The following is a 47142-nucleotide window of genomic DNA, read 5'->3' as shown; positions in this document are numbered from 1 at the left end:
GATAGACAATGTATATTAAGATAATGAATGGAATGTCGAATTTTCAATGAAATACATAAGAGAATTGAAAAAAGCATTGCAAAAACAATAAGTTTAATGGTAAAGTTCACATGAAGTTCACACGGAATACACTTCATTCATTTAAAATGAACTCTGTGTGAAAAATAAAACTCTTGTTAAAAAATGGAACTTAATGAATATTTTACTTTAATAATATTGTAAAGTATTAAGTTTATAAGTTTTTTAAAGAGGATAGTAGGGAAAGGAAGTAAAGACAACTTATGAAAAAAGTAATTGCAGGTTTAGCAGCAGCTTCAGTAGTAGGTGTTGCAGTTCCAGGTATGGATTCTGCTCAGGCACAAGTTTCAAATGAAGCGCTAAAAGAAATTAATGGACAAACTCAAACTCAAACGACTGTAACTGAAACAAAAAAGGTAGAAACAACTTCTGAATTAAAATACACGGTAACAGCTGATGTATTAAATGTACGTTCAGGTGCTGGTACAGGACATAACGTGATTTCTAAAGTGAAATCAGGTCAAGTACTACAAGTAATTGGACAAGAAAACGGTTGGTTCAAAGTAACTGTAAACGGTCAAACTGGTTATGTAAGTGGTGACTTCGTAACGACTGGTGGTAAAACAGGAACTACTGTTCAACAAGGAACTGGTACTTACACAGTAAACGTTTCTTCACTTAACGTACGTACAGGCCCAAGTACATCTCATACAGTATTAGGCTCTGTAAATAAAGGTAAAACAGTACAAGTTGTAGGTGAAGTACAAGATTGGTTTAAAATCAACTTCAATGGTGGAACTGGATACGTAAGCAAAGACTTCGTAACAAAAGGTGGTTCTGCTGTATCTAACGAAACACAACAACCAACTACAAACAACAATACTACTACAGTTCAAACTGGTGGTTCTTATGTTGTTAACACTGGTGCTTTAAAAGTACGTACAGGCCCAGCTACATACAACGCTGTAATCGGTGGCGTAACACAAGGTAAAGTATTAAACGTTACTGGCGCTGAAAATGGTTGGTACAAAATTAACCATAACGGCCGTACAGGTTACGTAAGTGCAGACTTCGTTAAGTTTGTAAAAGGCGGAGTAAACAACGTTACAAATAACAATAACGTTACAAATAACGTTCAACAACCAGGTAAAGACGTACAAAAACCAACAACAGGTGGAGATACATCTTCAATCGCTGGATTCGCTAGATCTTTAAATGGTTCACCATACAGAACTGCTGGTACAACACCTGCTGGTTTTGATTGCAGTGGATTCATTCACTACGTATTAAATCAAACTGGTCATAAAGGCGCTCGTCAAACAGTTGCTGGATACTGGAGCTCTAAAACAAAAACTAGCAATCCACAACCAGGTGATTTAGTATACTTCCAAAATACTTATAAATCAGGTCCTTCTCACATGGGTGTTTACTTAGGAAACGGTCAGTTCATTAGTGCAGAAACGGATGCAACTGGTGTACGTATTAGTTCTGTAAGTAACTCTTACTGGAGCAAGCACATGTTAGGTTACACAAAAGCATACTAAGAAAAAGTAGTTTATATACTTTTCGTATAGAGAAAAGGCTTTCCAGGGAAACTTGGGAAGCCTTTTTATAGTTGAATAAATTGGGAATGTAGTAGTTTTTACTGTAACTTCCCATTTAAAAATCGAGCGTATAGGTCATGGAAGTAGTTCGGGCGAAATAAGTTTGCTGCATGTCCTGCAAGCGGTATTTCTTTATATAAAACGTTAGGAAGAATGGATTTCAAATCAAAAAGACAAGATTTATAGAGATGATCATGTTCACCCATTACCCATAGAATAGGGTGGGGAAGTGATTTCAATTTAGATTTTAAATCGAATTCTAAACGATGCCGTAATGATTGGGCAATAATTGATGAATGCAATTGCAATCCGAAACGGTAATAAATATTTCTTGAAATGACTGCGAACGGATTTGCTTTTAGCATGCCACTTGGGAAAATGGTATTTGCGTATTGAGAGAGCCATTTAGAGTACTCGTCTCCTCGCTTCTCCCAGAACTTTTGAAATACGTTATATAAAAGGGATGGATTATTATAATGTCCACCAATGTGACAAATGCTCAATACTTTTTCTGGATGCATTTGTGCAAAAATTGTAGAGATATAACAGCCGTAACTTAGAGCGCAAATATGAGCTTTTTGAATGCCTTCTTTTTCATATAAATTCAATAATTGATCTACGAGGCGCTGTAATGAAAATTCGATATCTGCACCTTTATCATCGCCATGACCTAATAAGTCGTAAGTTATAATGTTATAGGTGGCTGAAAATCGTTTATGCTCTTTTTTGAAGGCACGACGATTGCCGACTAAGCCATGAATAAAAATGATTGTTTCCTTTTCGGAATGTATATTTGTTTGCAAAAAGGATACTCCTTTCAATAACGGGAGATTTATATAGTATTGTAAATTGGTTATCTATAATTCGCATAGAATAATATTTAGTACTAGGTAATAATATCAGATGTTTACATCTGTTGTAAAGATGCGTTTGCATGTATATTTTGTAAAAATAGAAAAAGTGTGTTTACATTCAGTTTACATTTGTATTGTATTCTATTTTTAGAAAGAACAGTTTGGTTTAACATGAGGAGATGAACAAAAATGGAAGTTAGAAATGAGATAGAGAAAAAAGGGAGCTGGAGGCAGTTTTTACGCCTTATTCAAGATACAAATCCTCCGAAAGGGATTCTTGCTTTTGCTTTATTAATGAGTTTGCTTTCTACGGGAGCTAGTTTATTTATACCGATGTTAACGAAAGGGTTAGTAGATAATTTTTCACTTTCGTCAATTAGTACAGGACAAATTGTTGGGCTAATTGCATTCTTTATTATGCAAACTATAGCCGCAGGATTGTCTATCTATTTACTAAATTATATTGGGCAGAAGATTGTAGCTGGACTGAGAGAACGTTTGTGGAAAAAGGTGCTTATTTTACCGGTAACTTATTATGATCAAAATAGAACAGGCGATACAATTAGCCGTATGACAAATGATACAGGAGTTGTGAAAACATTAATTTCTGAGCATTTGTCAAATTTATTAACAGGCGGTATTTCAATTGTTGGATCATTAATTGTATTATTTGTTTTAGACTGGAAAATGACACTTTTACTTTTAACGGTTATTCCGTTATCAGTACTCATTTTAGTTCCACTTGGACGAAAAATGTATAAGATTTCAAAAGCACTTCAAGATGAAACGGCTTCTTTTACTAGTGTATTAACACAAGTGTTATCAGAAATTCGTTTAGTGAAATCTTCGAACACAGAAAAAAAGGAATATGAAACTGGAAATAAAGGTATTGAAAAGCTATTGCAATTTGGTTTGAAAGAGGGAAAAGTGCAAGCGTTAATTTCACCAGTTATGTCGTTTGTTTTAATGGCATTGCTTGTTATTATCGTAGGATATGGTGGAATGCGAGTTTCTAGCGGTGCATTAACTACAGGAGAACTAGTAGCGTTTATTTTATATTTAGTTCAAATTATAATGCCGATGAGTCAATTATCTATGTTCTTTACACAATTCCAAAAGGCAATTGGTGCAACGGAAAGAATTAATACAATTTTAGAATATGAAGTAGAAGATCATGAAACTGGTGTGAAAGTCACAAATGCTAAGCAGCCAATCGTTCTTGAAAATGTATATTTCGAGTATAACGAAGAAGAGCAAGTTTTAAAGAATATTGATTTCACAATTGAATCAGGTAAAGTAACAGCAATCGTAGGACCAAGTGGTAGTGGGAAAACGACGTTATTCTCACTGTTAGAACGTTTTTACGAGCCAACTAGCGGTGCCATTAAATTAGGAAAAGACTCAATTAAGAATTATTCACTACAGTCATGGCGACGTCAAATTGGTTACGTTTCACAAGATAGTCCGTTAATTGATGGAACGATTCGTGATAATATTTGTTACGGTGTTGAGGGCGAAGTGACAGATGAAGAAATTGAAAAAGTAGCAGCAATGGCATATGTTGATGCATTTATTCATGATTTGCCAAACGGATACGCAACAGAAGTTGGAGAACGTGGTGTGAAGCTTTCTGGAGGGCAAAGACAACGAATTGCGATTGCTCGAGCGTTACTTCGAAATCCACAAATTCTTATGTTAGATGAAGCAACTTCTAGTCTAGATAGTAAATCCGAGTCTGTCGTTCAAAAGGCATTAAATAACTTAATGAAAGGCAGAACAACGTTAGTTATTGCACATAGACTTTCTACTGTTGTAGATGCAGATAAAATTATCTTTATAGAAAAAGGGAATCTTACAGGAAGCGGTACACATGATGAATTATTACAGACACATGATATGTATCGTGAATTTGCAACGCAACAATTGAAAATTAAAGAGGGCGCATTATAAAATGAATAATCAGTGGGGTATGTACTCCACTGATTATTCATTTTTAAAAGTTTTATTTAGAAAGGAAATGGTTCCTTTGATACCTAACATTTTAATAGTGGACGACGATCCGCATATTAGAGAACTTGTTTCTGTATTTTTAGAACGAGAAGGTTTTCAAACATATGAGGCAATTGATGGACTAGATGCACTTAAGAAAATAGATGAAGTGAAAGTCGATATGGTTATTCTTGATATCATGATGCCAAATATGGATGGATTTGATGTATGTTTTGAATTAAGGAAGTACTATGATATTCCGATTTTGATGCTAACTGCTAAAGGGGAAACGTCTCAAAAAGTAAAAGGATTTCACCTTGGCACAGATGATTATCTTGTAAAACCATTTGATCCGATAGAACTAGTAGTGAGAGTAAAGGCATTACTGAAACGTTACCAAATTACAGTATCGCAATCGATTCAAGTTGGAAATGTACTGTTAAATCGTAAAACATTTGAAGTTACAGCTGGAGAACAAACAGTTACGTTACCTCTAAAAGAATTCGAATTGCTCTTTACTTTAGGTTCTAAAGTAGGAAGAACTTGTTCGAGAGAGCAATTAATTGAAGATGTATGGGGATATGATTTTGAAGGGAATGAACGTACACTAGATGTTCATATTAATCGGCTACGTGAGAAGTTTCAAGTAGAGAAGTCGAAGTTCAGTATTAAAACGATAAGAGGTTTAGGGTATCGCTTAGAGGTAAGTAAATGAGAAAAAGAGAACGAATGAGCAAGTTGAAGATATTGAAAGTAACGGGAGCGATAATAGCGCTCTTTTCTTTTCTCACTATAATTTGGTCTATCGCATTTTATGTAGCAACTAGTATATTGAATGCTTTTGAAGTAAACGTATCGTCGTTTGTGGCCTTTCTAATTAGCGATATGGTCGGTTTTGTATTTATTGTTCTTATTTGGACATTGATTGGGATATTAATGAGACCAAAACGAGAGGCAATGATCTGGACTATTATTGAACCGATACAAAAAATTACAAAAGGAGACTTTTCCGTAAAAATACGAAATGAAGAAAAGTATGATGGAGAAATTGGTGTGCTCGTAAAAAGTATAAACGATATGACTGATGAACTGAATGCGATGGAGAAAATGCGTCAGGAATTTGTATCGAATGTTTCACATGAAATACAGTCACCATTAACTTCTATAAAAGGATTTGCTAGAGCGCTACAAGACGATAATCTTTCCGAGGAAAAAAGAAAGCATTATCTTACTATTATTGAAACGGAAACGACGAGATTATCTAAGTTAAGTCAAAACTTACTGAAACTAACTCTTTTAGAGGCGGAAGAGTATACACCAGAAAGAGTGGCGTATCGATTAGATCAACAGTTAAAGCAAATTGTATTAAATAGTGAACCGCTCTGGGCTGAAAAAGAAATTGAATTAGAACTGGATTTAGAAAAAGTAAATGTTATTGCTGACCAAGAAAGTATGAGTCAAGTGTGGATTAATTTAATTCATAATAGTATTAAATTTACGCCAAGTGGTGGCACAATTACAATCCAGTTACAAAAACATGAGAAAGTAGTGGAAGTACGTATTCGCGATTCGGGAATTGGTATATCCGAAGAACAGAAACAACATATTTTTGAACGTTTTTATAAAGCGGACACTTCACGAAATCGTACTTATGGAGGAAGTGGCTTAGGTTTGGCCATCGTAAAAAAAGTACTCGACCTTCATCAAGGAGAAATAAAAGTCGAGAGTGAGGAAGGGAATGGCGCAGAATTTATTGTGTGTATTCCGAATAATGAAGGAAAATAGTGTTAGGAGGATATCTTCTAACACTATTTCTCTTTAAAAATACATTCCCCGTTACTGCAACTATATTGATAAGCCTTTCCTTCGTTATTCATACGGTATGAATAATCTGATTTTTTATCTTTCTTAAAGTTAACATATGCTTCTGCACCGTTTTTATCATCATCGATATCAATGAATTGAACGCTTCGTATAGAATAATCCTTTTTTTCACTTAAACCTCTTTCTTGTAAGTTTGTATGAATACCTCTTATTAATTGGTCGAACAGTGACCAATTTAAATTAAGATGCTCAAATGATTCAGTATGTCTTCCTAAAATGCCATTGTCTTGTATTATTTTATTATTATTATCGTATGTATAAGAGTATGTAAAATAGGGTTCGTCTTTATATACTACCTCTGCATAATAGCCGATATTATAAATGGGAGTATATTTTCCAGTTATGCTTTGTATTTCTTCTTGCTTATAGTTTTTTATAGTATGGAGATAATTGCTAGTATCTTTTTCTATTACTTTATAATGTAGTGGATTACCAAATATAAAGTACATCGCAAAAAATATGATACATAGTCCGACTGCAGTTAGTGACAAGAACCATTTTTTTCTTTTCATACACATACACTCCCCTATGCTGGATTTATTTTTATTTTACATGAATGATGATAAAACATGTGAGACTTATAAAAAAATATTATAGTTACCCACAGGTAACCTACGCACATGAAAGTGCATCATTGCCTTTTTACATAAATATAGTTACACTTTTAATATAATAATAAACAACTGAGACGATTAAGGAGTGTTATACTTGGCAGAATTATTACAAGGCAAAAATGCTTTAATTACAGGAGCAGGTAGAGGGATTGGTCGTGCTGTAGCGATTGCATTAGCGAAAGAAGGCGTAAACGTAGGTCTTTTAGCTCGTTCAGAAGAAAACTTAAAAGCTGTAGCGAAAGAAGTAGAAGCAGAAGGCGTAAAAGCTGTTATTGCGACTGCTGATGTATCTTCATATGAAGAGGTAACGACTGCAATTGAAACGTTAAAAACCGGTTTAGGATCTATCGATATTTTAATTAATAACGCTGGTATTTCTAAATTCGGTAAGTTTTTAGAACTAGACGTTGCTGATTGGGAAAAAATCATTCAAGTAAACTTAATGGGTGTGTACTATGCAACTCGTGCAGCTTTACCAAGTATGATTGAACAACAATCTGGTGATATCATTAACATTTCATCTACAGCAGGACAAAAGGGTGCACCTGTAACAAGTGCATACAGTGCTTCTAAATTTGGTGTTCTTGGCTTAACAGAATCGTTAGCGATGGAAGTTCGTAAACATAACATTCGTGTGACAGCTTTAACACCAAGTACAGTAGCAACGGATATGGCTGTAGATTTAGGATTAACTGATGGAAACCCAGATAAAGTAATGCAAGCAGAAGATATTGCAGAGTTTATCGTAGCACAGCTGAAATTAAATAAACGTACATTTATTAAATTAGCAGGACTTTGGTCTACTAATCCGTAAGGGATAAATTTAGAAACAAAAGAAGGGATATCTATTCTGTGATGGAGTGGATGTCCCTTCTTTATTTTTTGTATATGAGACAGAAATTACAGTATAATCAAAAGTGAATGGTAGAAAAGTATTAAGAAATTGAAGGGGATGGTATTTACATGAGTACGATTGAGAGATGGATGGCTGTTGATCAATATGTGAGTGATGTATTAATACCGAAAGATTCTACATTAGAAGAAGTTCTTCAAGCAAACGCTGCAGCTAAATTACCAGCACACGATGTATCGCCAACGCAAGGTAAGTTTTTGCAACTACTAGTACAAATTCAAGGGGCTCGTAATATATTAGAGATTGGTACTCTAGGTGGATATAGCACGATATGGCTTGCAAGGGGATTGCCATCTGGAGGCCGAGTTGTTACTTTGGAAGCAAGCGAAAAACATGCAGAAATTGCACGTAGCAATATTGAGCGTGCCAATTTGAATGATAGAATTGAAGTACGAACAGGATTAGCTTTAGATTCTTTACGGCAAATCGAAAATGAGAAGTATGAACCATTTGATTTTATTTTTATAGACGCCGATAAACAAAATAACCCTGCTTATTTTGAATGGGCACTGAAGCTATCACGCCCTGGTACTATAATTATTGGGGATAACGTAGTACGTGAAGGAGAAGTTATTGACAATACGAGTAATGATCCTCGCGTGCAAGGGATACGTCGCTTCTATGAATTAATAGCTGAAGAGCCAAGTGTAAGTGCTACTGCGCTTCAAACTGTAGGAAGTAAAGGCTACGATGGGTTTGTAATGGCAGTCGTAAAAGAATGATGAAAGGAGATAAAAAGATGAAAAAGAAATTTCAAAAATTATAACATGTATCGTGTACAACACAGCTAGCTCGTGGACCTCCAACATACTTGGAAATATAAGTTTATATAAAAATTGGAGGTTAGGAATAGATGAGAACTGAAAAAGAAATGTTAGACTTAATTATTAGTACAGCAAAAGAGGATGGAAGAATTCGAGCTGTCATCATGAATGGGTCACGTGTAAATCCACATGTGAAAAAAGATTGTTTTCAAGACTATGATATTATGTATGTTGTAAATGATATACAATCTTTTACGTCTAATCATAATTGGATTCATAGATTTGGCGAAATAATGATTGTACAAATGCCGGAAGAAATGTCATTAGTTCCAGCAGATGAAGACGGGAAATTTCCGTATTTAATGCAGTTTATGGATGGAAACCGAATTGATTTAACGTTAGTTCCCGTTGATTTGATACATACATTCGTTGGGCAAGATAGTTTAAGTAAACTGCTTCTTGATAAAGATAATTGTATTAACGAATTTCCACCAGCAAGCGATAAGGATTACTTAATAAAAAAGCCTACAGAAAAAGAGTTTTTAGATTGCTGTAATGAATTTTGGTGGTGTAGTACGAATGTGGCAAAAGGACTATGGAGAGAAGAACTTTCTTATGCGAAAGGGATGCTTGATGGTCCAGTACGAGATATGTTCATCGTAATGCTAGAATGGCATATTGGTATGAAAACAGACTTTACAGGTAATGCAGGGAAGTTTGGGAAGCATTTCGAGCAATATATTGAAAAAGATATGTGGGAGCAATTTAAAAGAACTTTTTCTAATGCAGAATATGAAAACATATGGGAGTCATTCTTTGTCATGGGTAATTTATTTAGGGAAGTAGCGAATGAAATTGCTAACACATATGGGTATCAATACCCGCAAGGTGATGATGACAGAGTGACGAGCTATTTAAAACATGTAAAAGCTTTGCCGAAAGATAGTGCATCGATTTATTAATTGTATAAATCAGTAAGACTGTCCAAATTATGGACAGTCTTATTTTTGTTCATGAATAATAATTTCTCTAACAAAGTGCAGATGAATCACATATGAAATTTTAGGGAGGTTTTTATCATGTATTATTTTTATTCGTCAGAAATGTTTGCCCCATATGAATGGGGACTAGAACGAGATGTTTCGTACGCCTATATGCCATATAACTCATTTTATTATGGAGACTATATAAGCTCATTGCCATACGCATATATCCCTCAAAACTATACAGTACAAATGAAAGCATATGAGCGTGGATCGTGGACACCATTTTCGTGGGTCGAAAAATATGCGTACGCATTTTCAGGGCCGTACAATAAAGCGGAAGTAGCTCTTACATTTGATGATGGACCAGATTTAGAATTTACGCCGAAAATTTTAGATAAGTTAAAACAACATAATGTGAAGGCGACTTTCTTCTTGCTTGGTGAAAACGCAGAAAAGTATCCGAATGTAGTAAAACGTATTGCGAATGAAGGGCATGTAATTGGTAATCATACGTACAGCCATCCAAACTTAGCGAAAGTAAATGATGCTGAGTACCGTAATCAAATTATGAAAACGGAAGAAATATTAAATCGTTTAGCTGGTTATGCACCGAAATTTATTCGTCCGCCATACGGTGAAATACTTGAAAATCAATTGAAGTGGGCAACAGAGCAAAACTTTATGATTGTACAGTGGAGTGTTGATACAGTTGATTGGAAAGGTGTAGATGCGGACACAATTACAAATAATGTGTTAGGGAATTCATTTCCTGGCAGTGTCATACTTCAGCATTCGACTCCAGGTGGACATTTGCAAGGATCTGTAGAGGCGCTAGACAAAATTATTCCGCAGTTAAAAACGAAAGGGGCACGCTTTGTAACGCTGCCAAGTATGTTCCAAACATCGAAAGAGAGAAAATAAAGTAGAATTTAATTCAGTCGGGTTTTGTCAATTATCCACTGAGTGTAAGCTCTCGTTAATCGGGCTTATACGGGCACCCCATGCATTTGCAGAAATTTGAGTTGAGATTCTTATTGTTCGCAAATAGCAGGATACAGAATAGGACTCCCAAGTACTTTAAAATGGGAGTCCTATTTTATTTATAAACTATTATTTTCTAGTAAGTCTTTTCCTTTTGCTATAACAAATTCATAGTATGCAAGATCATATGGATAAATATCTTCAAATGTTATCGTTATTGGTTTATTGTTTAAAACAGAAATAGCCGTAAAAGATGAAATCTCTCTTTTTAATAGTTGTAGAAAAGAAGTTGCATGTATTTTCATCACATCGTCTACTTCTTCACCTGGTGCAAATGGAAGTGTATTGATGACATTGTGAAAATACATATGACAAAATTCACGATCAGTAAGATTTGAAATTTCATAATCTATTTTAAAGATTCCTTTGTATGCTAAATCGGTAGTTTGAAAGAAAAGTCCTAGTTCTTCTTCAATTTCACGAAGACCGCCAATTTGTACATCTTCATCATGCATAATATGTCCAGCTGAAGTAATATCCCATATACCCGGCGCTTCTTTTTTATTTTTAGAGCGTAATTGAAAATATAAAAACATATCTTCATCATCTTTTTCTACAAACCAACAATGAAATGTTTCGTGCCAATCACCGTCGCGATGCACTTCATCACGTAATTTCTTCCCAAGTATATTTCTTTCAGTATCAAATATTGTTAACCACTCTGTCATTTGAATTCCCCTTTCTGCCAATTATATTATACAATATTTGTATTGAATTTTGAGAAAATAAAGAAAAGAGGTAGTTATAAGTGGGGAGAGAGAGTAAGGAAATAAAATCGATTATTTCAACAGAGGAAGAGTTACGAAAAATATTGGGGCGACCAAGTGAGCGAGCTTTGAAAAAAGTTATTTCATCATTAGACCATCATTGCATAGATTTTCTGTCTAAATCTCCTTTTCTAGTATTATCTACTGCAAATAAATTAGGAGAGTGTGATGCTTCGCCGAGAGGAGACGCACCTGGATTTGTATACGTATTAAATAATAATAAAATTATCATTCCAGAAAGACCAGGAAACCGTCGTATAGATTCCATTTTGAATATTATTTCAAATTCGCACGTAGGGTTACTCTTTTTGATTCCTGGTCTTGGGGAGACACTCCGAATAAACGGCCGAGCATTCATTACAAACGATGAAGAAATTTTGCAAGAAATGCAGGCAAATGGACGCAATCCGTTACTTGGAATTGTTGTTGAAATAGAGGAATGCTATATTCATTGCGCGAAAGCTTTTATTCGTTCAAAAATGTGGGATTCAGAGTCATGGCTAAATAAAAAAGAGTTACCTTCAGCAGCAAAAATGTTGCTGGAGCATGCGAAAGTGAATGGTTCAGAAGAAGATGTTGCACGTTCTTTAGAAGAAAGTTATACGAAAAGATTGTATTAAAAAAGCTTTATTAATATATTTTTTGAGGCGGATTTCTACTTGTTTTAGAATGGAGTATTTATATATAAACCGTTGATTTACAAACTGGGGAAATTACAAAATAGGTAAATCAAGCGGTGGTTGTAAAATGTTATTGTGAAATATAATAAAATAGTATCTTGAAAATAGTTAGTAAAAATAGGCTTGCTTTTTAAAAAGTTGATAACTATAATAAGTTAACAAATAGACATGAACGAAAAAGTAACGATAAGGACATGAAATCATTTTTACGGTTTACAGAGAGGGAAGTCAAGGGTGTGAGCTTCCTAACACGAGAAATGGTTTTACCACCTTTGAACTTCAATAGTGAACGAGTAATCTAGTAATTATTGACGGAATCAGCCGTTATCTGAACTTGAGCAATCTAGAAGGAAATAAGTCTGGATTGGAACAAGGGTGGAACCACGAAAACACATTCGTCCCTTTCCTAGGGATGAGTGTGTTTTTTTATGGGATTAGAGATTGAAAATTAAAAATAATTAAAAAATAGTATTGATTTTGTTGTTTATGCGAGTATAATGAATTAACAAATAAACATGAGCGAAAAAGTAACGATAAGGACACGGAATCATTTTTACGGTTTACAGAGAGGGAAGCCAAGGGTGTGAGCTTCCTAACACGAGAAATGATTTTACCACCTTTGAACTTCAATAGTGAACGAGTAATCTAGTAATTATTGACGGAATCAGCCGTTATCTGAACTTGAGCAATCTAGAAGGAAATAAGTCTGGATTGGAACAAGGGTGGAACCACGAAAACACATTCGTCCCTTTCCTAGGGATGAGTGTGTTTTTTTACTTTGAAAGGAGGTGCAGTAAAATGAAACGATTTGTACGTACGGAAATAACCACCACCTGCATGATTAAAAAGCAGAGCAAGGTGATTGATAGAGATAAATAATAAAATTGTAGGAGGAGATTAGAAGATGAATAACGTTATTAATGTTGGGGTGTTAGGATTAGGTACGGTCGGAAGTGGTGTTGTCCATATTTTGAAAGAACATTATAAAAAAATTGCACTTGATACAGGGTATGAAGTGAAGGTAAAGACAGTCGTTGTACGTGACTTAGAAAAAGAACGTGATGTTTGCATTGATGGAATCGTAGTAACAAGTCATGTCGATGAAGTTCTAAATGATCCAAATATTGATATTGTAGTAGAGGTAATGGGCGGAATTGAAGAAGCAAAGCAACATATTGTTAAGGCTTTACGAAATAAAAAACATGTCGTAACAGCAAATAAAGATTTAATGGCTGTATACGGTGCGGAACTTCTCCACCTGGCGAACGAAAATGATTGTGATCTATGTTATGAAGCAAGTGTAGCGGGCGGTATTCCGGTGTTAAGAGGATTAACAGACGGATTAGCTTCAGATCAAATTGAAAAAATAATGGGAATTGTAAATGGCACAACAAATTATATGTTAACAAAGATGAGTCAAAAAGGATGGTCGTATGAAGAGGCTTTACAGGAAGCACAAAAATTAGGTTTCGCAGAATCGGATCCAACAGCGGATGTAGATGGGTTAGATGCGGCGAGAAAGGTAGCCATTCTTGCAAACTTAGGTTTTTCGATGAATGTTTCTTTAGATGATGTGCAAGTAAGAGGGATTCGAAAGGTCGAAAAAGAAGATTTACAAATGGCTGAAAAGTTAGGATTTACTATGAAATTAATTGGTAAAGCAGAGAAACAAGGGTCAGCCATTCATTTAAGTGTAGAACCGACACTTTTACCAAGCCATCATCCATTATCGAATGTAAATAATGAATTTAATGCAGTATATGTTCACGGTCAAGCGGTAGGAGAAGTAATGTTTTACGGCCCTGGAGCTGGGAAGTTACCGACTGGTTCTGCTGTAGTAAGTGATATTATTTCAATCGTTAAAAGTATGAATCAAGTTCCGAAAAATAAAAGTGCGTTAAAAGAACCAGAACCGTATGAATTACAAGGAGATGAAGAAGTCGTTTCGAAATATTTCTTACGTATTTCATTACGAGATGAACCTGGGATGTTACAAAAAATAACAGAATGTTTCGTTAATTATTCTGTAAGTTTAAAAGAAGTTATTCAATTACCTTTAAATCGTGAACTTGCAGAAGTCGTTGTTGTGACACATCAAACTTCAAAGTATCAATTTGAACGAGTACTAGGAGCGATAGAAAATGTCGCAAGTGAAATAAACAGTTATTACATTATTGAGGAGGAAAAACAATATGTATAAAGGATTATTAAAACAGTATGCTTCTTATTTACCGGTGAATGAAAATACACCTGATGTCAGCTTAATGGAAGGAAATACACCGCTTATTCCGTTATTAAATATATCAAAACAATTAGGAATTCAGTTATACGGTAAGTATGAAGGAGCGAATCCGACAGGTTCTTTTAAAGATCGTGGTATGGTAATGGCTGTTGCGAAGGCGAAAGAAGAAGGTTCGGAGGCAATTATTTGTGCATCAACAGGTAATACTTCGGCATCGGCCGCAGCATACGCGGCACGCCTTGGAATGAAATGTATTATCGTAATACCGGAAGGAAAGATTGCGCATGGAAAATTAGCGCAAGCAGTCGCCTATGGAGCTGAAATCATTTCAATAGAAGGAAATTTTGATGATGCACTTAAGGCTGTAAGAAATATTGCTGCGGAAGAGCCGATTACATTGGTGAATTCAGTAAATCCTTATCGAATTGAAGGGCAAAAAACAGCAGCGTTTGAAATTTGTGACCAGTTGCAAAGTGCACCAGATGTTTTAGCGATTCCTGTTGGGAATGCTGGGAATATTACAGCGTACTGGAAAGGTTTCTGTGAATATGAGAAAGAAAAAGGCTATAAGAAGCCAAGAATTCACGGATTTGAAGCGGAAGGAGCAGCAGCAATTGTAAAAGGACATGTCATTGAAGAACCTGAAACAATTGCAACAGCGATTCGTATCGGTAACCCCGCAAGTTGGTCATATGCAGTAGAGGCTGCTGAACAGTCTCACGGTGAAATAGATATGGTATCAGATGAAGAAATTTTACATGCGTATAGATTATTAGCAAAAACGGAAGGGGTTTTCGCTGAGCCGGGATCAAATGCTTCATTAGCAGGTGTAATTAAACATGTTCAATCTGGAAAAATTAAAAAAGGAGAGACAGTTGTTGCAGTTTTAACTGGAAACGGCTTGAAAGATCCTGATATCGCAATTTCTTCTAATACATTAGACATTGCAAGTGTTTCAAATAATATAGAACAAATTAAAGAACATATTAAAGGGGTGATTATGTCGTGATACCATTAAGTATTCGTGTTCCTGCTAGTACAGCGAATGTTGGACCTGGATTTGATTCAGTAGGAATAGCTTTGTCATTATATTTAGATGTGGTGGTAAAAGAAAAAGCTGATAAATGGCAAGTAATTCATTCCTTTGAAGAGTCAATTCCGACAGACGATAAAAATTTAATCGTTAGCACGGCATGTAAAGTGAGTCCTTCTTTATTACCCCATATAATAGAAGTTACTAGTAATATCCCGCTTACAAGAGGACTAGGAAGTAGTGCATCAGCCATTGTAGCAGGGATAGAGCTTGCGAATCAACTTGGCAATTTGAACTTAACAACTGATCAAAAAGTTCAAATTGCTACAAATTTTGAAGGACATCCAGATAATGTTGCTGCTTCTATATTAGGAGGAACTGTAATCGGAGCACTTGATGGAAAGAATGTTTCGGTTGTAAGAATTGAAAGTAAGGAATTAGGTGTAATTTCTCTTATTCCAAATGAAGAGTTAAATACAGAGGAAAGCCGATCTGTATTACCAGATGTGTTTCCATTTCATGAAGCAGTTAAGGCTAGTGCAATCAGCAACGTATTAGTAGCTGCGTTTTGTCAAAAGAAGTGGGAAGTTGTAGGTGAAATGATGGAAAGAGATCATTTTCACGAGCCGTATCGTTTAGAACTCGTACCGCTATTACCATCAATTCGTAAATGTGCAAAAGAGTTTGGCGCATACGGCACAGCGCTTAGTGGTGCAGGTCCATCCATTTTTATATTGACGCCATATGATAAACGTCAAGAAATTGCTGAGCAATTAGCGAGAGTATTTACGTCTATGAAAGTGTGTGAGCTAGAAATCGATCATAGAGGAATTACTGTAAATAAAGAAGAACATATAGAACTATAAAAAAGCTAGCATTGCTAGCTTTTTTTGTTGTAAATATCTTTTCAGTTGGCATATAAAAGAAAAGTAATAATGTATAATTTAGTAAAGCGTGTATTCATTTGGAGGTGATCGTATGAAAAAAGAGTCACCAGAAGAAAACAGGGAACGTATAAGGCAAAGTGAATTGAAAAATAATCCTACCGGTTCTTTACATGATGGATTCAACAGAGCTGAATCAGGTAGTCCAGTGGATATGACGGGTGGTATGAATTGGAAAGGTACAGCGCTAGTAATTTTAGTGCTAGTTTTAGGGTATATTATATACACTTATTTTTTTAGTTAAAAAATAAGTGTTAAAGCTTCGAATTATTTGCTTTTATATTTAGTGGGGATGAAAAAACACGGTTATTGTACTACATATACTTTAAGCAGATTATAGTTGTTCATACATACTTATTTATAATACTCAAAATAGAGCTAGCGTTATGCTAGTTCTATTTTTTTTGCCACATTCCTGTAACAAAGCCCCTGTATATTCAGTGGTGGAGGTGCAGAAGATGAAAAAAATGATAGCAATATGTCTTCTTACAACGATGTCATTTTCGACTTTAGTCGGGTGTGATGTAAAAGGTAACAAGGCTGTACAAGGGTCTAAAGTAAAGAAAGCGACGTATAAAGAGTTTACTTACGATGTAAATCCAGAGACTTTCATGTTAACTGTAGAACATGATGGTGTAAAGGAACAGGCGTCACAGCCGTTACCGAAAATGAAGGTGTCGAATGTAAAAAAAGACAAGGATCGCACATCTTGGGAATATCCAGATCAAAAAGTAAAAGTGAATCTAGAAAAGAAAAAAGATCACTTAAATATTGAAGTGGAATCGACTGGTGCAGAAAGCTTTACGTGGCCGAAAGTACAAGCTGAAAATTATACACTTCCGTTATGGGAAGGTAAGCAAATTCCGAGTAATGATGAAAATTGGAAGAAGTTTTTAAAGGATGATGCATATTCATTTGCTGAATCATTTTCTATGAAGTTTTTTGCGTTAAATGGTTCGAAATATTCAATTGTATTTATTGCGAACAATATGTTTAATAATGAATTGAAATTTCATTCGGATCCGAAAATAGGATTTGATTTTATACATGAATTCCCGAGTATAAATAAAAATAAAGCATATGGATTTCAATTATATGTGACAAATAATGATGCAGTCAGTATTGCTAAACTGTATAAGGATAATATTGCTCGAAAAGGTGAATTTAAAACATTACAAGAAAAGGCTAGAAAAAATAAAGAGATTGAAAAACTTTATGGTGCTGCTCATTTTTATTTTTGGAATCAAAATGGTTTGTCTGACAGTAACGTAAATTGGCCTAAAATAAGAGAGCAAATAAATAGTCCTGTATTTAGTCATATAAAAGGGCTTATTCAAAAGAATAGTTCGGAGCCTGGAGAACTGAGTGTGTTTGAGCAAGTAAGTAAACAAGATTTCATTGATAAGTACCAAAAAAATGTTATTTTGCGTTATGTAAATGAAGTATTATCAATGAAGGAATTGTATAAAGATGATATTTTTCAAAAGGTTGATCAGAACGCTAGTGAGTTATTAAACAAAGGGGTAGATCACTTATCGAAGATGGAGTTATATAACTTAAATAAGCATGTATTAAAGTCGGCGCTCGGTGATGCGATTGAAGAAGTAAGTAAATGGGGTAAGGCAGATGGAACGGATATTATAAAGGAAATGAAAGAATCAGGAATAGACAAAGCGTGGATTGGGTTACCGAACTGGGAACAAGGGTATATGCAGCCTGATTTCGTGACAGAAGCTAAGAAAATGGGATATTTGGTTGGTCCGTATGATTCTTATCATTCTATTCACGAAAAAGCTGATAAAAATTGGAATACAGCTTCTTTTCAGGATCCATCGTTATATGAAGAGGCAACTGTGACGAAGAAAAATGGAGAAAAAGCGCAAGGATTTTTAGGTAGAGGGCGAAAGTTAAATCCAACTTTATCTCTTCCTAGTGTAAAAGAGCGAATGAACGAGATATTAAAAAATGGACCTAAATATAATTCATGGTTTATTGATTGTGATGCAACAGGTGAAATTTATGATGACTATTCAGCCAAACATATAACGACACAAGAACAAGATTTAAAAGCAAGATTGCAACGAATGGATTATATTGCGCAAGAAAAAGGTATGGTAGTTGGCTCAGAAGGCGGAAATGACTTTGCAAGTAGTACGATTACATTTGCTCACGGTATTGAAACGCCGGTTATTAAATGGGACGATGAAGATATGAGGAAAAATAAAACAAGTCCGTATTATGTGGGCGGATATTGGTCACCGAATCAAAATGTTCCAGAAAAATATGCAAAACAAGTACCGTTAAAAGAAGAATATAAACAAGTATATTTAAATCCAGTATATTCGGTACCGTTATATAAATTAGTATACAATGATTCTGTAATTACAACGCACCACTGGGAATGGGGAAGTTTGAAAGTAAAAGATGAGGTAGGGAACCGTATGCTATACGAATTATTGTATAATGTTCCTCCGTTGTACCATTTAGATGAAGTAGAGTGGAATAAGCATAAACAAGAAATTACGCAGCACCTGAAAGTTTGGAATGACGTTCATGAAAAGGCAGTAGAAGAAGAAATGACGAACTTTGTATATTTGTCAGAAGATAAATTAGTTCAATCTGCTTCTTATGGAAAAGATATTAAAATTATTGTGAATTTCTCGAATGAAGAGATAGAAATAGAAAAGACGAAATTAAAAGCAAAATCCGCTTTCATTAATAATCATGGGAAGAAAACAATGTATACACCGCTTGAGAGATAATATGAAATGTATTGTTGCATTACTAATTTTTCAGGTGAAAATTGAAGGATTCGAAACGAATAAATTTATAAATCTATAATTTCGAATGTTGCGAAGTGTTAAATATTTGAAGTTGGAAAATAGTGACTTGCCAAAAATAAGCACGAGAGTATAATGTGAAATGGAATACATATTGGATTCATCATGTAACCTTACAAAAATGTAAGGTGTTTGAAAGGAAATTCAATATGAAGAATACTAGACATACATTATACTAGGGAAAGAGAAAGAGAGGCGAATGAAGATGAGCTCTGAATTAGAACAAAATACGAGAAGCAATAAAAAACGTTCTAAAAGAAGGTCAATAAAATGGTTCATTTTAATTCCATTTTTCCTACTTATTTTTGGAGGAGTAGGATATGGATCATTAATATATAATAAAGCAAAAGCTGTTGTAAGTGATGCGTATGCACAAATTGATAAATCATCAAAACGTGATAAAGAAGTTGAGCCTTTAAAGGATAACATCTCTATTTTAATTATGGGTGTAGATGGTAGTGAAATGCGAAAAAGTCAATATGGTGAAGCTGTTCGCACAGATGCACTTTTATTAGCAACAATTAATAAAGATGATAAATCAGTTAAATTAGTAAGTATTCCGCGTGATTCACGTGTATATATTCCATCTAGAAAGAAATTAGATAAAATTACACACGCACACGTATTTGGTGGTGTTGAAAGTACACGAGATACAGTGGAAAGATTTTTAAATGTTCCTGTTGATTATTATGTGAAGTTTAACTTTGAATCATTCGTACAAATTGTCGATTCACTTGGTGGTATTGATATTGTTGTACCTGTTACTTTCACAGAGCAAGATAGTAAAGACCAAGCGGGTATGATTCATTTAGAAAAAGGCTTCCAACATTTAAATGGAGAACAAGCACTTGCACTTGCAAGAACGCGTAAAATTGATAGTGACGCAATGCGTGGACAAAGACAACAACTTGTAATAGAAGCAATTGCAAAAAAAGCGATGTCTGTGCAATCAATTAGCAAAATGGGCTCTTTACTTGATGCGGTTGATAAAAATATGAAAACGAACTTAACTTTCGATGATATGCTTGCGATTACAAAAAATATGGCAGGATCTAATTTAGAAATGGAAAAAATGCAAATAGAAGGTACGGATAAACGTATCGGAGGTATTTATTATTACATTCCAAATGAAAAAAATGTGAAAGATATTTCGAAAAAATTAAATGATCATCTAGGTGTAACACCGAAACCAGTTCGAAACGAATAATAAAAAAAGATTGGCTTTCGCCAATCTTTTTTTATCGGAATGGATTTGTAACTTTTCTGTAACGATTTTTTATTTTAGAAAAACTATACTCATATGTATGAGAATATTGGAGAAGCAAAAAGTAAAGAAAAATAATAAAAATCTGTAATAAGGAAAGATATCATATGCAGAAATGGATAGGCATTATGGGAATCATTTTTATGTTGACTGGATGTAAAATGTCTGAAGCTCCAACAAGTTTAATGGGTGCTCCTGCCAATGAGAAATGGATTAATGAAATAAAAGAGCAAATAGATAAAGATTTGCCTGTTAATTATCGATTGCTTACTCCAATGTCTAATAAAGATAAACAGATGATTTGGTCAATGGATTTTAAACAAGATAATAAGAAAGAAGCCATCTTATTTTATAAATTACCGAATGAAGATCATAGCGTATATTTAGCTGTCTATGAAGAAGTTGGGAATGTCTGGAAATTAAAGTCCGCGCACAGATTTGATGGTGGAGATGTAGATATCGTTGAAGTCGGTGATTTTACAGGGAACGGGAAGCGAGAGTTATTAATCGGAATTTCTGTAAGTCGTGAATCGTTAGAACATGTTATGTATGTTTTTTCGGAAGAAAATGAAGATATGAAGGAAATATATAATCGAAGTTATACGAAGTTATTCATAGAGGATTTAAATAAAAATGGACTGAAAGATATAAGTCTTGTTACGTATGAAAAAGATGAGAAATTGACAGTTGAGTTCATGGAACAATTTAAGACTTTATCTGAAGCGTCATTCGATCCATTTATAAATAGTATTCAAAGAATACAAATGGGCCGCATTTCTGAATCACTAAAGGCGGTTGTAATTGACGCAGGTGTTGGTGCTCATTCAGGGATAACATATGTAGCAAAATTTGATAAGGGCCATTATGAGCCACTACCTATAGATGGGAAAGAAGATTTATTCAATGATTATGTAGTCGAAAGCAAAGATATAAATGAAGACGGCATTATTGAATTTGTTCGTACAGTGCGTCCAAAAGGTTGGGAAGAAGTATCATACGGAGAGAGTACGATGTTTGAACGTTATATTCAGTGGAGTGAAGATGAAATTAAACCGATAGAAGAAAGATATATAAATATAGAGAAAGGTTATTTTGTCAAAATCCCGCAAGCGTTAATTGGAAAAATAACTGTTCCAGTTCAGCAAGAAGCATCAGATATTCAAAAATTTATAGATACTACGACAAATGAACTATGGCTTGAAGTTCATATATTTAAACGGAAAGAATGGTTCAAAATAAAAGGATACGAGGCAGCAGTCAAAACGGCTTCTCACGTATATGCCGTACCGAAACAACCACATTTTGAAAAAGTGAAAGCATATGTAAAACCGCTAGCCGATTATCAACAAGAGTAGGGAGGTGGAAATTATGCCAACAATTTTAGTTTTAGAAGATGAAATGCCTATTCGTAGTTTTATCGTCTTGAATTTGAAACGTGCTGGATTTTATGTGTTAGAAGCTAGTACGGGAGAAGAGGCGTTACAGATTTTATGTGAACATACTGTTGATGTAGCATTACTTGATGTAATGTTACCAGGAATTGATGGTTTTCAAGTTTGTAAATCCATCCGGGAAGAAAATAAAAAAATAGGTATTATTATGTTAACCGCACGCGTACAAAATGAAGATAAAGTACAAGGACTAGGAATTGGTGCAGATGATTATATCGCAAAGCCGTTTAGTCCAGTGGAATTAACTGCACGTATACAATCGTTACTAAGGAGAATAGAAGTACATCATGAAAAAGCGAATATCATCATATCTGGCCCATTTTCGTTAAATGTAATAGAGGAAAGACTATATAAAGGTGGACAATTAGTCGATTTAACCCCTACAGAGTATATGATATTACAGTATTTGATGAATCAGGCTTCAAAGCCGGTTTCACGTGATGAAATTTTAAATATGATTTGGGGAACGAATTATGTAGGTGAGACGAAAGTAGTAGATGTAAATATGAGGCGGTTACGCCAAAAAATAGAATGTAATCCATCAGAACCTGAATTTATTCTTACTGTGTGGGGAAAAGGATATGTGTGGAAGGAAAGTATAAGATGAAAAGAAAAGTGACTTTATATTTTATGACGGTCATTATACTTATGCTTGTATTATTTGAAGTCGTATTTTCAGTCTCAATTTATCGATATTATTATAATGGTATTGTGCAATATATAGAATCTCATGCGAAGACAAGTACGCGATTTTTCTCTGAATACAATTCACTATACTTTATTCGATTGCAAGAATACAGCGGGGATATAATTGAGAGCTTTCAGTTAGAAGGAACCGAATTACAATTAATTGATCGGCATGGTACGATTATACAATCGTCAAGTGGACAAAAGGTAGAAGGTAAAGTAGTTATTCCATATTCGTTACTAGAAGGAGAAATGTATCATCAAGTGACTGCTACGAAAGACAATGTGAAACAATTGGAAGTGATTAGTCCACTTATTCATCAAGGACAAACGATCGGTGCTTTGAAATATACAACTGTTTTAACGAATGTAAATGCAAAGATTATTGAAATTATTATGTTTACTATTTCAGTTGGAATTGTCATTTCTGGTATCGTATTCTTAATCAGTAGACGATTAGCGAATTCGTTTGTTAAACCTATCGAATCTATTATTCATGCTTCTTCACAAATTGCAGAAGGTACATTAAAGAAGAAAATTAAAGAGGATTATCCAGGTGAATTAGGTGAGTTGGCACATAGTTTAAATCATATGTCTAATAAAATAGAAAAAGCGGAACAGATGAAAAATGAATTCATTGCTTCTATTTCTCATGAAATACGAACGCCTTTAACTGGAATTAAAGGTTGGAGTGAGACGTTAAAAACGGTAGATCATTTAACAGAAGAAGAGATAAAGCAAGGTATGGGAATTATATCAGGTGAGACAGACCGATTGATTCATTTAGTAGAAGAATTGCTAGATTTTTCAAGATTACAATCAAATCATTTCAATTTATATAAACAAAAGGTGCAAATATACGATATACTAGAGGAGACGATTTGGCAATTAACTCCTAACGCTGAAGAGAAAGAAATTCAATTTATTGATACGATAGAAGGAATTGAATTGATGGGAGATCGAAATAGGCTAAAGCAAATTTTCTTGAATATTGTTCAAAATGCTATTAAATATTCACATGATAAAGGTACAATACACATTGAAGCGACTAACAATGAAGGACAAGCAGTGATCAAGGTGAAAGACGAAGGGATTGGAATTGCTAAAGAGCATTTACCATATATAGAACAGTCATTTTACCAGATTAATAACCATGCTACAGGTGCTGGTCTCGGTTTAGCTATCGTTAAAAAAATGGTGGAGCTTCATGGAGGTACACTTAGTATTATAAGTAAAGAAGGAATAGGAACAACCATTTTAATAAAACTCCCATTATAATACATATAAAGTCTGTTTATATAGTGTAATAAAATAAATAGATGTATAATTATATTGGGTGATTTATATATAAGATTAATAGGGAGAGGAATTCGATAGAATGGAAAAAGCTTTTAAAATTAAACGAGTAGTAGTCGTTTTAATAGCGATTGCAGCAGTAGCTATTGGGTATTTCATGTTTCAATCCATTACTTCACCAGCAAAGGCTGTTGCAAAACAAGAAAATGTAGTACAGCTTGCAAGTGAACAACCGAAAGTAGAAATGAATAAAACGGCACCAAGTCGTTTTAATGGAAAAGAAAGAAAAGTTGCTTATCTTACATTTGATGATGGCCCAGGGAAATATACGGCTGAATTGTTAAATATGTTAAAACAGCATGATGCGAAGGCGACGTTCTTTTTAATTGGAGCGAATGTAAAAGAATTTCCGGATTTAGTGAAACGTGAAAATGCAGAGGGTCATTATGTAGGTATGCATAGTATGACACATAATTTTGCAAAGTTATATAAAAATGGCGAGTATGTAAATGAAATGAAAGAAGATCAAAGCTTAATCGCAAATATTATTGGAAAATCACCTAAATTAACACGTCCACCATACGGTTCGATGCCTGGATTAAATGAAGGTCTTCGAAATAAAGTGGTAGAGGGCGGTTTTAAAGTATGGGATTGGACAATTGATTCATTAGATTGGAAATATAACAAAATGCAAGTTGATGCAGCGGCAGCACAAATTGCTCAAAACGTAATAACACATGCAACAAAACCACAGGAAGTTATTTTAATGCATGACATTCACCCACAATCAGTTGCTGCTGTGCCAGCAATTTTAAAAGGGTTAAAAGAAAAGGGTTATGAGTTTGAAGCTTATCATGAAGAGAGTCACTTCCCAGTGAATTTCTGGCATGATAACCGTATGTAATGGAGGAATGAACGTTGAAGTATGGAAAAGTAGCAGTAGTTGGAGCACTATCAGTAGGACTATTAACAGGTTGTTTCGGTGAAAAACCAGAAGAAAATCTATATACAGCTTTTGAAACAGCAGCGACACAAGAAAAATCATTAGTTGATGAAGCGAAGAAGTTAGAGAAATTAGAGAATGAAGGTCAAGAACTATATTCTCAAATTTTACAAGAAGGTAAAGATCATAATGACGCTGTTATGAAGAAGATAGAGCAAGCTACTGCGAATGTAGATGACCGTGAAAAAGTATTAAAAACTGAGAAAGAGATGCTAGAAAAAGCTCAGAAAGAAACAAAATCTGTTCAAGGAAATATAGAGAAGCTTGAAGATAAGAAGTTACAAAAACAAGCGAAAGCAGTAGAAGAGTCGTATAAAAAACGTTATGATGCATTCCAAAAAATGAATGAAAATTATACGAAGGCGTTAGCGACTGAAAAAGAACTGTATGAAAAATTAAAAGTAAAAGAAACGAAATTAAAAGAGATTGGTGAAAAAGTTAAGGCTGTTAATGAATTAACTGTGGAAGCACAAAAATCAAAAGAGCAATTTAACAATTTTACAAAAGAGTATAATGACAGTAAATTAGCATTCTACAAAGATGCAGAAATTAAGATTAAAGATCAGAAATAAAGAAGAATCTTAAGCATAATAAAAAGCCGGAGAAACATCGTTACAAATGTTTTTTCGGCTTTTTACGTTAAATGAATAGAAAAGACTGGAATTGATATCATAAAAGAGTTATAGTGAATTATTCCAAAGGAAACATTGTAAAGTAAGGAGAATGGAAATATGTCATATGAATTTTTACTCAAATTAGGTTTAGCACTCTTTTTAGGATTATTCATCGGGATAGATAGGCAGCTAAAGAATAAACCGCTTGGTGTGAAAACAAGTATGGTTATTTCTGTAGCAAGTTGTTTAATTACGATGGTTTCAATTGAAGCCGTACATGTATATTCTGTTCCAGGGCATACAAATATGGATCCAATGCGTCTAGCTGCTCAAATTGTGAGTGGGATTGGTTTTCTTGGGGCAGGTGTTATTTTACGAAGAAGTAATGATGTTATTTCTGGATTAACGACAGCTTCTATGGTGTGGGCTGCTTCAGCTTTAGGTATAGCAATTGGGGCAGGCTTTTATTTACAAGCGACGGTTGCAATGATTTTAATTATTTTAGCAATTAACGTACTTCCACAACTTGTGAAAATTGCAGGTCCGTATTCATTAAGACAAAAAGATTTATCTATAAAAATTACTGTAAAAGAGCATCATGAGTTAGATGGTATATTTAAGCAAATTAAAAATTTAGGTATGCATGTGAAACGCGTAAAAATTAAAGATATAGATGGTGGAGCATTTCAGCAATTGGAAATGGTTATTTTAGCTCCAGAAGATTTATATACAACAGAGTTATATAGTTCCCTGAAAGAGATTGATCGTGTTGTTTCAGTTGAAGTGGAAAGTAGATAATTGTGATAAAAAAGAGTGAAGTGCATTCACTCTTTTTTTATTTGGATTTTTAAGGAAAAAAATTGATATAATGATGAATAACAAGGGGGAGAAATGATGGAAATACATATTAGAAGAGCGATAAAAGATGATATACGAGGTATAGCAAAGGTGCATGTTGATAGCTGGAAAACAACGTATAAAGGGATATTTGCTGACGAATTTTTAGAAAATATAACATATGAGCAACGAGAAAAACAATGGGAAAACATTTTTCAACAAGAAGATACATACCAATATAGATTTGTAGCAGAGACGTCAGATGAAACAATAATCGGATTCATTGACGGGGGAGTGGAAAGAAGTGGTGCATATAATTGTGATGGGGAATTATATGCAATCTACCTTTTAGAAGAGTATCAAGGAATGAAAATAGGACAAAAGTTACTTCAAGCTTTATTATCGGAATGTATAAACAATGATATGCAATCACTTTTAGTTTGGGTCGTTACGAATAATCCTTCTAAAAATTTCTATGAAAAATTTAATCCTGAAAAAATTGATACGAAATTTTTAGAGAGATTACAGGTAGAAGAAACAGCATATTGTTGGAGAGATATAAATAATATTATTATGTAAACTTTATGTTTAAAAGAGGTATACCAATTAAGGTATACCTCTTTTGTTTAACCATTTTGGATAGATCACTAATGAAAAATAGTAAGTATGTAGTTTGAAACTGAGTATTTTCTTCGTGTATTTTTAACTAGATTAAAGAAAGGAGGGAAAACAAGAAAAATTAAAACAAATAAAAAAATTCTGAAATATACTATTGAATTGAATATCATTATCAATTAGAATCATAATTGATAACGAAATTCAATTATCAATTGTAATATGAAATTCCGATAGTGTTTATAGAAAGAGGAGGGCAAGTATGAAGCATGCGAAACAAATCGCGGAACATGCAACAATACAAAGTTTTTTAAATTGTTATTTAAGAGAAACAGGAAGTGGAGAATGGATTACAGAGGATAAAAGGATAGAGGATATTTTCTACCATTCATTTCAAAGAGATACTTGCTCTACTTATTTATGCTGTCGGTTATCGGCACAAAACATTACTTTGTATGGAGAAGTTATATATAAATCACCAACAGATCGCCATTTGTTTGGAGAACAATTTTATTACCAAATGGGAGATAGTAATTCTGTTATGAAAGCAGATTACGTTACAGTTATAACATTCTTAATAAAAGAGATGTCTATCAATTACGGAGAAGGGACGAACCCTGCTGAACTTATGCTTCGAGTTATTCGTAGTTGTCAAAATATTGAGGAATTTACGAAAGAGAGAATAGAAGATACATCTGCATTATACGGTGTCCATACATCCTTTATAGAAGCGGAACAATCGTTATTATTTGGACATTTAACTCATCCAACTCCAAAGAGTAGACAAGGTATTTTGGAATGGAAAAGTGCAATGTATTCTCCAGAACTAAAAGGAGAATGTCAGCTTCATTATTTTCGGGCACATAAAAGTATAGTGAATGAAAAATCATTATTATTAGATTCTACAACAGTAATTTTAAAAGAAGAATTACGTAATGATGAAATGGTTAGTAAGGAATTTATATCGAAGTATTGTAATGAAGATGAATATTCATTACTTCCAATTCATCCGCTTCAGGCAGAATGGTTATTACACCAACCTTACGTCCAGGATTGGGTAGAGCAAGGGGTACTTGAATATATCGGTCCTACTGGTAAGTGTTATATGGCAACATCATCACTTAGGACGTTATATCATCCCGACTCAAAGTATATGCTTAAGTTTTCATTTCCAGTAAAAGTAACAAATTCAATGCGCATTAATAAATTGAAGGAATTAGAGAGTGGTCTTGAAGGAAAGGAAATGCTAAATACAGCAATTGGTGAAGTGTTAGACAAGTTTCCAGGTTTTGATTTTATTTGTGATCCAGCATTTATTACATTAAATTACGGGGCAAAAGAATCTGGATTTGAAGTAATTATACGAGAGAATCCTTTTTACAGTGAACATGCAAATGACGCTACTTTAATTGCTGGATTAGTTCAAGATGCTATACCTGGGGAACGTACTCGTTTATCGAATATTATTCATCGACTAGCAGATTTAGAAGGTAAAAGCTGTGAAGAAGTAAGTTTAGAGTGGTTTAGACGATATATGAATATTTCTTTAAAGCCGATGGTATGGATGTACTTACATTATGGTGTTGCATTAGAAGCGCATCAGCAAAATAGCGTTGTTCAGCTAAAGGACGGTTACCCGGTCAAATATTATTTCCGTGATAATCAAGGTTTTTATTTCTGTAACTCAATGAAAGAGATGCTTAATAATGAGTTAGCTGGTATTGGAGAACGTACTGGAAATTTATATGACGACTATATTGTAGATGAGAGATTTCGTTATTACTTAATTTTTAATCATATGTTTGGACTCATTAATGGATTTGGTACAGCTGGATTAATTAAGGAGGAAATTCTTCTCTCGGAATTAAGATCTGTACTTGAATCGTTCCTTCCTTATAACCGTGAACCTTCGACCTTTTTAAGAGAATTGTTGGAAGAGGATAAGTTGGCATGTAAAGCAAATTTATTAACGAGATTTTTCGATGTCGATGAGTTAAGTAATCCTTTAGAACAAGCAATTTACGTACAGGTACAGAATCCTCTCGTTAGAGAAGTGGCTGTCCGTTCATAAATAACGTTAAAATTTCACGTAATACAAATAATGGTATTTTTCATAAGGTGGAGGAGTTATGAGAGTGGACATATATCATACGAGAATATTGAAAGCGCTTGAATCAAAAGATTACATTTCAGTACGAAGAAGAGTGTTACGTCAATTAGTAGAGTCGTTAATTTATGAGGGGATTATTACGCCAATTCGCATAGAAAACGAAGAACAAATTCTTTTTCTTATACAAGGACTTGATGAGGACAACAAAAGTGTCACGTATGAATGTTACGGAAGAGAACGAATGACATTTGGACGTATCTCTATAGATTCATTAGTAATAAGAGTTCAAGAGGAAAAACAAGAAATACACTCAGTCTCTCAATTTTTGGAAGAAGTTTTTCGGATTGTTAACGTAGAACAAACGAAATTAGATTCTTTTATTCATGAATTAGAACAAACGATATTTAAAGACACGATTGCACAATATGAAAGACATAATAAGGTGAAATATACCCAAAAATCGTACGATGACTTTGAAAGCCATTTAATAGACGGTCATCCATATCATCCTAGCTATAAAGCACGCATTGGGTTTCAATATCGTGACAATTTTCAATATGGATATGAATTTATGAGTCCAATAAAAATTATATGGATTGCAGCTCATAAGAAGTATGTGACTGTAGGTTATGAAAATGAAATGATCTATGACAATATTTTAAAAGGTGAGATAGGCGCGCATACATTAGAAACGTATATGGAACGAATTCACAGTGCGGGATGTAATCCAAAACAGTACGTGTTTATACCTGTTCATCCTTGGCAGTGGGAGAATTTCATCATTCCAAATTACGCTGATCATATACAGGATAAAAATATAATTTATTTAGGAAAATCAGCGGATGATTATTGCGCGCAACAATCGATGAGGACGTTAAGAAATGTTACGAATCCAAAGAGACCATATGTAAAGTTATCGCTGAACATACTTAACACTTCAACACTCCGTACGCTGAAACCATATTCAGTTGTGAGTGCACCAGCTATATCGAATTGGTTAAGTGATGTCGTAAGTCAGGATTCTTATTTAAGGGATGAATCGCGCATTATTTTGTTAAAGGAATTTTCGAGTGTAACGTATGATACGAATAAGAAAGCCACATATGGTTCATTAGGGTGCATTTGGCGTGAAAGTGTTCATAACCATTTAGATGAGCAAGAGGATGCGGTTCCCTTTAACGGCTTATATGCAAAAGAGAAAGACGGGACACCAGTTATTGATGCATGGTTAAACAAATATGGGATAGAAAATTGGCTACGATTACTGATTCAAAAAGCGATCATACCAGTTATACATCTTGTTGTAGAGTATGGAATCGTATTAGAATCACACGGACAAAATATGATTTTAGTTCATAAAGAAGGGCTACCTGTCCGTATTACATTAAAGGATTTCCATGAAGGACTTGAGTTTTATCGTCCATTCTTAAAAGAAATGAATAAATGTCCAGACTTTACTAAAATGCATAAAACGTATGCGAATGGAAAAATGAATGATTTCTTTGAAATGGATCGTATTGAATGTTTACAAGAGATGGTATTAGATGCACTGTTCTTATTTAATGTAGGAGAATTAGCTTTTGTACTTGCAGACGAATATGATTGGAAAGAAGAAAATTTTTGGATGATAGTTGTCGAAGAAATTGAAAATCATTTTAGAAAATATCCACACTTGAAAGATAGATTTGAAAGTATTCAGCTATACACTCCTACATTCTATGCTGAGCAATTAACGAAGCGACGATTATATATGGATGTGGACTCGCTTGTTCATGAAGTTCCAAATCCATTGTATAGAGCAAGACAACTTATGAAACAAAAATCAGTTGTTACAGGGGGAAATTATGCTAATCGTTAATAAACAAGAGTATAGCAAGAGTGATTTTGATTTGAGATTACAAGTTTATGAAGAAATGGAACAATTTCAAAAAGCAGCAGGAAATAGATTCGCGCTTTGTCTGAAAGATCCATTCGATATTATTACGCTTGTGTTTTTCTTAAAAGAAAAGAAATCCTCAGTATTGCTTATACATGAAGATACGCCAAAAGAAACGGCTATTGAAATGGCAAAGCGTGCAAATTGTATCGGGATTTTATATGGAGAATATGACGATTTTACGAAATTAGAAGTAGTGAAAGCTTTACTAGAAGAGCCCTCTTTATTGCAATATAGTTCTGGTACAACAGGAGAACCGAAACTGATTCGTAGAGCATGGACGGAAGTGGACACAGAAATTACGGCTTATAATGAAGCTTTAAACTGTGAAGTAGATGAAGTGCCGGTCGTTATGGCTCCTGTTTCACATTCATACGGACTAATATGTGGTACGTTATCCGCAATTACGCGGGGAAGCAAACCTATCATCATTACGAATAAAAATCCTAAATTCGCATTAAATATAGTTCGCAATACAGAAAAACATATCATATATGCAGTACCACTTATGTTACATATTATGGGGAGTTTCCCGCAAGGAACGTTTCAGTTTCATAAAATTATGACATCCGGAGCGCCTTTGCCAGAAGCATTGTTTTATAAACTAAAAGAAACGACAACATATATGATGCAGCAATACGGTTGTTCTGAAGCGGGTTGTATTAGTATATGTCATGATATGAAAAGCCATTTAGATTTAGGAAATCCGCTACCTCATGCGAGTATAAGCATAGGTTCAGATGAAAATATGCCTGAAGAAATCGTAGTGAAAATGAATGATAAGAAAATTTTCACGAAAGATTTGGGATATAAATCTGAGCGTGGCCTTCATTTTATGGGACGCATGGACGATGTGATTAACGTTTCAGGATTGAAAGTCTTTCCAATAGAGGTAGAAGAAACAATACTTCGATTAGAAGGTGTTCAAGAGGCCATTGTATATCGAGGGAAACATCCTGTCATGGGCGAAATTGTTAAAGCAAAAGTAATCTCTCATATTGATCCAGTGCGAATAAGAGAATGGTGTATGCAGCATTTACCATCTTATAAAGTTCCGCATGAGATTGAAAGTGTAACTGAAATTCCGAAAAATAAAACTGGAAAAGTAAGTAGAAAATTACTAGAGATGGGAGAGGTTACAACATGAGACGTGAAACATTAAAAAATGAAGTGTTGAAAATTATGACAGAAAAAATGGAGCTAAAAAATGTAACGCATTTAGAAGAAACGATGCGTTTAAACCAAGATTTATATATAGATTCGGTAATGATGTTACAACTCATAGTCTACATAGAAATGGATGTAAAGCTATGCGTTCCAGAGGATGAATTAGATCCAAAGGCATTTCTTACTGTAGGATCTTTGCTTGATTTTATGGAGGAGTTACAGCCGCTATAGGAAGTAAATGTGAATAACTAACCTTTAGGAAAGTGGATGAGAGTATGACTTCAATTAAAGTGCACTGTTTAGTGAGTTGTTTTTGTGAAATTATAAAAAGGCGTAGCGATATTGATTTTCGTCCATTTTATTTTGGACTATGGGACGGCGATTTTGATATAACAGAAGGCGGAATTATTTCGTATCACTCTGAAAACATTAACCATGATAATTACTTACTATGGTATGAAAAATTGTACGGTATGAAAGTGAACGAATGGTACGATCATGCAAAAGATAAAAATAGCAATGTAGAAATATTTTTAGAATTAGTAGAAAACAAGCCTGAAAATCGTTATGTCATTGTAATGGTTGATATGTCTCTATTACCAGAGAGGGAAAATAAATTTCATCAAAAACCATTTCCACATTATTTAATGATATCGAAGACAGAGAAAGAAGAAGAGTGGTTCATGCTAGATCCTGATTTTCGCTGGGAAGGGAATATGGAAAGAGAAAAAGTGCTTCACTCTGTTCAAGATAATCCATTTGGTGGAGGGTATTTCATTGATGTAGAAGAAATTCAGGAGCCAACAGAAGAAATGGTAGCGAGTTATTTCATAGAAACTTTCAAAAGAAATGACAATGAACTGACTATGGAATTGAAAAATTTAATTATAAAAATGGCAAATGAAGAAGAAGGTTATTCGCTTTCGGGTCTTGTAGCGGCAGTGAAGCAAATACCAGTACTTGCAATTCGTAAATATAGTTATGAACATGCCTTTGCATACTTCCGTGAAACGTTGCAATATTCGGAGCAAGAGTTTGATTATTGGTGTGATCGGGTAGAGGATATTGTACAAGGATTTACAAATGTACAGTATCGAGCAATTAAAATGGCGATGACGAATAATAAAGGCATGTTATTATCAATTGTTGAAAAGTTGGATGAAATGAATGTAATTGAACTGCAAATTAAGGCTGAATTAGAGAGACAGTTTGTATCATGGAAAGAAATGAAAACAAACGAGTCTGTCTTAGCATTTTAAAAACCTAACTGAATTTAAGATAAGGGAGTTCAAACCTATGAAATATTCATTATGTACTATTTCCTTTCGTCATCAATTAATTTCATTTACTGATATTGTTCAATTTGCATATGAAAACGGTTTTGAAGGAATTGAATTGTGGGGGACGCATGCACAAAATTTGTATATGCAAGAGTATGAAACGACAGAACGAGAATTGAATTGTTTAAAGGATAAAAGCTTGGAAATTACGATGATAAGTGATTACTTAGACATATCATTATCGGCAGATTTTGAAAAAACGATAGAGAAATGTGAACAACTTGCAATATTAGCTAATTGGTTTAAAACAAACAAAATTCGTACGTTTGCTGGACAAAAAGGTAGCGAAGATTTCTCGGAACAGGAGAGAAAGGAGTATGTGAATCGTATTCGCATGATTTGTGAAGTATTTGCTCAGCATAATATGTATGTACTTTTAGAAACACATCCAAATACGTTAACGGATACGCTGCCTTCTACTTTGGAATTATTAGGAGAAGTAGATCATCCGAATTTGAAAATAAACCTTGATTTTCTTCATATATGGGAGTCTGGTGCAGATCCAATAGACAGCTTCCATCGACTAAAGCCGTGGATACAACATTACCATTTTAAGAATATATCGTCAGCAGATTATTTGCATGTGTTTGAACCAAATAATGTATATGCAGCAGCGGGAAGTCGAATTGGTATGGTTCCATTATTTGAAGGTGTGGTAAATTATGATGAGATTATTCAGGAAGTGAGAGATACTGACCATTTTGCTTCACTCGAATGGTTTGGACATAATGCGAAAGATATATTAAAAGAAGAAATGAAAGTATTAACAAATAGAAATTTAGAAGTAGTAACTTCTTAATATAAAATGATGTAAGAGTCTCTCATTGTAGAGACTCTTTTTTAAAAAATACAAATAACCAAAAATTACCATGTATTTAAATTAAAATTTAACACAATTTATATATAAATAAGGAGGTGATTGGTAATGGCTAGAAATCGTAACTCTAATCAATTAGCATCACATGGAGCACAAGCAGCTTTAGATCAAATGAAATATGAAATTGCACAAGAATTTGGTGTACAACTTGGCGCTGATACTTCTTCACGTGCAAACGGTTCTGTAGGCGGTGAAATTACAAAACGTCTAGTAGCGATGGCAGAACAACAACTTGGTGGCGGATATACTCGCTAATTTTAGAAGGTTATAGGAGAAAGGAAGGATTCTTCCTTTCTTTTTTTTTCAATTAATTGGTATGAATATATTGCGAACTGGATTCAAAGAATAGGAATAATACTATATTTTCCCCAATTTCTTTTGTTGTGAATGGGAAGTAGTAAAGATGTAATAGCCCTGGTGGAATGAAAAATTACGTTCCAGCAGGGCTATTATATGGTCAGAAATATACGATGAAAGGGTTCCGAAGCCAACATGTTAAAAAAAGAAAACTGTTGTTTAATTGCGCTTGCATCAGTTCCACTTGTTATGACATTAGGGAATTCAATGCTTATTCCAATTCTGCCGACTATTGAAAAGAAATTACATATTTCATCGTTTCAAGTATCCATGATTATTACAATTTACTCTATTGTAGCCATTTTACTTATACCGATTGCTGGTTATTTATCAGATAGATGGGGACGAAAGATGATAATGGTTCCGAGTTTGCTGATTGCGGCTATAGGCGGAGCGGTAACAGGTTGGGTATCATGGAAAGTTGATAATCCCTACACTTGGATACTGATTGGTAGAGCGATTCAAGGTATTGGTGCAGCTGGTGCAATGCCAGTTGTTATACCTTGTGTTGGTGATTTATATAAAGATGAAAAACAAGTTAGTACAGGTTTAGGAATCATTGAAACATCCAATACATTTGGAAAAGTGCTGAGCCCTATTTTAGGATCCGCTCTTGCTGCCATTGTATGGTTCTTACCATTTTGGGCGATTCCAGTTTTATGCGTAGTATCAATTGTTTTGTTACTTGTTCTAGTAAAGGCAAAGAAACAAGAAGGAGAAGTACCACCACTTAAAGAGTTTATAAAATCGATTATCTCTACGTTTCGAGAAAAGGGAAGATGGTTAATTGCCATTTTTGCATTAGGTGCAATTATTATGCTTATTTTATTCGGAATTCTTTTTTATTTGTCGACGATACTGGAATCAAAGTATGACATTCATGGTGTATGGAAAGGGTGTGTACTTGCTATCCCGCTACTTGTACTGTCACTTAGTTCATATATGGCCGGTAAAAAAATTGGAGATAATCAAAATGTTATGAAGAAGTGTATTTATATTGGTTTTTTAATGGCAGCTGCATCAATCATCATTCCTTTATTTATAAAAGGGATTTATTTACTACTTCTTTGTCTCGTTATCATGGGGATAGGAATTGGTATGGCACTCCCATGTTTAGACTCCCTAATTACACAAGGAATTGAAAAGGAGCAAAGGGGAACGGTTACATCTTTTTATAGTTCAATGCGATTTATCGGTGTAGCAGCTGGCCCACCTCTATATTCTTTTTTCATGAAAGGTGCTGACCATGAAGTGTTTTATGTAACAAGTATTTTCGCTGGTATTGGTGCCGTTATAGCAATGATTTGGATTAAACCAGCAAAAGATGCAAAGAACGTAAAAGAGAAATCGGAACCTACTTCATAATTTGTAAGAGAATTGCATGATGTTTTAGATAACATGCAATTCTCTTTCGTTCATTAAGAATACATAACTTGTTTTAACATATAAAGCGCGACACCCCATATGATGAGACCTGAAAACTTATTTAATAATACGATTGTCTTTCCAGTTGAGTCTACTCTTTTTAGAAATTTCCCCGCTAAAGCTAAGCTTATAAACCAAATCCAAGAAACGATAATAGTTGCAAGTGTGAAAGCCCATTTTTCACTTCCTATGTATTGAATAGAATTTGTTCCGATTACACCGATTGTATCTAAAATTGCATGTGGATTCAATAACGAAACCGATGCAGCAAAAAGGATTTGCTTTTTTAATGGCATGCTGTTTTCTTGTTTTATATCGTTGGAAGGGTTACTTCTCCAAATAACAAAGCCCATATATAGGAGAAAGAAAAATCCAATTATATATAACGTGTTAGTTAGCCAAGAAAAAGTAAGGAGTACAAGGGAGACACCTTGCACCGCAATCAATATGAGTAACGTATCACATATAGAGGCAGTTAATACTACAGGGGCTGCCCTCCAAATGTTTGGTTGGCTCGCACCTTGGTTAAAGACGAAAACATTTTGGACACCTAATGGAATGATAAGACCAAATGCAAGAATGATACCATGAATAATTGCTTCACTCATCATATTACCTCCTATTTTAATTCATTATGATAGTGTATATTGTATAGAAGAAATGAAAATTTGTATCCATCCATATGGTTGGAGAGGTTACCAACCAAAAAGAATATAAGGTGAGATGATGGAAAGATTTGTTTGGAAACCGAATATGTCTCTAGCGACTCCTCTGTATAAACAAATAGAAACGTATATAAAAGAAAGAATCGTTAATGGAGAATGGACTGTTGGAACGAAATTACCTTCACAAAGAGATTTGGCACATACATTTGGTGTGAACCGGAGTACAATTGTAATGGCTTTCGATGAACTAGTGGCAAAGGGATACATTGAAGGGAATGGCAGGAAAGGAACAATTGTTATAAATAATAATGAGAAGGATTCAACGTACGCACCCCCGCCTAATTGGCAGTCTTATGTAGAAACAGGACTTCATTACCCGAATCTGCCTGCTATTCAAGAGATTAATCGAGCTGAATTTTATCCGCATGTAATTCGTTTAGGAACAGGTGAGCTCGCGCCAAGTCTTTTACCTGAAAAAAAGATGAAAGAGATTATGAATAAGCTTTTAGCATCAAAGGTGACACTTGGCTATGAAGAGCCGAAAGGAAGTCTCTCTTTAAGGGAAAAGATTGCGGACTACTTAAAAGGACATGGTGTATATGTAACTCCTGATTCTATATTAATTGTTTCAGGAGCAATTCAAGCGTTGCAACTTATTTCTATGGGGCTTCTTCCGAAAGGGGCATCCATCTTATTAGAAAAACCATCCTATTTATATTCGCTTAATGTTTTTCAATCAGCAGGAATGCGTTTAATTGGAATGCCAATGGATGAGAACGGTTTACATGCATCATATATTACGAAATATAAGAAGCAATTTAATGCATCTATTTTATATACAATCCCGTCTTTTCATAATCCGACGAACTTTAGTATGAATACGAAGAAGCGAATAGAAGTGATGGAAATATGTAACGAAATTGGATTGCCTATTATAGAGGACGCGGTATATCAAGACTTATGGTTTGATGAGCCTGTTTCAAAGCCATTAAAAGCATATGATAAAAACGGAATTGTATTACATATCGGGAGTATGTCTAAAGTTATTAGTCCAGGATTAAGAATTGGATGGATTGTTGGATCTGAGCCTGTCATTCAAAGATTGGCAGACATAAAAATGCAAACAGATTATGGTTCAAGTTCTATATCCCAACAAATTGCAGCGGAATGGTTTACAAATGGATTGTATGATGAACATTTACAGGTTGTAAGAACTAAGTTGAAAAAACGCAGAGATTTTATGTTACAAATGTTAGAGAAATATTGTCGTGATATAGCAACATGGTATGAACCGACAGGTGGTTTTTATATTTGGTTACATATGAATGTACCCGTTTCGAACCGTAACTTATTTGACAAAGCTTTGAAAGAAAAGATTTTATTAAATCCAGGTACTTTATATGATAGAAGTGCAAACCAATTTTTGCGTCTATCATATTCATACGCAACGTTAGAAGAAATTGAAATAGGTATAAAAAAGCTTGCACAACTAATGAAAAAGTAAGAGGAGAAAATAATGAAACAATATGTAATTTGCCAAATTATCAATGGAGATAAATATTTAGCTGCTTATGCGGAGACGAAGCAGGAAGCAATTGAAAAAGCGGAATTGCTAGGATTACGAACGGGAAATCGATACACAGTTATTACTGTGGAAGAAGCTGAAGGATTAACGTATCCGTAAGCAACTTATAATAAATTATGCAGGAAGTAAATAAGCCTAGTAATATATAATATTACTAGGTTTATTTTTTTGAAAGCGTTACGTGTTCTCGTATGAAAAATAATAGTATTATGAGTCAAGTTGACGGAAATACCGATTTGTTTTTCGATCCTGATTTCCGTTTCTATATGCATCAATATATTGTCTGAAATTCCAAGATTGTAAAAACTTATTTGCGGCGTTATAACCAGAATCGTAAAGCCACTCTTTTTCTTCCTTTGTTAAGTCAAAGTTTGTACTAGTAATGGCTCCTGTTGGAATTATAATCGTTCTTGCTTTTGATTCCTTATCTAAATGACGTAAATCATGGGCTTGCATCATTGTTTTAAATAGTCCTTTGAACATGGAGATAGGCTCGTTATAGTGAGCGGGATCAGCTTGAATCTCATCTTTTACGAAATGAAATCCAAAAGTCGGCCAGCGAGGAGAGGTAGGTGAGTCGAAAATCCAAATTGGGTAATTGCTTAAAATCCCTCCATCAACCATATAACAAGGTTGCTTCCATTTTGGGGTTCTCCATTTTACGGGTTCAAAAAAGAAGGGGATTGTACTACTCATTCTTACAGCTTTAGCAATAGAGAAGCGATAATTTAAAAATCCGTAGTTCGGTAAGTCATCGGGAAAGATAACCATTTTGCCATTACTTATATCAGAAGCGATAATTTTAAGCTTATTTAAATCAGGTAAATCTGTAAATAAGTGAACTCCTTTTTTTCGAAGTAATTCTTCAATCCATTCTTCTATGAAAATATTAGAGTAAATACCAAGAGTAGTCCATGCGCTTAATCCTTTTCCAATAAACGGGATTCTGTCAATAAAGGTTCTCTTCGTAAACTTATTATAATCAATATCAGTTATAATTGTTTTTAACTCTGAACAAGAATATCCTGCTGCAAGGAGCGCAGCGATAATGGAACCAGCTGATGTTCCAGCTACACGCTCCCATTCATAGCCTTTTTCAGCTAACGCGCAAATTGCTCCTACATGCGCAATTCCGCGTACACCGCCTCCTTCAAAAACACCATCAATCTTCATCAAGCATACTTCCTTTCGAATAAAGGATTTGAAAATTGCAAAAAAGCACGTATTGCACGTGCTTTTTTGCAATAGTTTTTAAATTTACTAGCAGCCTACAAAGCCGCCCCAACAGCTAGCTCCGATGATGATTAGAAGGATAAATAAAACGATTAATAAAGCGAAACCTCCATAACCACATCCACCACCACAACTACCGCCGTAACCGTAACCGCCGCAACTATATCCGTAACCCATGTGGAATTCCTCCTTAAATTAAAAATAAAAATGAACGAGGGGAAAATGTACTGGAAGAAATAATGAACTATCGTGTTTGTAGGAACAATGTATACTATGCTTTTTTAAACTTGTTCGCGTATGGAGGAAGAGCCCGTTTTTTTGGAGGCTTGTTGTTTTTACAAGGAATGGAGTATAATTTTTGTGCGATGATACAAATAAGTATGTAAATATAAGGAGAATTTATGAATAAACAAATTGAAGTATTAATTGATAAATATGGGCTGACACATTTAAAAGAAGAACTTATTAATACTGTATTTCCTTGTGTAAAAGTTGTGCCAAAGCAGGAGGAAACAGTTGCGGTAGGTAGTTCGAAAATGGGAGGAGTTCCTGATTTGCCAGCTACATTTGAATACCCAACGCATAAAGGAAATCCGTTACAGTTTCTCGCTCAATTTAATTTAAATGATTTACAAAATGTTGGTATAGATCACAATCTCCCTAAGACAGGAATGTTATATTTCTTTAGCATTGAAAATTATTTTGAAGAAGATGTGAAGCCAACTGAAGCGGGGCGTGTGCTTTATTATGATGTTCCTGTAGAGCAATTAAGCAGAGCAGATGAATTGCAAACGCATTATAACCAGTGTGCAACTACTTTTGAATTGACATATAAATTGCCAGAGCTCTTCATTGAAGATGAGGCTGATTCAGATCGATTCTTACAATTGCTTGAAGAGTTAATTCCAGACAACTACGATAGCCATCAAATGTTTGGAGAGCCATTCTCTGTACAAGAGGAAGTATTATATGAGACAGGAGAATATATGGGGATAGACCCGCAGCAAATGACGCTTTTATTCCAAATTGATTCAGATACTAAAAATTGTAATATGATGTGGGGAGATTTAGGAATGCTTTATTTCTGTATTGGAAATGAAGACTTGAAAAATCGACGTTTTGAAAATACATGTTGTGTATTACAAACTTGTTAATGAAGAAGGTTGTTCTTGTAAAAAGAACAACCTTTTTACAATGTTAAATATGCATAATCTCATATGACCTATACGAAAAAGTATTGTATACTCTGAAACTATACGATACTTTTTTCGTATAGTTATAGAATGTAAGGAGTGACGAGATGGGAAAGACAAGTAAGTATGTGACAGCTACCCTGCTTTGTTCAACTATAGTAATGGGAGGCTTACACGCGTCAACGGTATCTTATGCAGCTACGAATCCGACTGTAGCGACAACACAAACAGATGCAAAGCTATTAAATGATTTCAGAAAAGAATTAAAAAAACAGGTTGATAATCGAGAAGAAAATATGACAATCACTTATAAAACGAAAGATAGAAATGCTAGAAATGTTATGGATCAATTGTATGGTGAGTTTAATAAAATTGTAGATGCAGATGAGTATATAAAATATAATGTAGCGTCTACTAAATATTCTATTAAAGGGCTACCAGGAAACTATACGTTTACACTGCAAGTGAAATACCGTGAATCAAAAGAGCAAACACAATATGTAAAATCTCAGGCAAAAGCAATTATCAGTTCAATTATAAAACCTGGAATGGATGAGCATGAAAAAGTAAAAGCTATTCATGATTACGTTGTAAAGCATGTATCTTATGATACGTCTTATGAAGCGTATACAGCATATGAAGCATTAGCGAATCGTTCTGCCGTTTGCCAAGGATATACGTTATTAACATATGAATTGCTAAAAGAAGCGGGGATCGAAAACCATATTGTAACAGGTACAGGAAATGGACAAGCTCACGCATGGAATTTAGTAAACATTGAAAACAAATGGTATCACCTTGATACGACATTCGATGATCCAGTACCAGATAAAGCTGGACGTGTAACATATTCGTATTTTAATATGTCTGACGAGCAATTAAGTAAAGATCATGAATGGGATCGTAGTAAATATCCAGCGGCATCTACAAGTTACTTTAATGAATTAACAAACAAAATAAAAGCGGGTAGTTCAAAAACTGCTGCATATGAACAAATGTTAAAAGAAACAAATTTAAAATATTTGTCTGCACAATACGGGGCAGACAACTACAGTGAATTTAAGAAAAAATTACAGCAACAATTTGCTTCTAAGCCAGAAAAGGTAGAAGTACGATATAAGCAGTCTATGGATGGAACAATGCAAGATATAAAGAAAGTGTTAAATGAAATAAATTGGCCAAAAGGTGCAAAGCGTGTATCTTATCAAGTAGCACCATATAGTGCAATGGCAGATTATTCATTAGCGACAATTACATTTACGTATTAATTAATGAAGAAGAGCATCTGTAAAGGGTGCTCTTTTTATTATGTATTACTTCAAAAAACAGAATTGTGTGATAAAATCAATAGGAAGGATGTGGAATATAAATGAATTTGTTCGAAAGTAACATATTTACATTGATATATACTTGCTTAGTAATTGGACTTATCGTTTTATTTTTCCTATCATTTACTTTATTTATTAGAAGATTATTGCAAAGCAGCGCTGCAAAAAAGCAACAAGTGATGCATATGAATCAGAAGCTAGATCGAATTATTGAATTGCTTGAAAAAGATAAGAAATAGTGATAGAAGATGTATGAAAAGGAGAAGAGTATGGCTAATTATATAAAAGAATTACGTGAAAAAGTAGGGCATGACTGTGTTCTCATAAATTTTGCGGGTGGTTGTGTATTGAATGAACATGGAGAAATATTGCTGCAAAAAAGAGGCGATTTTAACGCTTGGGGATTTCCTGGAGGGGCAATGGAAATTGGAGAATCTGCCGCAGAAACTGCGATTCGAGAAATAAAAGAAGAAACAGGTTATGATGTAGAAGTAAATGAGCTTATCGGGGTATATACAAAATATTTCCAATCATATCCAAATGGAGACAGAGCCCAGTCCATTTTAATATTCTTTTCATGCTCAATTACCGGAGGAGAGAAAAAAGTAGACGGTGATGAAACATTGGATTTGAAGTTTTTCCCGCTAAACAAAATGCCACCATTGTTTAATCAACAACATGAGGATTGTTTGCAGGACTTAATAGAAAAAAGAGTAGGAATGTATCGCTAACATATAAAAAAGAAGCTAATGAGATTAGCTTCTTTTTTATGTTTTATTTATTTCCACCAATCATCAAACATTGATGCTGGAACTTGTCTTTTATGTTCGCTCACTTTGTAACGTTTTTCAATTTTTTCTGCAACGTCAGTTGGAACTGCTTTACCTTCTAAATAATCATCTAGTTGATCATACGAAATACCTAACTCCGTTTCATCAGCTTGACCTGGTTTTTCATCCAATAAATCAGCAGTTGGCATTTTTAAGTAAAGTCGCTCATCCGCACCTAATTCTTGTAAAAGAGCACGTCCTTGACGTTTCGTTAAACCCGTTAATGGTAATAGGTCTGCACCACCATCTCCGAATTTTGTAAAGAATCCTGTTACAGCTTCTGCAGCGTGATCTGTTCCGATAACAAGGAGCCCTTTTTGTCCACCGATTGCATATTGTGTAACCATGCGGATACGTGCTTTCACGTTACCTTTATTGAAATCTGTTAACGATTCCCCTAATAAGTTTTCGTATTGATTTGAGAAAGCATCAACTGTTGAAGCGATATCAAATGCAACAGATTGATCCGCTTGAATAAATTGTAATGCTAATTGCGCATCATCTTCATCTTTTTGCACTTTATAAGGTAGGCGCACAGCGATAAACGTTGCGTTACCACCTTCATTACGAATTTCCTCCACTGCAAGCTGAGCTAAACGTCCAGCTAATGTAGAGTCTTGTCCGCCACTAATTCCAAGTACAAATCCTTTCGCACCCGTTTTTTTTACATAATCTTTTAAGAAATCAACACGTTTACGGATTTCTGCTTTCGGATCAATTACAGGCTGAACATGTAATGCTGTCATAATCTGTTCTTGTAATGTCATTATGTTTCCTCCTATTCGTATTAAAGCGGTAAATAAGTTTATATGTATATTGGTACATACTTCTATCCTTTATTATTTCGCAAAACTAACGAATATACAATAGGATGCGTGTATGAATATGAATGTAGTCATTATAATGAAACTGCTTCGTTTAAGCAATTTTTTTGAAACCTTTCAATAATGTCATGTAATCTGGTGAAACTTTTAATATAAAAAGTCTCGAACTGATATGTAGAAATGAGGATGTTTCCTCTTAACGAAATAAAAGGTACTACAAAATTATTCTAGAAAATAGAGCAATTTGTACTACCTTTTCATTTGGTAATCACTGTTTTAAAAATATAACGCTATTAGAAAAATTAGTTAGACGTATATAAAGTAATCTGTGATTGTTGCACAAAGAGTCGAATATTTGCAATTGTGTCCCCTGAAATTTTAAATAATTCTTGGGCACGCTTTTCATATATTTTTTGACCTTTAGAATCGACATCACTAAAATCTATATTTAAATCAGGATATAAATATACTCTGTTTTCATGTGGCATGCCTCGGATGGTAAAGAAATGAGTCCCTAAAAATAGCAAATATTTTTCAATACTTGCAAGTAGTTCTTCAAATTGATTTTGCAAACCATTATTAAAAAAAACTATTGATGGTTTTTCGCTCCAAGAAACGAATTCTCTCAAGGTATTTCTCCAATCATAATTGAGTGCACATTGATGGTTAATATTCCCGATAATGTCAATTAATCTTTCTTCCTCAATTCTTTTAATCACGTCATTCAATAAAGTTTCATCTTTTTCAAGTAACTTCTCTCGCTGCTTTCGCTTTTCTGTTAGTGCATTAGTATTTGTAATTTCTGAAGGTCTTACCCAACCTCTAAAATGATACTCTACATTATCTTTTGCAATAAAGTTATGTAAAGACAAAGTTACTTCTGTTGCAATTTGATCAATATTTCTAATGAAACTCACTAAATTGGATGTAACCATCTGTTTAAATTCTTCGTATTTTTTAACTTTTGGCTTAGGAACATCACGTTCATAAACTGCTAAATTAACATTTTTACTTTTTTTGTTTGCTAGGTACTGGTCATCCAAAACAATTGCAAAAACAGGAATGTTATGCTCTAATGCGAATTCATACTCCAATTGCGTGTAACTCTTACCACGCTCTGTATCAACAGAACCGTACTTTCCACCAAAGATTAGCACTAAGACATCGGATTCTTTAATCCATTCTTCAATAATCGGCCATTGACTTTTATTAGCAGCAGTAAATAATTCCATTCCAGCAGGAATATGTCCTGCTCTTAAGATACTTTCTACTGCTTTTTGTCTTTCTTCTTTTAGATCTAAGTAAGTTGATGAGACAAAAACTTGTAATTTTTTTTTCAAGTGTGGCTCCTCCTCTATTCGTTACTCTATTTTACTTTTCAAAATTGGTTGTTTTCTATTTGAATAAATTAATAATTCTTTTAGCAAGTTCTTCTCTTACAGGAAAGCGCTAATACTAATTATAGATAAATATTAGAATTATAGGAAGAGAAATGAAGTATGTTATAGGATAAAAATAGATTTGGTGGTTGAGAATAAAATTAGAAAAACATAAGTAGATTTACTGAGTTGATGGGGAAACAGAAAAGTAAAAATGAAATGTAGTTAAATAGTAATTCTATTTTAAAGTTGAATTGGATTTTAATTATTGACTTATTATGAACTCTAACCAAATAAAACTGGCAGGTTTTTATTTTTTTAAAGTTTTTTTCGAATTTGGTTTCCGTTTTGATATGTTCTATATACAATACAAGTGTAAGATGAATAACTAACAAAAAAATACAATTCGGAGCGTGATTTATATGTTAAAAGATCTTAAGAAAGTTGCTAATGAAAATATTGATGGTAGAGCTAAATCAGGCTTTAAACAAGTAGTTTTAAGAACGAAGGCTATATATGAGATGAGCGATAGTACAATCGATCATGAAATTGCTCGTGAAATAGCATTTTTTATTTTGAATCATGAATACGGTTCAGAAAAATGGAAAGAATACCCTGAACAAATGGAAGAAATTTTAGATAGAGTAGCAGATTGGACATATAGTCATTTATGGTATTATGGACATTACACATATATACAAGATACATATAGTGAAGAAGTGTATCAGAAGCATAAGCAAGATTGGGAAGAGTACAAATCTAAAACTCAAACGATGAGACAAATTAAATTTGCTGTAAAGCGTCTTATGAAGCCAGATAATCAAGAATATTTTAATTTAGAAAGAATTAAAGACCGAATAGAATTTATGAGTGAGCAAAAGAAGTAGAAGTGGATTAATTAGTAAAAATAATCATAAAAACATTATATATAAATTATACAAATTTGGAGGCCGTTAAAATGACAAGAAAAACAAAGAAAATGTTAGAAAAGGAATTGCAAGTACTAAAGTGGGAATTAACAAATAAAAACCATGAATTAGAAGATTTAAAAGAAAAATTGAATGAAGTTCGGTTGGAGAAAGAGTATTGGTTTATAGAATCTGAGATTCTTAGTTTCCATTTAACTAATGAAAAACTTAAACAAGAAGTTGGCTATGAACATTATAAAGAAAATTATGGTAAAGCTATAAAAGAATTAGAAAATGTAAAGAAATACAAAATGTTGGAAATTAAGGGAAGACAAAAATTAAAGCTAAAAGAATATATAATTACAGATTATTACAATGCAACTTGTGGAGGATTCTGAAACAGTTTTTAATGTCAATATGTATTTGGTATAGCATGAATGATATTTGGGATAAAGAAACTGTAAAATGACATCTTGAATATATTAGATAGTTTGAAGTAATATCTATTGAAAAAGACTTACTAGTTCTCTAGTAGGTCTTTTTGCTATCACCAAATGGTTACAAATTCCAATGAACGATTTATAATGAAGTCATGGTGAAGTGGTAGATATAAATGGGACAAGGGAGTGTTGTAAGTGGGATTTGTGATATGAACCATAAGTTTTCCGAAACGGCAAGCTTATGGTTCTTTTTGTTTGCGGTAAACTTATGCTTTCTGTAGCTTTGAAATAAATTCGTACCGATTATAAAAAAAGTTGATCGTTTTTATCCCTTTGGGTTTACTTATCTATAGGGATATTTTTATTAATAAAAGAAACATGATATATAAACTGAATATAAAAACGTTTTAATCCTTTAAAAATATTCCATAATTTAGTATTATTTAAATATGGGATATTTTGTTTACATGAAAGGGGTAACTATATGTTTTTACAAAAATATAAAGGTTTGATTATTGGGATAATTGGTGCTGTTATAGGGATATTATCTTTCTTTTATCTTAAAGATTTAGATTATATGTATAGATTGGGTCTTAGATTATTTT

At 34.0% G+C, this 47142-nt stretch carries 46 protein-coding genes and 2 other annotated features; of the genes, 38 read left to right on the top strand and 8 right to left on the bottom strand.

Going from position 1 to position 47142, the window contains the following annotated elements:
• Window positions 1-281: 281 nt before the first annotated feature.
• On the top strand, window positions 282-1562 hold the full coding sequence (gene entFM, locus DN394_RS14320) for an enterotoxin EntFM (protein ID WP_000755541.1): 1281 nt from the start codon (window positions 282-284) through the stop codon (window positions 1560-1562).
• A 98-nt stretch (window positions 1563-1660) separates the two neighbouring features.
• Here entFM and DN394_RS14315 read toward each other — a convergent pair whose 3' ends face one another.
• Complete coding sequence (locus DN394_RS14315; protein WP_001194295.1) at window positions 1661-2425, bottom strand: alpha/beta fold hydrolase; 765 nt, start codon at window positions 2423-2425, stop codon at window positions 1661-1663.
• Between the two features lie 240 nt (window positions 2426-2665).
• Between DN394_RS14315 and DN394_RS14310 the strand changes: the two genes are divergently transcribed.
• The 3 genes from DN394_RS14310 (at window position 2666) to hitS (ending at window position 6250) form a co-directional block, all read left to right on the top strand.
• Window positions 2666-4426 (top strand): ABC transporter ATP-binding protein, encoded by a 1761-nt coding sequence (locus DN394_RS14310; protein ID WP_048566554.1) that lies wholly within the window; start codon window positions 2666-2668, stop codon window positions 4424-4426.
• A gap of 76 nt (window positions 4427-4502) precedes the next feature.
• Complete coding sequence (gene hitR, locus DN394_RS14305; protein WP_217993610.1) at window positions 4503-5180, top strand: response regulator transcription factor; 678 nt, start codon at window positions 4503-4505, stop codon at window positions 5178-5180.
• Window positions 5177-6250 carry an envelope stress sensor histidine kinase HitS gene (gene hitS, locus DN394_RS14300; protein WP_149293901.1) on the top strand — a complete coding sequence of 358 codons (1074 nt, stop codon included), beginning with the start codon at window positions 5177-5179 and terminating at the stop codon, window positions 6248-6250. The genes hitR and hitS overlap by 4 nt, the downstream gene beginning before the upstream one ends.
• Before the next feature lie 23 nt (window positions 6251-6273).
• On the opposite strand, the gene DN394_RS14295 is transcribed toward hitS, so the two are convergent.
• Entirely contained in the window at window positions 6274-6861 is a 588-nt protein-coding gene (locus tag DN394_RS14295; RefSeq protein ID WP_064056572.1) for a DUF3139 domain-containing protein, read from the bottom strand.
• Window positions 6862-7057: 196 nt separating this feature from the next.
• Between DN394_RS14295 and DN394_RS14290 the strand changes: the two genes are divergently transcribed.
• The 4 genes from DN394_RS14290 to DN394_RS14275 all read left to right on the top strand — a co-directional run bounded on the left by DN394_RS14290 (window position 7058) and on the right by DN394_RS14275 (window position 10547).
• Entirely contained in the window at window positions 7058-7777 is a 720-nt protein-coding gene (locus DN394_RS14290; RefSeq protein WP_141474933.1) for a 3-ketoacyl-ACP reductase, read from the top strand.
• 149 nt (window positions 7778-7926) lie between these two features.
• Window positions 7927-8598: an O-methyltransferase gene (locus tag DN394_RS14285; protein WP_149293900.1), complete on the top strand. Its 672-nt coding sequence runs from the start codon at window positions 7927-7929 to the stop codon at window positions 8596-8598.
• A gap of 131 nt (window positions 8599-8729) precedes the next feature.
• Window positions 8730-9602: an aminoglycoside 6-adenylyltransferase gene (locus tag DN394_RS14280; protein ID WP_098084217.1), complete on the top strand. Its 873-nt coding sequence runs from the start codon at window positions 8730-8732 to the stop codon at window positions 9600-9602.
• A gap of 117 nt (window positions 9603-9719) precedes the next feature.
• Window positions 9720-10547, top strand: coding sequence for a peptidoglycan-N-acetylglucosamine deacetylase (locus DN394_RS14275; protein WP_098084215.1), 828 nt, complete (start codon window positions 9720-9722; stop codon window positions 10545-10547).
• Between the two features lie 179 nt (window positions 10548-10726).
• Here the strand turns inward: DN394_RS14275 and DN394_RS14270 are convergent, their stop codons facing one another.
• On the bottom strand, window positions 10727-11335 hold the full coding sequence (locus tag DN394_RS14270; RefSeq protein WP_098704894.1) for an NUDIX hydrolase: 609 nt from the start codon (window positions 11333-11335) through the stop codon (window positions 10727-10729).
• A gap of 80 nt (window positions 11336-11415) precedes the next feature.
• On the opposite strand from DN394_RS14270, the gene DN394_RS14265 reads away from it, so the two are divergent.
• The 22 genes from DN394_RS14265 to DN394_RS14155 all read left to right on the top strand — a co-directional run bounded on the left by DN394_RS14265 (window position 11416) and on the right by DN394_RS14155 (window position 36092).
• Window positions 11416-12054 (top strand): pyridoxamine 5'-phosphate oxidase family protein, encoded by a 639-nt coding sequence (locus DN394_RS14265; RefSeq protein ID WP_046959169.1) that lies wholly within the window; start codon window positions 11416-11418, stop codon window positions 12052-12054.
• A gap of 234 nt (window positions 12055-12288) precedes the next feature.
• Window positions 12289-12520 (top strand) — a binding site (T-box leader).
• Window positions 12521-12635: 115 nt separating this feature from the next.
• Window positions 12636-12867, top strand: a binding site (T-box leader).
• Between the two features lie 151 nt (window positions 12868-13018).
• A complete protein-coding gene (locus DN394_RS14260; protein ID WP_001066909.1) occupies window positions 13019-14314 on the top strand; it encodes a homoserine dehydrogenase in 1296 nt (431 codons plus the stop codon).
• A complete protein-coding gene (thrC, locus tag DN394_RS14255) occupies window positions 14307-15365 on the top strand; it encodes a threonine synthase (RefSeq protein WP_000276442.1) in 1059 nt (352 codons plus the stop codon). Before DN394_RS14260 ends, thrC begins: the two co-directional genes overlap by 8 nt.
• Window positions 15362-16255, top strand: coding sequence for a homoserine kinase (gene thrB, locus DN394_RS14250; RefSeq protein ID WP_000612661.1), 894 nt, complete (start codon window positions 15362-15364; stop codon window positions 16253-16255). The genes thrC and thrB overlap by 4 nt, the downstream gene beginning before the upstream one ends.
• Window positions 16256-16367: 112 nt before the next feature.
• Window positions 16368-16577: a DUF6366 family protein gene (locus tag DN394_RS14245; RefSeq protein WP_046959171.1), complete on the top strand. Its 210-nt coding sequence runs from the start codon at window positions 16368-16370 to the stop codon at window positions 16575-16577.
• A 214-nt stretch (window positions 16578-16791) separates the two neighbouring features.
• The gene (locus DN394_RS14240) at window positions 16792-19095 is read left to right on the top strand and encodes a glycoside hydrolase (protein ID WP_098084212.1); all 2304 of its coding nucleotides are present in this window, start codon (window positions 16792-16794) and stop codon (window positions 19093-19095) included.
• A 283-nt stretch (window positions 19096-19378) separates the two neighbouring features.
• Complete coding sequence (locus DN394_RS14235; RefSeq protein ID WP_098704893.1) at window positions 19379-20380, top strand: LCP family protein; 1002 nt, start codon at window positions 19379-19381, stop codon at window positions 20378-20380.
• A 164-nt stretch (window positions 20381-20544) separates the two neighbouring features.
• Complete coding sequence (locus DN394_RS14225) at window positions 20545-21792, top strand: hypothetical protein (protein ID WP_098704892.1); 1248 nt, start codon at window positions 20545-20547, stop codon at window positions 21790-21792.
• Window positions 21793-21805: 13 nt separating this feature from the next.
• The gene (locus DN394_RS14220; RefSeq protein ID WP_046954999.1) at window positions 21806-22495 is read left to right on the top strand and encodes a response regulator transcription factor; all 690 of its coding nucleotides are present in this window, start codon (window positions 21806-21808) and stop codon (window positions 22493-22495) included.
• The gene (locus tag DN394_RS14215) at window positions 22492-23853 is read left to right on the top strand and encodes a sensor histidine kinase (RefSeq protein ID WP_097993918.1); all 1362 of its coding nucleotides are present in this window, start codon (window positions 22492-22494) and stop codon (window positions 23851-23853) included. Before DN394_RS14220 ends, DN394_RS14215 begins: the two co-directional genes overlap by 4 nt.
• 100 nt (window positions 23854-23953) lie before the next feature.
• A complete protein-coding gene (locus tag DN394_RS14210; protein ID WP_000409390.1) occupies window positions 23954-24775 on the top strand; it encodes a peptidoglycan-N-acetylglucosamine deacetylase in 822 nt (273 codons plus the stop codon).
• Window positions 24776-24789: 14 nt separating this feature from the next.
• On the top strand, window positions 24790-25446 hold the full coding sequence (locus tag DN394_RS14205; RefSeq protein ID WP_087980260.1) for a YkyA family protein: 657 nt from the start codon (window positions 24790-24792) through the stop codon (window positions 25444-25446).
• Window positions 25447-25605: 159 nt separating this feature from the next.
• Window positions 25606-26286 carry an MgtC/SapB family protein gene (locus tag DN394_RS14200; protein ID WP_000119501.1) on the top strand — a complete coding sequence of 227 codons (681 nt, stop codon included), beginning with the start codon at window positions 25606-25608 and terminating at the stop codon, window positions 26284-26286.
• A gap of 96 nt (window positions 26287-26382) precedes the next feature.
• Window positions 26383-26904, top strand: coding sequence for a GNAT family N-acetyltransferase (locus DN394_RS14195; protein ID WP_098704891.1), 522 nt, complete (start codon window positions 26383-26385; stop codon window positions 26902-26904).
• 298 nt (window positions 26905-27202) lie between these two features.
• Window positions 27203-29011: a petrobactin biosynthesis protein AsbA gene (gene asbA / locus DN394_RS14190; protein WP_097916107.1), complete on the top strand. Its 1809-nt coding sequence runs from the start codon at window positions 27203-27205 to the stop codon at window positions 29009-29011.
• Between the two features lie 58 nt (window positions 29012-29069).
• Window positions 29070-30908: an IucA/IucC family protein gene (locus tag DN394_RS14185; RefSeq protein ID WP_141474937.1), complete on the top strand. Its 1839-nt coding sequence runs from the start codon at window positions 29070-29072 to the stop codon at window positions 30906-30908.
• Window positions 30895-32133 (top strand): 3,4-dihydroxybenzoic acid-AMP ligase AsbC, encoded by a 1239-nt coding sequence (gene asbC / locus DN394_RS14180; protein WP_097916109.1) that lies wholly within the window; start codon window positions 30895-30897, stop codon window positions 32131-32133. Before DN394_RS14185 ends, asbC begins: the two co-directional genes overlap by 14 nt.
• The gene (gene asbD, locus DN394_RS14175) at window positions 32130-32384 is read left to right on the top strand and encodes a petrobactin biosynthesis protein AsbD (RefSeq protein ID WP_046959180.1); all 255 of its coding nucleotides are present in this window, start codon (window positions 32130-32132) and stop codon (window positions 32382-32384) included. Before asbC ends, asbD begins: the two co-directional genes overlap by 4 nt.
• A gap of 44 nt (window positions 32385-32428) precedes the next feature.
• Entirely contained in the window at window positions 32429-33412 is a 984-nt protein-coding gene (gene asbE / locus DN394_RS14170; protein ID WP_141520120.1) for a petrobactin biosynthesis protein AsbE, read from the top strand.
• A gap of 37 nt (window positions 33413-33449) precedes the next feature.
• The gene (gene asbF / locus DN394_RS14165; RefSeq protein ID WP_046959182.1) at window positions 33450-34292 is read left to right on the top strand and encodes a petrobactin biosynthesis 3-dehydroshikimate dehydratase AsbF; all 843 of its coding nucleotides are present in this window, start codon (window positions 33450-33452) and stop codon (window positions 34290-34292) included.
• A 126-nt stretch (window positions 34293-34418) separates the two neighbouring features.
• Window positions 34419-34625: an alpha/beta-type small acid-soluble spore protein gene (locus tag DN394_RS14160; RefSeq protein WP_000113545.1), complete on the top strand. Its 207-nt coding sequence runs from the start codon at window positions 34419-34421 to the stop codon at window positions 34623-34625.
• Window positions 34626-34862: 237 nt separating this feature from the next.
• Window positions 34863-36092 (top strand): bacillibactin exporter BcbE, encoded by a 1230-nt coding sequence (locus DN394_RS14155; RefSeq protein ID WP_097993926.1) that lies wholly within the window; start codon window positions 34863-34865, stop codon window positions 36090-36092.
• Window positions 36093-36145: 53 nt separating this feature from the next.
• On the opposite strand, the gene DN394_RS14150 is transcribed toward DN394_RS14155, so the two are convergent.
• Entirely contained in the window at window positions 36146-36760 is a 615-nt protein-coding gene (locus tag DN394_RS14150; protein ID WP_097916115.1) for a LysE/ArgO family amino acid transporter, read from the bottom strand.
• A 115-nt stretch (window positions 36761-36875) separates the two neighbouring features.
• Between DN394_RS14150 and DN394_RS14145 the strand changes: the two genes are divergently transcribed.
• Entirely contained in the window at window positions 36876-38321 is a 1446-nt protein-coding gene (locus tag DN394_RS14145; RefSeq protein ID WP_097916117.1) for an aminotransferase-like domain-containing protein, read from the top strand.
• Between the two features lie 12 nt (window positions 38322-38333).
• Window positions 38334-38501: a DUF3933 family protein gene (locus DN394_RS14140; protein WP_000816375.1), complete on the top strand. Its 168-nt coding sequence runs from the start codon at window positions 38334-38336 to the stop codon at window positions 38499-38501.
• Window positions 38502-38609: 108 nt separating this feature from the next.
• Here the strand turns inward: DN394_RS14140 and DN394_RS14135 are convergent, their stop codons facing one another.
• Window positions 38610-39575 (bottom strand): patatin-like phospholipase family protein, encoded by a 966-nt coding sequence (locus DN394_RS14135; RefSeq protein WP_097916118.1) that lies wholly within the window; start codon window positions 39573-39575, stop codon window positions 38610-38612.
• Between the two features lie 87 nt (window positions 39576-39662).
• Window positions 39663-39812, bottom strand: coding sequence for a YjcZ family sporulation protein (locus DN394_RS14130; protein ID WP_046959186.1), 150 nt, complete (start codon window positions 39810-39812; stop codon window positions 39663-39665).
• Between the two features lie 224 nt (window positions 39813-40036).
• Here DN394_RS14130 and DN394_RS14125 point away from each other — a divergent pair, with 224 nt between their 5' ends.
• From DN394_RS14125 to DN394_RS14110, 4 genes are all read left to right on the top strand, one after another.
• Window positions 40037-40789 (top strand): YwqG family protein, encoded by a 753-nt coding sequence (locus tag DN394_RS14125; protein ID WP_097993927.1) that lies wholly within the window; start codon window positions 40037-40039, stop codon window positions 40787-40789.
• 146 nt (window positions 40790-40935) lie between these two features.
• Entirely contained in the window at window positions 40936-42096 is a 1161-nt protein-coding gene (locus tag DN394_RS14120) for a transglutaminase domain-containing protein (RefSeq protein WP_097916122.1), read from the top strand.
• Window positions 42097-42197: 101 nt separating this feature from the next.
• Window positions 42198-42395 carry a DUF4083 domain-containing protein gene (locus DN394_RS14115; RefSeq protein WP_097916124.1) on the top strand — a complete coding sequence of 66 codons (198 nt, stop codon included), beginning with the start codon at window positions 42198-42200 and terminating at the stop codon, window positions 42393-42395.
• Window positions 42396-42425: 30 nt separating this feature from the next.
• The gene (locus tag DN394_RS14110; RefSeq protein WP_097916126.1) at window positions 42426-42887 is read left to right on the top strand and encodes an NUDIX hydrolase; all 462 of its coding nucleotides are present in this window, start codon (window positions 42426-42428) and stop codon (window positions 42885-42887) included.
• 47 nt (window positions 42888-42934) lie between these two features.
• On the opposite strand, the gene nadE is transcribed toward DN394_RS14110, so the two are convergent.
• Entirely contained in the window at window positions 42935-43753 is an 819-nt protein-coding gene (gene nadE, locus DN394_RS14105; RefSeq protein WP_098704890.1) for an ammonia-dependent NAD(+) synthetase, read from the bottom strand.
• Window positions 43754-44112: 359 nt separating this feature from the next.
• A complete protein-coding gene (locus DN394_RS14100) occupies window positions 44113-45150 on the bottom strand; it encodes a DUF4062 domain-containing protein (protein WP_149293899.1) in 1038 nt (345 codons plus the stop codon).
• A 461-nt stretch (window positions 45151-45611) separates the two neighbouring features.
• On the opposite strand from DN394_RS14100, the gene DN394_RS14095 reads away from it, so the two are divergent.
• Window positions 45612-46076, top strand: a complete 465-nt coding sequence (locus DN394_RS14095) for a laminin-binding protein (RefSeq protein ID WP_149293898.1) — start codon at window positions 45612-45614, stop codon at window positions 46074-46076.
• A 71-nt stretch (window positions 46077-46147) separates the two neighbouring features.
• A complete protein-coding gene (locus DN394_RS14090) occupies window positions 46148-46495 on the top strand; it encodes a hypothetical protein (protein WP_149293897.1) in 348 nt (115 codons plus the stop codon).
• Window positions 46496-47142: the final 647 nt, after the last annotated feature.

Source organism: Bacillus sp. BB081, from assembly GCF_008368895.1.
In the GTDB taxonomy this organism is placed as follows: Bacteria; Bacillota; Bacilli; order Bacillales; family Bacillaceae_G; genus Bacillus_A; species Bacillus_A wiedmannii.
Note: the sequence above shows the minus strand (reverse complement) of the source record. Positions and strands in the feature narration are given on the sequence as shown.

Excerpts from the sequence above, each read along its gene's own strand:
- entFM (WP_000755541.1), top strand. The coding sequence starts at position 282 with ATGAAAAAAGTAATTGCAGGTTTAGCAGCAGCTTCAGTAGTAGGTGTT.
- DN394_RS14310 (WP_048566554.1), top strand. The coding sequence starts at position 2,666 with ATGGAAGTTAGAAATGAGATAGAGAAAAAAGGGAGCTGGAGGCAGTTT.
- hitS (WP_149293901.1), top strand. The coding sequence starts at position 5,177 with ATGAGAAAAAGAGAACGAATGAGCAAGTTGAAGATATTGAAAGTAACG.
- DN394_RS14295 (WP_064056572.1), bottom strand. The coding sequence starts at position 6,861 with ATGAAAAGAAAAAAATGGTTCTTGTCACTAACTGCAGTCGGACTATGT.
- DN394_RS14285 (WP_149293900.1), top strand. The coding sequence starts at position 7,927 with ATGAGTACGATTGAGAGATGGATGGCTGTTGATCAATATGTGAGTGAT.
- DN394_RS14280 (WP_098084217.1), top strand. The coding sequence starts at position 8,730 with ATGAGAACTGAAAAAGAAATGTTAGACTTAATTATTAGTACAGCAAAA.
- DN394_RS14275 (WP_098084215.1), top strand. The coding sequence starts at position 9,720 with ATGTATTATTTTTATTCGTCAGAAATGTTTGCCCCATATGAATGGGGA.
- DN394_RS14270 (WP_098704894.1), bottom strand. The coding sequence starts at position 11,335 with ATGACAGAGTGGTTAACAATATTTGATACTGAAAGAAATATACTTGGG.
- DN394_RS14260 (WP_001066909.1), top strand. The coding sequence starts at position 13,019 with ATGAATAACGTTATTAATGTTGGGGTGTTAGGATTAGGTACGGTCGGA.
- thrC (WP_000276442.1), top strand. The coding sequence starts at position 14,307 with ATGTATAAAGGATTATTAAAACAGTATGCTTCTTATTTACCGGTGAAT.
- DN394_RS14245 (WP_046959171.1), top strand. The coding sequence starts at position 16,368 with ATGAAAAAAGAGTCACCAGAAGAAAACAGGGAACGTATAAGGCAAAGT.
- DN394_RS14240 (WP_098084212.1), top strand. The coding sequence starts at position 16,792 with ATGAAAAAAATGATAGCAATATGTCTTCTTACAACGATGTCATTTTCG.
- DN394_RS14235 (WP_098704893.1), top strand. The coding sequence starts at position 19,379 with ATGAGCTCTGAATTAGAACAAAATACGAGAAGCAATAAAAAACGTTCT.
- DN394_RS14225 (WP_098704892.1), top strand. The coding sequence starts at position 20,545 with ATGCAGAAATGGATAGGCATTATGGGAATCATTTTTATGTTGACTGGA.
- DN394_RS14220 (WP_046954999.1), top strand. The coding sequence starts at position 21,806 with ATGCCAACAATTTTAGTTTTAGAAGATGAAATGCCTATTCGTAGTTTT.
- DN394_RS14215 (WP_097993918.1), top strand. The coding sequence starts at position 22,492 with ATGAAAAGAAAAGTGACTTTATATTTTATGACGGTCATTATACTTATG.
- DN394_RS14210 (WP_000409390.1), top strand. The coding sequence starts at position 23,954 with ATGGAAAAAGCTTTTAAAATTAAACGAGTAGTAGTCGTTTTAATAGCG.
- DN394_RS14200 (WP_000119501.1), top strand. The coding sequence starts at position 25,606 with ATGTCATATGAATTTTTACTCAAATTAGGTTTAGCACTCTTTTTAGGA.
- DN394_RS14195 (WP_098704891.1), top strand. The coding sequence starts at position 26,383 with ATGGAAATACATATTAGAAGAGCGATAAAAGATGATATACGAGGTATA.
- asbA (WP_097916107.1), top strand. The coding sequence starts at position 27,203 with ATGAAGCATGCGAAACAAATCGCGGAACATGCAACAATACAAAGTTTT.
- DN394_RS14185 (WP_141474937.1), top strand. The coding sequence starts at position 29,070 with ATGAGAGTGGACATATATCATACGAGAATATTGAAAGCGCTTGAATCA.
- asbC (WP_097916109.1), top strand. The coding sequence starts at position 30,895 with ATGCTAATCGTTAATAAACAAGAGTATAGCAAGAGTGATTTTGATTTG.
- asbD (WP_046959180.1), top strand. The coding sequence starts at position 32,130 with ATGAGACGTGAAACATTAAAAAATGAAGTGTTGAAAATTATGACAGAA.
- asbE (WP_141520120.1), top strand. The coding sequence starts at position 32,429 with ATGACTTCAATTAAAGTGCACTGTTTAGTGAGTTGTTTTTGTGAAATT.
- asbF (WP_046959182.1), top strand. The coding sequence starts at position 33,450 with ATGAAATATTCATTATGTACTATTTCCTTTCGTCATCAATTAATTTCA.
- DN394_RS14160 (WP_000113545.1), top strand. The coding sequence starts at position 34,419 with ATGGCTAGAAATCGTAACTCTAATCAATTAGCATCACATGGAGCACAA.
- DN394_RS14155 (WP_097993926.1), top strand. The coding sequence starts at position 34,863 with ATGTTAAAAAAAGAAAACTGTTGTTTAATTGCGCTTGCATCAGTTCCA.
- DN394_RS14150 (WP_097916115.1), bottom strand. The coding sequence starts at position 36,760 with ATGAGTGAAGCAATTATTCATGGTATCATTCTTGCATTTGGTCTTATC.
- DN394_RS14145 (WP_097916117.1), top strand. The coding sequence starts at position 36,876 with ATGATGGAAAGATTTGTTTGGAAACCGAATATGTCTCTAGCGACTCCT.
- DN394_RS14140 (WP_000816375.1), top strand. The coding sequence starts at position 38,334 with ATGAAACAATATGTAATTTGCCAAATTATCAATGGAGATAAATATTTA.
- DN394_RS14135 (WP_097916118.1), bottom strand. The coding sequence starts at position 39,575 with ATGAAGATTGATGGTGTTTTTGAAGGAGGCGGTGTACGCGGAATTGCG.
- DN394_RS14130 (WP_046959186.1), bottom strand. The coding sequence starts at position 39,812 with ATGGGTTACGGATATAGTTGCGGCGGTTACGGTTACGGCGGTAGTTGT.
- DN394_RS14125 (WP_097993927.1), top strand. The coding sequence starts at position 40,037 with ATGAATAAACAAATTGAAGTATTAATTGATAAATATGGGCTGACACAT.
- DN394_RS14120 (WP_097916122.1), top strand. The coding sequence starts at position 40,936 with ATGGGAAAGACAAGTAAGTATGTGACAGCTACCCTGCTTTGTTCAACT.
- DN394_RS14115 (WP_097916124.1), top strand. The coding sequence starts at position 42,198 with ATGAATTTGTTCGAAAGTAACATATTTACATTGATATATACTTGCTTA.
- DN394_RS14110 (WP_097916126.1), top strand. The coding sequence starts at position 42,426 with ATGGCTAATTATATAAAAGAATTACGTGAAAAAGTAGGGCATGACTGT.
- nadE (WP_098704890.1), bottom strand. The coding sequence starts at position 43,753 with ATGACATTACAAGAACAGATTATGACAGCATTACATGTTCAGCCTGTA.
- DN394_RS14095 (WP_149293898.1), top strand. The coding sequence starts at position 45,612 with ATGTTAAAAGATCTTAAGAAAGTTGCTAATGAAAATATTGATGGTAGA.
- DN394_RS14090 (WP_149293897.1), top strand. The coding sequence starts at position 46,148 with ATGACAAGAAAAACAAAGAAAATGTTAGAAAAGGAATTGCAAGTACTA.